Raw genomic sequence first — 56,651 nt, forward strand, 5'->3', positions numbered from 1 at the left:
TGGTGCCATGACCGACATAACGGCGGGTATCGAGATCAACGACAAAGACGTACAGGTCATCCTGAAGGTAACCGCCCTTGAGGGAATTGATCGCCGTCAGCGTGGCTTTCTCACTCTTCAGCAGGTCCGCCGAAGCCTTGTCCAGTAGCGCCCTGGCCTGTTCGGCAGAAGCCCTTGGCAAGTAATAGCCAACCGCGAGGATATGCTCGCCGACCCGCTGGAAATACACACGCTTGCGCTCGACCTTGCCGTCCGCCCAGTTCTGCCAGCGATACTCGGCCTGCTGGATGCCGCTGGCTTCCGGGGTCTTCAACGCATCCTTGAACGCCTTGCGCAGATCCGGCCCCAATACCTCGGACACGTCTCGCCCGATCAGCGCTGACGATGGGCCGCCGCTGGCAAGCATTACTCCCTGGGTGTCGACCACGAACACGTAGCGGTCCTTGTCGACGAATTCGCCTTGGCGGCTGAAGGCGGCGAACGCATAGTCGCCGTAATCGTGATAGTAGGCCAACGCCCTTTCCAACAGCGCCCGAGCCGCCTGGCCGTCATCCGGCGTAGCGGCCTGTGCGTGGTTCAGCCCCAGCGCCAGCATTGCGGCCAGCCAGGCCAGCCTTCGAATAAACCCCATGGGCACGCCCCTCGTTCTTGTTGGTGTTCCAAGAGCGTAGACGGGGTGGGGTGATGTTGGAGTATTCAGGAGATGGTTGCAGGCGAACTGCAATACCTGTGGGAGCGAGCAGACTCGCTCCCACGGGGCCCGTTACTGGGCCCGATTGCTCAGTTGCTGTTGCAGGTACTGGATCTGCGATTGCAGGGTATTGATGTTGCGCGTGACCTGGCCGCGGAAGGCATCGAACTCGGCGTTATTGCCCCCCGAGCGGTTCTCCTGCTGACTCTTGAGCACGATCATGTCCTGCTCCAGGCGCTCGATGGCCGAGTTCGAGTTGGCTCTTTTCAAGGCCGTGATGTCGGCACCGATGCTCTTGAGCTGGGCATCCAGCGCGCCGCCCTCGCCTTGGTTCTTCAAGGTTGCAACCTCGGCCGCCAACGCCTTGACCTGGGCCTGGAGCTGGGTATTGGCCGCTTGCAACTGGGTGTAGGCGTTCTGCTGTTCGGAATCCTGGGCGATCATCTGGGCCAATTGCTTGTCCAGGTCGGCGGACGGTCCGAACGCGCCTTGCAGCTGCTTGTACTGCTCCATCAACTTGCCGTCGAATTGCCGGCCCTGCTCCTGCAGCTTGCTGTCCAACTGCTTGATCTGCAATTTCAAGGCTTCACTGTCGCTCATCACGTTGGACTGCCCGGCAACCACTTTGCCGGAGATGTCCTGCAGGCGGCCCGCCGCATCCTCACTGATCCGGGCGAAGCTCTCCTGGGTGGCCACCAGTTGCTGCTCCATCAGGGAAATCTGCTGGAAACTCCACCACGCGAGAAACGCCAAGGCGCACAGCAAGGCACCGACCAATGCCCACAACGGCCCGGTGCTTGGTGCCTTGACCCTGGCCGCCGCAACAGGCGCCGGACGCGCTTGCACGTGGGGCTGGCGGTTGGTCAGGAAGTCATCGTCATCGGGAATGTCCGCCCGCATCCGCAGGCTCGGTACATCGTCGAAGTCGTCGTTGGCATCGTTACGCGTGGGCATGGGTTCAACCTTTGGGAAATCGGTAGTGACTCGATGCGGCGAGTATAACCCCCTCGCCCACCGCAGCCATTGACCCCGAACCGGGCACTCGGTTCATGACGGGGCGATCAGCGGGCATATTGGACGCGCCACCAGGCGCAAAATTCATCGAGCGCAGCCCACAGGCTGACTTGCGGATCGTAATCGAGATAATGCCGGGCCCGACCGATGTCCAGGGTGAAATTCCTGTTCATCACCTGCATGCCAAGGCGCGACAACGTCGGCTCCGGGCGCCCCGGCCATAATGCGCAGAACCCTTCGTTCATGGCCGCAACGCTGTAGGCCAGCCCGTAGGAGCGGTAACGCCTGACTTGTGGGACTTCCATCTGCCGCATCACATAATTGACTACGTCCCACAACGGAACGGGCGCCCCGTTACTGATGTTGTAAGCCTTGCCCAGGGCCGAACCGGTGGCCAGCAGGCTGCTGAGCAGTGCTTCGTTGAGGTTCTGCATGCTGGTGAAATCGACCTTGTTCAAGCCGTTGCCGATAATCGCCAGTCGTCCCTTGCGCTGCATCTTGAGCAAGCGCGGAAAAATGCTCATGTCACCGGCACCAGTGACGAAGCGCGGCCGCAGCGCCAACACCTCCAGGCCGAACTCCTGGGCGCCGAAGACCTTCTGTTCGGCCAGGTACTTGGTGGCGGCGTAGGGATGCTTGAAACGTTTGGGCACCTGCTCTTCGGTCAGTCCCAAGTGGTCACGGCCATCAAAATAGATCGACGGTGAGGAGAGGTGCACCAATCGCCGGACCTTTTGCTTGAGGCACGCCTCGACGATGTTTTCGGTGAGCTGGACGTTGCCCTGGTGAAAGTCCTGATAGCGCCCCCACAGCCCCACCGAGCCGGCACAATGCACCACGGCATCGATATCGCGACACAGGTCGAGGGCCAGCATCGGCTCGCTGAGGTCGCCCTGGATGAACTCGGCGCCACGCCGCACCAGATGCTCGACGCTTTCGGCCCGGCGGCCATTGACCCGTACATCCAGGCCCTGCTCAAGGGCGAAACGCGCGAAGCGTCCGCCGATGAAGCCGCTTGCGCCGGTGACCAGAATCTTCATGTAGTGCTCCGATTGCTAGGGTTTTGCATACTTCGTCTAATCCTGACGCTGTCAGTCAGGCCAACGGCACCAGCCACTGCCGGGACGCCTGAATCATTTGCTCGGTCAACAGACCGAGCAAGTGTCCGCCATTGCGCCAATGATGCCAGTACAGCGGCACATCAATCGGCTTGTCAGGCAACAACTCCACCAGCACGCCCCGCGCCAGTTGCTCGCGCACTTGCAGTTCCGGCACCAGTCCCCAGCCAAGCCCCGCTTCAGCGAGACGGATGAAACCTTCGGACGACGGGCACAGATGGTGCTCGAAACCGCCCTCGATACCGAGGGAAGCCAGGTAACGGTGTTGCAGGAAATCATCCGGGCCGAATACCAGGGCCGGCGTCCGGGCCAACTGATCGGCGCGCACCCCGCCGGGGAAGTGCCGGGCGATGAACGCAGGGCTGGCAAGCGCCCGGTAGCGCATCGCCCCCAGCAATACGCTGCGGGCGCCGGCCACCGGCCGTTCGCTGGCGCAGACGCAGGCCGCCACTTCCCCGGCGCGCATGCGCTTGAGGCCGACGTTCTGGTCTTCCACCACCAGGTCCAACAAGAGCTGCCGCTCGGCACAGAACGCCCCCACCGCACCGGCCCACCAGGTAGCCAGGCTGTCGGCGTTCAGGGCAATTCGCAGGCGCTCCGGCAACCCGGCCTCATCCAGCGCCGGCACCAGGCTTTGCAGGTCGCGTTCAAGCAAACGAACCTGTTGCACATGGTTGAGCAGGCGTCGGCCGATTTCAGTGGGTACCGGCGGTGTGACACGCACCAGCACGGGCTGGCCGACACGCGCTTCCAGAAGCTTGATCCGCTGGGAGATGGCCGACTGCGACAGTCCCAACACCTGGGCGGCACGCTCGAATCCGGCCTGCTCGACAATGGCCGCCAGGGCAGACAGCAGTTTGTAATCGAACATCAGTATTCCTAATAGGCAATCAGCAATATTGGTTTTTCTTATACCGCGCCGGACCGGAGAATGGCCAGCATTGCAAATCCAGCTGGAGAATTGATGTCATGTGGCAAAGTTATGTGAACGGGCTGCTGGTCGCCCTCGGATTGATCATGGCCATTGGCACGCAGAACGCATTCGTGCTCGCCCAGAGCTTGCGCCGCGAGCACCATTTGCCGGTGGCTGCCTTGTGCATCATCTGCGATGCGTTGCTGGTCGCCGCCGGAGTGTTCGGCCTGGCGACGCTATTGGCGCAAAGCCCGTTGCTGCTTTCGATCGCACGCTGGGGCGGCGCCGCGTTTCTGCTCTGGTACGGTACCCAGGCACTGCGCCGCGCCTGTTCGAAACAGAGCCTGCAACGCGATGAAAAACAGGCCGCGCGCTCACTGGGAACAGTCCTGCTGAGCGCACTCGCGGTCACGCTGCTCAACCCCCACGTCTATCTCGACACCGTGTTGCTGATCGGCTCCCTCGGCGCCCAGCAGAGCATGCCCGGCGCCTACGTCATGGGGGCGGCCAGTGCCTCGCTGCTGTGGTTTTCGACCCTGGCCATTGGTGCGGCATGGCTGGCTCCCTGGCTGGCCCGACCCAGTACCTGGCGGATACTGGACCTGCTGGTGGCGCTGATGATGTTCACCGTGGCGCTGCAACTGATCGTCTCGGGCTGATATTCCAAACCGCTCTGGAACCTCTATTCCACACAGTTGTTGCGTGGTTATGCCGCACCCCCGGTGCTATGATCCGACTCCTGCGCCGCAAAGAGTACAAACTCCCCGGCGCTAGTCTGGCCGCCCGTGATCGGCCTTGCGCTCACCGCAACTGACCTGATTAGGAGAATCACCATGGCTTTCGAATTGCCGCCGCTGCCCTATCCTCACGATGCACTGCAGCCGCACATCTCCAAAGAAACTCTGGAGTACCACCACGACAAGCACCAACACCTATGTCGTGAACCTGAACAACCTGGTGCCTGGCACCGAGTTCGAAGGCAAGACCCTGGAAGAAATCGTCAAGACTTCCTCGGGCGGTATCTTCAACAACGCCGCTCAGGTCTGGAACCACACTTTCTACTGGAACTGCCTGGCGCCAAATGCCGGCGGTCAACCAACCGGCGCCCTGGCTGAAGCCATCAACGCAGCCTTCGGTTCGTTCGACAAGTTCAAGGAAGAATTCAGCAAGACTTCCATCGGCACCTTCGGTTCCGGCTGGGGCTGGCTGGTGAAAAAGGCCGACGGCTCCCTGGCCCTGGCCAGCACCATCGGCGCCGGCAACCCGCTGACCAGCGGCGACACTCCGCTGTTGACCTGCGACGTTTGGGAACACGCCTACTACATCGACTACCGCAACGTTCGTCCGAAGTACGTCGAAGCGTTCTGGAACCTGGTCAACTGGAAGTTCGTGGCTGAGCAGTTCGAAGGCAAGACCTTTACTGCGTAAGTTGTGATGCCATGAAAAACGGCGCTTTTTCCGCGAGGGAAGGCGCCTTTTTTTATGGTCTGGACTGTGGGAGCGGGCTTGCTCGCGAAAGCGGTCTGACAGACAAGCATTAGTGGACTGATAAACCGCTTTCGCGAGCAAGCCCGCTCCCACATAAGCTCGCTCCCCCTAGCTTTGCGGGGTGCAAATGACCTCGCGTCTGAAATCCGATAAATAATCCCGCCAGGCCTCAAGTTGCGGCCCTCCTCAACCGAAACAATGGTCGTAGAGCAAAGACTCTGCAAACACCGTATAACGGCCAGGTTTCAGGCGAAAAGCCTTGTGTTGGATTGTCCCTTTGACTGACATCACAGGATTGCCAATACTCATGGCAACTTGACGCTACCCGCACGGAACAAGGAATCCCTCTTTGAAGCTGGAACTCAAGAACAGCTTGTCTGTGAAGTTGCTCCGGGTCGTGCTCCTTTCGGCATTGATCGTTGGCGTGGTCTTGAGCTGCGCCCAGATCGTTTTCGATGCCTACAAAACCAATCGGGCCGTCGCCGACGACGCCCAGCGCATCCTCGATATGTTCCGCGACCCTTCCACCCAGGCGGTCTACAGCCTCGACCGGGAAATGGGCATGCAGGTCATCGAAGGCCTGTTCCAGGATGAGGCCGTGCGCATGGCCTCCATCGGCCACCCCCACGAAACGATGCTCGCCGAGAAGACCCGGCCCCTCCAGCATTCCGAAAGCCGCTGGCTGACCGACCTGATCCTGGGCCAGGAGCGCACCTTCACCACGCAACTGGTGGGACGCGGGCCCTACAGTGAATACTACGGCGACCTGAGCATCACCCTCGACACCGCCACCTATGGCCAGGGCTTCATTGTCAGCTCGGTGATCATTTTCATTTCCGGAATGCTCCGGGCCCTGGCCATGGGCCTGGTGCTGTACCTGGTCTATCACTGGCTGCTGACCAAACCGTTGTCGCGGATCATCCAGCACCTGACCGAAATCAACCCCGATCGCCCCAGCGCGCACAAGATTCCGCAGCTACGGGGCCACGAGCAAAACGAACTCGGCCTGTGGATCAACACCGCGAACCAGTTGCTCGAATCCATCGAGCGCAACACGCACTTGCGCCACGAAGCGGAAAACAGCCTGCTGCGCATGGCCCAGTACGACTTCCTCACCGGCCTGCCCAATCGCCAGCAACTGCAACAACAACTGGACAAGATCCTGGTGGACGCCGGGCGCCTGCAACGTCGCGTGGCCGTGTTGTGTGTGGGACTGGACGACTTCAAGGGCATCAACGAGCAGTTCAGCTATCAGACCGGCGACCAGTTGCTGCTGGCCTTGGCCGATCGGCTGCGCGCCCACAGTGGGCGCCTCGGCGCCCTGGCGCGGCTGGGCGGCGACCAGTTCGCCCTGGTGCAAGCCGATATCGAGCAGCCTTACGAGGCCGCCGAACTGGCCCAGAGCATCCTCGACGATCTGGAAGCGCCATTCATCCTCGACGACCAGGGGATCCGCCTGCGGGCCACCATCGGTATCACGCTGTTCCCCGAAGACGGCGACAGCACCGAGAAGCTCCTGCAAAAAGCCGAGCAGACCATGACCCTGGCCAAGACGCGCTCGCGCAATCGCTACCAGTTCTATATCGCCAGCGTCGACAGTGAAATGCGCCGTCGGCGTGAACTGGAAAAAGACCTGCGCGAGGCGTTGGCTCGCGACCAGTTCACCCTGGTCTACCAGCCGCAGGTCAGCTACCGCGACCTGCGGGTGGTCGGCACCGAAGCGCTGATCCGCTGGCATCACCCCGAGCACGGCCTCGTACCGCCCGACCTGTTCATTCCCTTGGCGGAACAGAACGGCACCATCATCGCCATTGGCGAATGGGTGCTGGACCAGGCCTGCAAACAGTTGCGCGAATGGCACGACCAGGGTTTTGTCGACCTGCGCATGGCCGTCAACCTGTCGACGGTGCAACTGCACCACGCCGAACTGCCCCGGGTGGTGAGCAATTTCCTGCAGATGTACCGCTTGCCCCCGCGCAGCCTGGAGCTGGAGGTCACTGAAACCGGCCTGATGGAAGACATCACCACGGCCGCCCAGCATCTGTTGAGCCTGCGCCGTTCCGGCGCGCTGATTGCCATCGACGACTTCGGCACCGGCTATTCGTCCTTGAGTTATCTCAAGAGCCTGCCGCTGGACAAGATCAAGATCGACAAGAGTTTCGTCCAGGACCTGCTCGATGACGAAGACGATGCGACCATCGTTCGCGCCATCATCCAGCTCGGCAAGAGCCTGGGCATGCAGGTGATCGCCGAAGGCGTCGAAACGATCGAGCAGGAAGCCTACATCATTGCCGAGGGCTGCCATGAAGGTCAGGGCTACTACTACAGCAAACCGTTGCCGGCACGGGAGCTGGGTAACTATCTGAAGCAAGCCGAGCGCATCAACGCCTCGATCATCTGACTGTTTCCCCCCTTCTCCGCGGGCTGCCTGCGCTAGAAATATTACCGCCGCAGCTCTTTACATATAATGCAAATCTTTCGCATTATGTCGCAGTTTTGCGCGCCCTCGCGCCTGTCCCATTCATCACCGAAGCAGGATGTTCGCCATGATTCGTATGCCTCTGGCTACCGCCAGTCTGTTGGCCATCGCTATTTCCCTCGCCGGTTGCGGCGAAGGCAAAGACAAGGCGGCCGCGCCGCAAGCGCCAACGCCGGCCGCCAGCACTGCGGCTCCGGCTGCCCCCGCTGCCGCTGGCAAGATCGACGAAGCCGCTGGCAAGGCCGTTGTCGCGCACTACGCCGACATCGTCTACGCCGTCTACAGCGATGCCGAATCCACCGCGAAAACCCTGCAGACCGCCGTCGACGCCTTCCTCGCCAAGCCGAACGCAGATACCCTGAAAGCCGCCAAGGCTGCCTGGGTTGCCGCGCGCGTGCCTTACCTGCAGAGCGAAGTGTTCCGCTTCGGCAACACCATCATCGACGACTGGGAAGGCCAGGTGAACGCATGGCCCCTGGACGAAGGCCTGATCGACTACGTCGACAAATCCTACGAGCACGCCCTGGGTAACCCGGGCGCTACCGCCAACATCATCGCCAACACCGAAGTGCAGGTCGGCGAAGACAAGGTCGACGTCAAAGACATCACCCCGGAAAAACTCGCCAGCCTGAACGAGCTGGGTGGTTCCGAGGCCAACGTTGCCACCGGCTACCACGCCATCGAATTCCTGCTGTGGGGCCAGGACCTCAACGGCACCGGCCCGGGTGCCGGCAATCGTCCGGCTTCGGACTACCTGGAAGGCGCCGGCGCCACTGGCGGCCACAACGACCGTCGGCGTGCCTACCTCAAGTCCGTGACCCAGCTGCTGGTGAACGACTTGCAGGAAATGGTCGGCAACTGGAAACCGAACGTCGCCGACAACTACCGCGCCACGCTGGAAGCCGAACCGGCTGAAACCGGTCTGCGCAAGATGCTGTTCGGCATGGGCAGCCTGTCCCTGGGTGAACTGGCGGGCGAGCGCATGAAGGTCTCCCTGGAAGCCAACTCGCCAGAAGACGAACAGGATTGCTTCAGCGACAACACCCACTACTCGCATTTCTACGATGCCAAGGGTGTGCGTAACGTCTACCTGGGCGAATACACCCGCGTCGACGGCACCAAGATGACCGGCGCGAGCCTGTCCTCCCTGGTGGCCAAGGCCGACCCGGCCGCCGACACCACGCTCAAGGCCGAGCTGGCCGAGACCGAAGCCAAGATCCAGGTCATGGTCGATCACGCCAACAAGGGTGAGCACTATGACCAGCTGATCGCCGCCGGTAACACCGCGGGCAACCAGATCGTGCGTGACGCCATCGCCGCCCTGGTCAAGCAGACCGGCTCGATCGAACAGGCTGCGGGCAAGCTGGGTATCAGCGACCTGAACCCGGACAACGCTGATCACGAGTTCTGATCAACGCCAGACTAGCCATCGATGCACCTGTGGGAGCGAGCTTGCTCGCGATAGGGTCTACCAGCCGACAGCAATAGTGGCTGATACACCGCTATCGCGAGCAAGCTCGCTCCCACATTGGTTTGTGGTGTTTCGATAATGTGAGGTCATTCCTGTGGGAGCGAGCCTGCTCGCGAAGACGGTGGATAAAGCAACAACGGATGTCGATTATGCTGACGCTTTCGCGAGCAGGCTCGCTCCCACAGGGGCCGTCGTCTGGTTGATTATCAGTCCAATCCCGCAAGCCTGGCTTCAATGAACCGCCGCTCCGGCAGTTGCTGCGTCAATTCAAGCGCCCGTCGATAGGCGGCCCTCGCCTCCTCCACTCGCCCCAACTGCCGGCAGAACTCAGCCCGCGCCGAATGGGCCAGGTGATAGTCAAGCAGCTCGCCCCTGCCGAGTATCCCGTCAACCAGGCGTAGCCCCTCCTGCGGCCCATCGCGCTTGGCCAGGGCGGCCGCGCGGTTGAGTTCGATCACTGGCGACGGCACGGCCCGCAACAGCACATCGTAGAGGCCGACGATCTGCGGCCAATCGGTCTCCCGGGCGCTCGGCGCTTCGGCGTGCACCGCAGCAATCGCGGCTTGCAGGCAATACGGTCCGAACCGCCGGGTGTTGAGCGCGGCCTCGACCATCGCGCAACCTTCGGCAATCATTGCCGGGTCCCATAGCGACCGGTCCTGCTCATCGAGCAAGACCAGATCGCCGGCCATCGACATTCGCGCAGGCCGCCGCGACTCGTGCAGCAGCATCAGCGCCAGCAAGCCCATCACTTCAGCTTCGGGCAGCAACTCCAACAGCAGGCGTGCGAGGCGTATGGCTTCGCGGGTCAGGTCATCGCGGGTCAACTCGGCCCCCATCGAGGCTGAATAGCCCTCGTTGAACACCAGGTAGATCACCCGCAGCACACTGTCGAGTCGTTCAGGCAGCTCCGTGCGGGACGGCACCTGATAGGGAATCTTCGCATCACGAATCTTCGCCTTGGCCCGCACGATGCGCTGGGCGATGGCTGCCGGCGCGGCAAGAAACGCACGAGCAATTTCCTCGGTGGTCAGGTCGCAGACTTCCCGCAGCGTCAACGGTACCTGGGCATCAGCGGCCAGAGCCGGGTGGCAACAGGTGAAAATCAGCCGCAGGCGGTCATCTTCCACGTCCTCATCACTCCACTCGGCCTGTTCAAGCTCTTCGAGTTGCGCGATCAGCATCGGCTGGGACGCCGCGAAGCGCGCCCGCCGACGCAGGCTGTCAATCGCCTTGAAACGCCCGGCCGACACCAGCCAGGCCCGGGGATTGTCCGGCACGCCGTCGCGCTGCCAGCGCTCGACCGCGACGAAGAACGCCTCGTGCAAGGCTTCCTCGGCGAGATCGAAATCTCCCAGCAGGCGAATCAGCGTCGCCAGGATTCGCCGCGAATCCTGGCGATAAACCTGCTCGACCCGCGCCTTGACCGCTTCAGCCGACATCAGCCGGGAAGGCCTTGGGTGATCGGACTGATGGACAACAAAGCAGGTTCACGGCTCATGAAAATCATCCCGTTGTGATTGTCGTTCAGGGATTCAGCTGGCGTACCGGCCGGACTTCGACGCAGCCGACCCGGGCCGCCGGGATGTGCCCGGCGACCTGGATGGCTTCGTTCAAGTCCTTGGCGTCGATCAGGTAGAAGCCCGCCAGTTGCTCCTTGGTTTCGGCGAACGGGCCGTCGGTAATCGACAGTTTGCCGCCGCGCATACGCACCGTGGTGGCGGTCTGCACCGACTCCAGGGCTTCGGCGGCGAGCATGCGACCGCTGCCCTGGATCGACTCGGCATAAGCCATGCACTCTGCGTCCTCAGGGCTGTCGGGAGAGTTGTGCAGGACCTGTTCATTGCTGTACACCAGGCATAAATACTTCATGGAAAGCTCCGTGATCGAACCGATCGACAAAGGTGGCAGGAGGAAACCGTAGCCGATCAGGGCTGCAAGTCGAATATCGCCGTACCCGCCATCGGGTCGAATGGCGCCGACCAATGTTCATGGACGATCTTCCACGCGCCGGCCGTACGCTTGTAGCAAGCTGTCACACGCATCCAGCATGCCTGCTCTTCGCCTTTGTCGTTGGTGCCGCCGCAATAGGCCAGCCAATGGGCGAAGGCGATGTTCTCGGCCGGCGTGATCTGGACCTGATGGAAATCGAACTTGTGCGGGCCAGGGCACATTTCCATGCAGGCTTCCCAGTGCGCGCGGTAGGCGGTCTTGCCCTTGAATTGCAGGGCCTGGATGGCATCGAACGAGACGATATCGTCGTCATAGAGCGCCATGACTTTTTCCACATCCTTGGCCATGACGGCCTGGCGATAGGTGTCGATCAACGCTTGGATTTCGGTTTCGGTATTCATGGTGGTTCTCCGCAGTTTTTTATTAGAGACAGCCTTAGTCGTCTGGAGAAACAGTGAATCGACAGCCAAACAAAAATAATCCAAAGAAAAAATTTCGCTAGAATCCAGGCCTCATTCTGCCGGCAACAATGGACGTTTTCGTGACTGCTCAGCTCGTACCCTATGAAGACCTTACCGCGCTGCAACGGCAACAGGTCGAAGCCATCGAAATCCACCCCGAACAGATCAGGTTTTCCGGCGATATCCATGGTGCGCTGCATACGCTGCTGTCCAGGCCCGCCCCTGGGGTAAAGGGTTTTGCGCTGCTGGCCGACGAAGTGCCCGTCGCGTTCCTGCTGCTCAAGCGGCCACCCGTACTGCCCGCCTGGGCCAACGAACACAGCGCCACCCTGCACGCCTTGCAGGTAGACCGCCGGGCTCAAGGCAAAGGCTACGGCAAGGCCTGCCTGCAAGCGCTACCCACCGTCGCCCGAGCGGCATGGCCGGAAATAAAGGGGCTTGAGCTTTCGGTGGATGCAGACAACGACGCGGCCATCAGCCTGTACACCCGCCTGGGCTGGGTCGACAGCGGCGAGGCCTACAAGGGCCGAATCGGTTATGAACGGCGGATGGGGTTGGTCTTTGAATAACAGGCTCGCGACGATCAACTCGGCTTGAGGGGTATCCAGATCTCCAGGCTGCCTTCCCCCGTCCGCGGGTTGAAGTCTTCGCTGTAGCGCTCGAACTCAGGCTCATCCGCTGCCTGGTGGCCGGACTGCGGCAACCATTCCTTCCAGATGTAGTGGAAGGTGTCCGGCAGGTTCTTCAATGGCCCTTTGTGCTCGAACACGGCGTAGGGCCCGGGCTGGATTTCGATCCAGCGGTATTGTTCCGGAAGGTCGTCAAGCCGGCTGATCTCCACGCCGGCAATGTATTCAAAGCCGCCTGTACCGTCCGGGTTGCAACACACGCCGTAGGTCACTTCGTCTTTCTGCCCCGGCACTTTGCCAAGCCAGGGCAAGAATTTTTCCCAGAGCAGCGGGATGTCTTGGGCGGTATCCTGGGTAAAACGCGCGCCGAAACCGGCGATGAGCTGAAAGCGTCCTTGCTCGAAGCGCGGCTCGGATGCATTAACGCGTTTTTGCGATTCCATTGCTTCGACACTCCGGAAAACTTGAAGTCGGGTTTGGCAGTATAGAACCCAAACGGTGATTGCCGGGCCGTTTCGCTTGTCAGAGTCCAGGCGGGACAGCCGAGGCGGTTGTTCCGACAAACTCGTTGTAGCCAGAAACGATCACGTAGACGGCGAAATAGCAGAAAATCGCCGCCGATGCCCAATAGGAATAACGCAGCAACTTATCCCCCAACAATTTTCCGCCCTGGGTTGCCGCCAGGCACAGGCCGGCGCTCCAGAGCAGCCCGGCGCAGAGGAATCCGCTCAGAAACAGCGCCGAACTGACTACCGTGCCACCCCCTGAGCGGGCAATGAGCGTACCCCCCACCGCCGCAAACCAGAGGATGGCGCTGGGGGATGACATCGCCAGGAAAATCCCGCGAAAAAACTCCTGCCGAGACGAGTTGCCCCGGACCTCGCCGGCCTCGGCCAGCACCGCACTGTGAAAGATCGCCGAATGAACCATCTTCGCGGCGAAATACAGCAACAGCACCGAACCGCCGATCCACAGCACCCACCGCACCGTTTCGTATTGCAGCAGGACAGTCATTCCGGCCAGCGCCAGGACCGCATAGACCAGGTCGCCTACGCAGGTGCCCAGGCCCAGGGCAAAGCCCTGGAAATAGCCGCGCTGCATCGCCAGGGTGATCATCGCGATATTGGCCACGCCGATGTCCAGGCACAAGGAAAGGCTCAGCAGGAAGCCGCTGGAAAATTCCATTATTCATTCCATTACAATTGGGTAAGACAGGTTCGACAAGCCGCTACGGCCACCGCTGGTGGCGCAGCCAGGGCGACAGTGTCGTCGAAAATAGTTCGGCGCGGCTACTGGACAATCCGCCATTGGCCCGATTATCTTGCGCCGCAGGCCAACGCATTGGCCGACGTCGCTCGGACGGTTCCGGGCGCTCACGTATCTCGAGGCAACAATGGCCGAACAAGGTTCGCCGCGCCGCTTTGCGCGCATCGATCGACTCCCCCCGTACGTATTCAATATCACTGCCGAGCTGAAGATGGCTGCGCGTCGGCGCGGCGAAGACATCATCGACTTGAGCATGGGTAACCCCGACGGCGCCACGCCCCCGCATATTGTCGAGAAGCTGGTCACCGTCGCCCAGCGCGAAGATACCCACGGCTACTCCACTTCCAAAGGCATCCCACGCCTGCGCCGAGCCATTTCGCGCTGGTACAAGGACCGCTACGAAGTGGACATCGACCCGGAAAGCGAAGCCATCGTCACCATCGGCTCCAAGGAAGGCCTGGCACACCTGATGCTGGCCACCCTTGACCAGGGCGACACGGTACTGGTGCCCAACCCCAGCTATCCGATCCACATCTACGGCGCGGTGATCGCCGGCGCCCAGGTGCGTTCGGTGCCGCTGGTGCCCGGCGTGGATTTCTTCGATGAACTGGAGCGGGCCATTCGCGGTTCGATTCCCAAGCCGAAGATGATGATCCTCGGTTTCCCGTCCAACCCGACCGCGCAATGCGTGGAGCTCGACTTCTTCGAGCGGGTCATCGCCCTCGCCAAGCAATACGACGTACTGGTCATCCACGACCTGGCCTACGCCGACATCGTCTATGACGGCTGGAAAGCCCCGTCGATCATGCAGGTGCCAGGCGCGAAAGACATCGCGGTGGAGTTCTTCACCCTGTCCAAGAGCTACAACATGGCCGGCTGGCGCATCGGTTTCATGGTGGGTAACCCGGAACTGGTCAGCGCCCTGGCGCGGATCAAGAGTTACCACGACTACGGCACCTTCACCCCGCTGCAAGTGGCCGCCATCGCCGCCCTCGAAGGCGATCAGCAATGCGTGCGCGACATCGCCGAGCAGTACCGCCAGCGCCGCAACGTACTGGTCAAGGGCCTGCATGAACTGGGCTGGATGGTGGAGAATCCCAAGGCATCGATGTATGTCTGGGCGAAGATTCCCGAGGCCTATGCGCACCTGGGCTCACTGGAGTTTGCCAAGAAGCTCCTGGCCGAAGCCAAGGTCTGCGTCTCGCCGGGGGTGGGGTTCGGGGAATATGGGGACGATCATGTGCGCTTTGCGCTGATCGAGAACCAGGACCGGATTCGCCAGGCGGTACGCGGGATCCGCGGGATGTTCCGGGCGGATGGGTTGATCAAAAAACCTGAGGCCTGACCCAAAACCAATGTGGGAGCGAGCCTGCTCGCGAAGACGATGTAACAGTCAACACAGATGTTGAATGTCATATCGCTTCGCGAGCAGGCTCGCTCCCACAGTAGGTATTGCCTCAGATTCAGATCACCAGCGACAACAGCAGGATAAAGATCAGCCCAACCACGGACAGGATGGTTTCCATCGCGGTCCAGGTCTTGAAGGTTTCGGCCACGGTCATGTTGAAGTACTGCTTGACCAGCCAGAAGCCCGCATCGTTGACGTGAGACAGGATCAGCGAACCGGCGCCAGTCGCCAGTACCAGCAGCTCACGGTTCACCCCTGGCATCATCCCCACCACCGGCACCACGATCCCGGCACCGGTAATGGTCGCCACGGTCGCCGAACCGGTCGCAATCCGGATCACCGCCGCCACCAGCCAGGCCAGCAGGATCGGCGAAATCTGTGCGCTCACGGCCATGTGGCCAATCACGTCACCCACGCCGCTGGTCACCAGCATCTGCTTGAAGCCACCGCCGGCACCGATGATCAGGATGATCGCCGCCGTCGGCGCCAGGCTCGCGTCCAGCCACTTCAGCATCTGGCTGGAACCGATGCCCTGCTTGTAGCCGAAGGTGTACAGCGAGAGCAGCAACGCCAGCAGCAAGGCCGAGATCGGGTGGCCGATCATGTCCATCCAGACACGGAACAGGTTGCCGTCCGGCAGCGCCACATCCGCGAAGGTCTTGAGCAGCATCAGGAATACCGGCGACAGCACGGTGATCAGGGTGATGCTGAAGCTTGGCAGTTCGGCGGCGTTCGTCTCGCGGGCCAGTTGGTCCACCAGCTCCTGATTCGGATGACCGGGAATGTGCTTGGCGATGAACGTACCGAAGATCGGTCCGGCAATGATGGCGGTCGGCAGCGCTACGATCAGGCCGTAGAGAATGGTCTTGCCGATGTCAGCGCCAAAGATGCCGATCGCCAGCAGCGGACCCGGGTGCGGTGGCACCAGGCCGTGGACGGCGGAAAGACCGGCGAGCAGCGGGATACCGATCTTGATGATCGACACGCCGGTGCGGCGCGCGACGATGAACACCAGCGGGATCAGCAGCACGAAGCCGATTTCGAAGAACAGCGGGATGCCCACCAGGAACGCGGCGAACATCATGGCCCACTGCACCTTCTCCTTGCCGAAGGCACGGATCAGGGTCTGGGCGATCTGATCGGCACCGCCCGACTCGGCCATCATTTTGCCGAGCATCGTGCCCAGCGCCAGGATGATGCCGACAAAACCGAGCACGCCACCAAAGCCGTCCTGGAACGCCTTGATGATGGTGCCGGTCGGCATGCCCGACGTCAGGCCGAGAAACGCGGCGGCGATGGTCAGTGCAATGAACGGGTGGAATTTGAACTTGGTGATGAGGACGATGAGTCCGATCACCGTAACCACTGCATCTAGCAGCAGGAACGTCTCGTGGGACATGCCGAACATGGGAGGTGTCTCCTGATTTGTTGTTGTTATTGAAGCAGTTATTTTCAAGCCGTCGGGACAGCGCTATCTTTCTGACGCAAATTGTCCACGCTTCAGCTCGCGAGCTTCAGGCCGTGGGCCAGCCACCAGACGTAAGCCTGGCGGGCCAGTTCATCAACGCTGTGGCTGGACGCATCCAGAGCCAGGGTCAGGGGCTCGCCGACAGGAGATTCAAGGGTGGCAAACTGGCTGTCGATCAGGGTCGACGGCATGAAATGGCCCGGGCGATGGGACACGCGATCAGCGGCCACTTCCGGGGTCAGTTCAAGAAATACGAAGCCCAGGCCCGGCAAGGCGCTGCGCAGGCGCTCGCGATAACTGTGCTTGAGGGCCGAGCAGGTCAGCACCGGGCGCGCGCCCACGGCGTCGACACGGCGCAACTCGTCGCACAGGCTGTCGAGCCAGCCGGCACGGTCGTCGTCGTTCAGGGGGATACCGGCGCTCATCTTCTGGATGTTGGCCGCAGGGTGGAAAGTGTCGCCTTCGATGGCGGTGGCGCCGCTCAGTTGGCACAGGGCCTGGCTGACGCAGGTTTTGCCGCAACCGGCAACGCCCATGATGACCAGGGCGGTGATTGGATTATTCATGTAACACCTCAGCGCGCAGACAGCGCTACCTTTGCCAGTTATGACACCGCAGCAAAAGCAGAAGTTGCCGACGCCTTCTTGTCATTTTTGTGGTTGCAGCATGTACGTCCACGACGCCAGCGGACAGGGGATCAGGCAAACCCTGCTCACGCATTTGCAGCCGCGCCGAGACAGCGCTACCTTAGTGCCTTGATTTTTGTTTGGCAAGCCGCCCTGATGACCGCCCCTAAAAACGATAAAAATACTCGCACCACCGGTCGCCCCACGCTCAACGAAGTCGCACGCCTGGCCGGGGTCAGCCCGATCACCGCCTCCCGTGCGCTACGCGGCGTCAGCACCGTGGCCGTCGAACTGGTGGACAAGGTCCGCCAGGCCGCCCTGGAACTCAACTACGTCGTCAACCCCGCCGCCCGCGCCCTGGCTTCGGCCCAGAGCCATTCGGTGGTGGTGCTGGTGCCATCGTTGTCGAACCTGTTGTTCATCGACACTCTCGAAGCCATTCATCGCGTGCTGCGGCCCAAGGGCTTCGAAGTGGTGATCGGCAATTATCATTATTCCCGGGATGAAGAAGAGGACCTGCTGCGCAACTACATGGCCTATCAGCCGCGAGGATTGTTGCTCACCGGGTTCGACCGCACCGAAAGCGCTCGACGGATGATCGAGGCCAGCAACATTCCCTGCGTGTACATGATGGAACTGGACCCGGGCGCCGGCCTCAATTGTGTGGGCTTCTCCCAGCTCAAGGCCGGCGAAACCGCTGCCGAACACCTGGTTTCCCGAGGCCGCAAGCGCCTGGCCTACATCGGCGCGCAACTGGACCAGCGCACGCTGTTGCGCGGCGAAGGTTTCCGGCGCGCATTGCAGGAGGCCGGGCTCTACGACCCGGACCTGGAAATACTCACGCCGCGTCCGTCATCGGTGGGCCTGGGCGGCGAGTTGTTCCTGCAGTTGCTCGCCAGCCATCCGGACGTCGATGCGATCTTCTTCGGCAACGACGACCTGGCCCACGGCGCGCTGCTCGAAGCGTTGCGCAGCGGCATCAGGATCCCCGAGCAGGTTTCGATCCTCGGTTTCAACGACCTGCCCGCCTCGGCCCACATGGTGCCGCGCTTGAGCAGCATCAGCACCCCACGGGAAGCCATCGGCCGCCGTGCCGCTGAACAGATGCTCACCTTGATGGCTGGCAACCGCATCGCCCAGCCGGCGGTGGACCTGGGGTTCGAACTCAAGGTCCGCGAAAGCACCTGAGCGGCCCGGCAGGATGCGGCCGAGCCATGCCGACGAACCATGCCGACGAACGGCAAGGATTGGCCGCACTACCCCATATCTCTCGCCTGCAGCCTCTTGATTCCAGGGATCTGGCACGACGGCATGGGAATTGCTCCCTCCCTCGCTCAGCCACTTTCTACAGGTACGTATCATGTTGGTCAGTGCAAAACAGCAAGCAATGATCCTGCCGCTCAAGCGCCCCGGCGAAGACCCGACAGCCGAAGCCGCCAGCGGCCTGCAAAGCGCCGCGCTGCAGGCGTTGCGAGATAACGTCCAGACCCAGGCCGGCCAGGCCAGCGCCCAAGTCCAGGACTCCGCCACTCGACACGCCACGCAACAGGTGAGCGCCGCCACCGCCATCAGCGACAAGGTCGACGAAGCCTTCGCCAAGACCCGTGTGCAATTGCAGACGGTTGGCTCGCCAGCCTTCGCAGAGACCAGCTCTGCCATGGCGCAGTTCAAGGACTACATGAGCAAGACGCCTGAACAACGCTTGCGGGACAGCATCCTCAAGGAAATGGGCATCACCGAAGAAGAGTACGCCGCAATGCCGCCGGAGAAACAATTGGCGGTCGGCGAGGAAATTGCCCAGCGCATGCAGGACAAGTCGGCCATGGCGCAAATGGAAAAAGATCAGCAGAGCGAGAAAAACCCTGCCAAGAGCACTGTCATCGCCACCCTCTGAGTCTGGCAGCGCCTCGGTATCACCTCAGCGGGTTTGGGCGGAGCGTTGCAACCTCCGCCTCAAACCTGCGACCAGCCGGGCCGACAGCGCTTCAATGACCGAACAGATTGACCTTCTTGGCTTTTTTGTCAGCGCGTTTTTCATCGGCGCTCTTCGCTGGTTTTTTCTTTGCCGCTTTTTTTGAATCCATGCCTTTGGCCATGATACGCACTCCACTCATACGGGATGTACCTCAGGTATACACCTATCCCTGCAGCCGCGTTCTTTTATAATCGCCTCCCCCTCTTCGCCATGACCCAGCCATGTCCGAAATCCGTTATGCAGCGCTCGAAGAATCGTTCTGGCCGTTGATGAACAAATTTTATCGTGCCCACCAATCCTCGATGAAAGCCGTGCGCGACGCGCAACTCTGGGTGGCGCGGCGCGATGGAATCGTCGCGGCCCTGTGCCTGCGACCGGTGTCCGGTGGGCATTGGTTGACGGGGTTGTTCGTCGACCCGGCGTTCCGCGCGCAAGGCATCGCGGCGCGGTTGATAGAAGAGGCAGTGAAAGGCGTGGAGGCGCCGGTGTGGCTGTTCTGCCACCCTGACCTGCGCAGCTTCTATGAGCGACGCGGGTTCGCCTTCGATCCGGAACTGCCTTATGCAATGGCTGAACGGCTGAGCCGGTACGCACGGAGCAAGCCGATGATTGCGATGGGGTTGGTGCCTGCAAGACCCTGAAGACCCATCAGTCCAGTGTGTGCGAGCTTGCTCGCGATGGCGTCAGGTCAGCTGCATCAATTTGGATGACACACCGCAATCGCGAGCAAGCTCGCTCCCACAGGATTTTGGGTAGGACTCAGCTAATCGTCGGCGGTGGGATCCAGCTCCGGAAACATCACCTCGGTGAACCCGAACTTGCTGAAGTCGGTGATGCGCGATGGGTACAAGCGGCCGATCAGGTGATCACATTCATGCTGGACTACCCGCGCGTGGAAGCCTGAGGCGGTGCGCACGATCGGCTCGCCCTTCGGGTCGAAACCTTCATAGCGGATGTGCTGGTAGCGATCCACCGCACCGCGCAGCCCGGGCACTGACAGGCAGCCCTCGAAGCCCTCTTCCATCAGCGGGCTCAGCGGCGTGATCAGCGGGTTGATCAGGATGGTCTGCGGCACCGCCTCGGCATCGGGGTAACGCTCGCTGTGCTCGAATCCGAAGATCACCAGTTGCAGGTCGACGCCGATCTGCGGCGCCGCCAGGCCGACACCGCCGACACTTTCCATGGTCTGGAACATGTCATCGATCAATTGCCACAACTCGGGACTGTCGAACATTTCTGGCGGCACCGGCGGTGCGATGCGCAGCAGGCGTTCGTCGCCCATCTTCAGGATTTCGCGGATCATGGTCGGGCTTCGTCAGTGTGATTGTGAGGAATGGAATGATCGCGCCCAAGGCCCGATACATGCTGTTTTTCATGCTCGCCGGGGCTCTTTTCGCCATGGTCCTTGCCTTCGGCGGACATGTGCTCGATCACCGCGTTCATCTCAGCGCCGAGCAACAGTACCGCCGCCGAGATATAGAAGTACAGCAACAGCACGATGATCGCGCCGATACTGCCATACATGGCGTTGTAGTCGGCGAAGGTCTTGACGTAGAACGCGAAGCCCAGGGACGCGATGATCCAGACCACCACCGCCAATACCGAGCCCGGCGTGATGAAGCGAAACTCCTGTTTGACGTCGGGCATCACGTAATAGATCAGCGCCACCGCGACCATCAGCAAAAACACGATGACCGGCCAGCGCGCGAGCGTCCAGACGGTGACAATGAATTCCTCCAGCCCGATCTGGGCGGCAATCCAGCCCATCACCTGCGGTCCCAGCACCATCAGCGCCGCGGCGGCCAGGAGCATGCCGGCAATGCCGACGGTGTACAGGATCGACAGCGGAAAACGCTTCCAGGCCGGACGCCCTTCGACCACGTCATAAGCGGCATTCATGGCGCTCATCATCAGCCGCACGCCGGCCGACGCGGTCCACAACGCAATCACGATACCGACCGACAGCAGGCCCCCCTTGGACTGCTGGAGCTGGTCGATCACCGGGTTGACCTGCTCCAGCGCCTGTGGCGGCAGTACCAGTTCCGATTGCAGGCGCAGCCAGGAGAAAAAATCCGGCAGGTGCAGAAAACCGATCAGGGCTATCAGGAAAAGAATGAAGGGGAACAGCGAAAACAACATCTGGTAAGCCAGTGCGGAGGCGTACGTCGACATCTCGTCGTCGAGAAATTCGGTCACCGTGCGCATCATCACGCGGTGCAGGGGCAAGCCTTTCAAGGCCGGGAACATCATGTGCGTCTCCTTTCGCCGCAAAAAAGGAAGGTCGCCTGGCGACTCATCGGGTTATGCCAAGACAAAGTAACCTGTTGGCGACTTTGGAACAATTTCCCCCGGTGCAAGTTCGAGTCGACATGAAAACGGCCACCCGCAGATGACCGTTCCGATCACGTTTCAACTGATCGGTTACGCCTCGTCGACGCCTTTCTTGACGGCATCCTTGGCCTTGCCCACGTTTTGCTGGGCTTCACCCTTTTTCTCCTGGACCACGCCCTCGGCGCGCATGCGGTCATTATCGGTGGCCTTGCCGACGCCTTGCTTGATGTTGCCGACGGCTTCGTTGGCAACGCCCTTCACTTTATCGCTCGTGCTACCCATGGTATCTCTCCTGTGAATAACCGTAAGAAAAGTCATTACACAAGGGTTGACTGGGGCCGTTTGCGGGGAGTTTCATTTTTTCTGCGGCTGATTTCGTCGGCGACTGCAGGTTGCGCTTTATGTTTGCTGATCAACCCCCGAGAATGCCCCACGTATTCAGGCTGCGACCTGAAGCTCCAATCCCGTAGGAACGTTATGAAACTCGATAAAAAGCAGGCCATCGCCCGCAGGAACCAGCAACTGGGCGGCGCCGTCCTGGGCGTCAACAATTGCCATTTCAGCGAACTGAACCGCAATCGCAACATCTTCTGGTTCGACATTCCGGTGGCCCGGCTGGCCATTGGTCAATACGAATGGATTCACCTGCTGCTGCACACCCCCGCCACCGATGAACTGCTGCACCTGAAAGTGCCGACGGTGTTCCTGCGGGAAAAACTGGAAGGCCTGGAAGTACGCAACCAGGGCAAACGCAAGGCGGCCCTGAGCCTGGAACTGAGTGCCGACAAGGATTCGTACCTGCAAGACATGCGGCCGGGTGGCACCAACCTGGATTTCGCGCAGTTTCGGTTGTAGCCCGATCGCCAGGATCACCGGTTCCCCTGTGGCGAGGGAGCTTGCTCCCGCTGGACGCGAAGCGGCCCCTGCGGTGTATCAGTCGGACCGGATGGGGCTGCTGCGCAGCCCAGCGGGAGCAAGCTCCCTCGCCACAACGGCCGCCCCGCGCGAGGCCATAGCCTTGTAACAAAAAGCCCCGCATCAGCGGGGCTTTTCATTGGCGGCGGGTTTACTTCTTCAGCCCCAGCTTCTTCAGTTCTTCATCGCGCAACTCGCGCCGCAGGATCTTGCCCACGTTGGTGGTCGGCAATGCATCGCGGAACTCCACGGCCTTCGGCACTTTATAGCCGGTGACGTTGGCGCGCATGTGCTCCATCACCTGTTCCTTGGTGAGCGTGGCCCCTGGACGCACGACGATGAAAATCTTGATCGCCTCGCCGGACTTTTCATCCGGTACACCGATCGCCGCGCACTGCAGCACACCCGGCAGGGTGGCCAGTACGTCTTCCAGTTCGTTGGGGTAAACGTTGAAGCCGGAGATCAGGATCATGTCCTTCTTGCGATCGACGATGCGCATGTAGCCGTCCGGCTGGATCAGCGCAATATCACCGGTCTTGAGCCAGCCTTCACCGTCGAGAATCTCGTCGGTGGCCTCCTGGCGCTGCCAGTAGCCCTTCATCACTTGCGGACCTTTCACACACAATTCGCCGATCTCACCGAGTGGCAATTCGACGCCCGCGTCATTGATGACCTTGCACAGCGTTGATGGCACCGGAATGCCGATGGTGCCGACCTGGATGTGCTGGATCGGGTTGACGGTAGCCACCGGGCTGGTCTCGGTCATGCCGTAGCCTTCGCAGATCGGGCAGCCGGTGACCGCCTTCCAGCGCTCGGCCGCTGCCAGTTGCAGGGCCATGCCACCGGACAAGGTCACCTTCAGTGCGGAGAAGTCCAGCTTGCGGAAGGCTTCGTTATTGCACAGGGCCACGAATAACGTGTTGAGGCCGACAAAACCGCTGAACTTCCACTTCGACAGTTCCTTGACCATCGCCGACAAGTCGCGCGGGTTGCTGATCAGAATGTTGTGGTTGCCGATCAGCATCATCGCCATGCAATGAAAGGTGAACGCATAGATGTGGTACAGCGGCAGCGGCGTGATCAACACTTCGCAGCCTTCATTGAGGTTGGAGCCCATCAATGCCTTGCACTGCAACATGTTCGCCACCAGGTTGCGGTGGGTCAGCATCGCGCCCTTGGCCACGCCGGTGGTGCCACCGGTGTATTGCAGAACGGCCACATCATCGCTGGTGGGGTTGGCTTCGTTCACCGGCTGGCCGTGGCCCTTGCTCAACACGTCGTTGAACTTGATGGCCTTGGGCAAATGGTAAGCCGGGACCATCTTCTTGACGTACTTGATCACGCTGTTGATCAGCAGGCGCTTGAGCGGCGGCAGCAGGTCGGCGACTTCGGTGACAATGACGTGCTTGACGCTGGTCCTGGGCACCACGTTCTCGGCCAGGTGCGCCATGTTGGCCAGGCACACCAGCGCCTTGGCGCCGGAGTCGTTGAACTGGTGTTCCATCTCCCGCGCGGTGTACAGCGGGTTGGTGTTGACCACGATGAGCCCGGCGCGGATCGCGCCGAAAACGGCCACCGGATACTGGAGAACGTTGGGCAGCTGCACGGCGATTCGATCGCCCGGCTGCAAATCGGTATGCTGTTGCAGGTACGCGGCAAAGGCACCGGACAATTCGTAGAGTTCACCGTAGGTGATCGTCTTGCCGAGGTTGCTGAATGCCGGCTTGTCGGCGAAGCGTTGGCAGGACTGCTTCAACACCGCCTGAATATTCGGATACTCGTCTGGATTGATGTCGGCAGCAATCCCAGCTGGGTACTTATCCTTCCAAAAGTCTTCAATCATGGAAGCCCACTCCTCAGCAACGCGAATTCTTCACCGCATTTGATGCGATTATTATTGGTGTGTGTTTTGTTGGTGAATCTGGCTTGAATCAAGGCCGAGAAGTCACAAAAGCGCGCCGAGAGTAGCAGCTTTGCCGAGGGTCGACTAGAGCCAAAAATGGGCTCTGCAGTCACAAATTTTACTCAAGAAAATCCAATGGTCACTTTTAGAGTAAAGATTCTAAGGCCGCGTAATTTCACCCCATGCATAAAAAACTGTGGGAGCGAGCCTGCTCGCGATAGCGGCGTATCAGCCGACATCTCTGTCACTGATCGACTGCTATCGCGAGCAGGCTCGCTCCCACAGGTTTTCCATTGAGGCAAGCGCCTCAGGCGATATCGCGCAGTTCCCGCCGCAGGATCTTGCCCACCGGCGTCATCGGCAGCGAGTCACGCAATACGATGTGCTTGGGGATCTTGTAGCCGGTGAAGTTCTCCTTGCAGTAGGCCTTGAGTTCTTCGAGGCTGACGCCCGCCTCACGGGCCACCACGAACAGTTTCACCGCCTCCCCCGAACGCTCGTCCGGCACGCCGATGACCGCGCAACTGGCGACTTTCGGGTGAGCCATGACCACGTCCTCGATCTCGTTGGGATACACGTTGAAACCCGAGACGATGATCATGTCTTTCTTGCGGTCGACGATGCGCACAAACCCGTCGGGATCGATCACCGCGATATCGCCGGACTTGAACCAGCCTTCGCTGTCCAGCACTTCGGCGGTCGCCTCGGGCTTGTTCCAGTAGCCCTTCATGATCTGCGGGCCCTTGATGCACAGCTCGCCGCGCTCGCCCAGGGGCAGCTCGACGCCGTCGTCGTTGATGACCTTCATCAGCGTACCCGGCACTGGCAGCCCCACCGTACCCAGGCGCGACTTGCCGCCGTAAGGGTTGGCACTGGCCACCGGCGAGGTTTCCGTCAGGCCGTAGCCCTCGGTGATGCCACAGCCGGTGAGCTGCTTCCAGCGTTCGGCCGTGGCCTTGACCAGCGCGGTGCCGCCTGAGTTGGTGACCTTGAGGTTGGAAAAATCCAGCGTCTTGAAATCAGGATGGTCCATCAGCGCCACGAACAGCGTGTTGAGCCCCAGCAACAGCGAGAACCGCCAGTTCTTCAGTTCCTTGATGAAGCCACCGATGTCCCGGGGATTGGTGATCAACACGTTGTGGTTGCCCGTGACCATCATGCACATGCAGTTCGCCGTGAACGCATAGATATGGTACAGCGGCAACGGCGCGATCATGACTTCCTGGCCCTCGCGCAACAGCGGCTGGCCGTCATCGCCGATCTGCCCCAGGCACGCCCGGGCCTGCTGCATGTTGGCGACCAGGTTGCCGTGGGTCAGCATCGCGCCTTTTGCCAGCCCCGTGGTGCCGCCGGTGTATTGCAGCACGGCGATGTCATCGAGGCTGACGTTGAGGGGCTTGATGCCCTGGCCTCGCCCGAGGCGCAAGGCGCTCTTGAAGGAAATGGCCTGGGGCAGCGAATAGGCCGGCACCATTTTCTTGACCTTGCTGACCAGCGTATTCACCAGCCAGCCTTTGGCGGTAGGCATCAGGTCGCCCATCTTCGCTTCGATCAGAAATTGCAGGTCGGTGTCGGGCAGCACTTCCTGGACCTTCTGCCCGAACAGGTTCATGTACACCAGCGCCCGGGCACCGGAGTCCTTGAACTGATGACGCATTTCCCGCGGGGTGTACAGCGGGTTGGTATTGACCACGACCAGGCCGGCGCGCAGGGCACCGAAGACGGCGATCGGGTATTGCAGGACGTTGGGCATCTGCACGGCGATGCGATCGCCCGGCGCCAGGTCGGTATTGGCTTGCAGATAACCGGCAAAGGCCGCGCTGTAGCGCTCCAGCTCGGCGTAGGTGAGGGTCACCCCCATGTTGCTGTAGGCCGGACGGTCGGCAAATTTCTTGCAGGAACGCTCGAACACCTCGACAACCGACTTGTAGGCACCCAGGTCGATGTCCGAGGGCACGCCGGTCGGGCGTTTGTCATTCCAGAAATCAGGCTGCATTGTTTTTGTCCTCTTTACCTGAACGTATCCGGGACCGCTTGCGTGTCGCTTGCACAGGCGGAGCTCCTCGGACACTAGCAGCTATGGCCAATCAGGCAAATATGGCAACTTGCGTCATAGATCGTGTGAATCTTCCTCCCTTGCCGTGACCTGATCAGGCGAGACGCGACGGATGCGCTATACAATGCAGCGACGCTGCGTCTGACTTTGTGCAAAGGAACCGCCATGATCCACCAAACGTTCTGGCTGACCGCGACCGATCACAGGCGCATCCTCGTCAACCAATGGTTGCCCGAAACCGCCCCGCAGGCCGTGCTCATGCTGGCCCACGGCATGGCCGAACACAGCGCTCGTTATGGGCGCCTGGCCCAGGCCTTGTGCGATGAAGGTTATGGCGTCTACGCACCGGACCTGCGCGGCCATGGCCAGACCGGCGAGGAAACAGTCCTGGGGCATTTTGCCGACGAGGACGGCTGGGCCAAGGTGGTCGGCGATCTCGCGAGCCTCAATCAGCACATCGGCCAGCAACATCCAGAAACACCAATTCTCCTGCTGGGCCATAGCATGGGCAGCTATATCGCCCAGGGTTACCTGCTGCACCACAGCGCCAGCCTGCACGGGGCGATTCTCAGCGGCTCGAATTTCCAGCCCGTGGCGCTGTACCGCGCGGCACGCCTGATCGCCCGCCTCGAACGTCGACGCCAGGGAGCCACGGGGCGTAGCGCGCTCATCGAGTGGCTGTCATTCGGCAGTTTCAACAAAAAATTCAAACCGGTGCGCACGCCCTTCGACTGGCTCAGTCGCGACCCGACCGAAGTGGACAAATACGTCCAGGACCCGCTGTGCGGCTTTCGTTGTACCAATCAGCTGTGGATCGACCTCCTCGGCGGCTTGCAGCAGATCAGCAAAGCGTCCAATCTCGCGCAGATCGATCCGGGCCTGCCGTTGCTGGTGATTGGCGGCGAATGTGATCCGGTGAGTGAAGGCAAGCGTCTGAAAGATCTGGCCGATGCCCTGCGCGACGCCGGCAATCAACATCTGCAATTGACGATCTACCCGCAGGCCCGGCACGAACTGTTCAATGAAACCAACCGCGATGAAGTGACGGCCGACGTGCTGGCCTGGATTGCCCAGGCGCTGAGCCACCAGCGGCCGCCACGCAGCGAGTAGGTTCGCAGCGTTTTTCCTTTACCTGTTACAGGATCCAGACATGACCCAGGTTACCAACATCCCTTACGAAGCCCTCGAAGTCGGCCAGACCGCCAGCTACAGCAAGACCGTCGAAGAGCGCGATATCCAGCTGTTCGCCGCCATGTCCGGCGACCACAACCCGGTGCACCTGGACGCCGAATTCGCCGCCGCCAGCATGTTCAAGGAACGCATCGCCCATGGCATGTTCAGCGGTGCGCTGATCAGCGCGGCGGTGGCGTGCGAGCTGCCTGGGCCGGGCACCATCTATATCGGCCAGCAGATGAGCTTTCAGAAACCGGTGAAGATTGGCGACACCCTGACCGTGCGCCTGGAAATCCTCGAGAAACTGCCGAAGTTCCGCGTGCGCATCGCCACGCGCGTGTTCAATCAGCGCGATGAACTGGTGGTGGACGGCGAGGCCGAGATCCTGGCTCCGCGCAAGCAGCAGACTGTTACGTTGCCGACGTTGCCGGCGATCAGCATCGGCTGACTACCGCGATCTATGGGAGTGAAATGTGGCGAGGGGATTTATCCCCGCTGGGGCGCGAAGCGCCCCCGATACCTCAAGACCACTGTGGTGTGTCAGCCTGGGCACAGGGGGCTGCTGCGCAGCCCAGCGGGGATAAATCCCCTCGCCACAAATCACTGCAGTGTTGCGGTTATTGCAGCCGCTCTTGCACCTGCACACTCGCCGTCATCCCCGCGCTCAGGCTCACCCCTTCCGGCACCTTGTCGAGCTTGATCCGCACCGGGATCCGCTGGGCCAGGCGCACCCAGTTGAAGGTCGGTTCGACCTCTGCCAGCAATTGCGCATCGGGGTTGGTGTTGCGGTCGGTGATACCGCGGCTGATGCTTTCCACATGGCCGTCCAGCGCATGGTCGGCGCTCATCAACCAGACCTTGACCGGATCGCCCACGCGGATCCTCGGCAGTTTGGTTTCCTCGAAATAGGCCTGCACGTAGAAAGTCGAATCATCGATTAGCGCCATCACCGGTTGCCCGGCGTTGACGTAGTTGCCTTCGGCCAGGCGCAGATTGGTGATATGACCACTGCGTGGGGCCAGGACCTGGCTGCGGGCCAGGTTCAGCTCGGCGACCTTGGCCTGGGCCTGGGCCTCGCGCAGTTCGCCACGGGCAATGCCGGCGTTGATCTGGGCATTTTCCCGCAGCTCGGCGCTGATCGCCTGAGGCCCCAGGGCGGCGCGGCGGCTGGCTTCGTGTTCACGCAGGCTCAGCTGCTGCTGGCGGGTCTGGACCACCGCGCGAGCCTTCTCCAGCGCGGCCTCGAAGCGTTCGCGGTCGATGCTCAACAACAGGTCGCCAGCCTTGACCTGCTGGTTGTCCACGGCCTTGAGTTCGCGCACCCAACCGGATACGTCAGGGGCGACCACCACCACGTCGGCACGGATTCGCGCATCCCGGGTCCAGGGCGTGAGCATGTAGTACTGCCACAGATGAAACCCGGCGAAGATCGCCACGGCCACCACGCCCAGCGTGACGGCGACACGTACGGGTGTACGCATGTTCAGCTCCTTATAACGGTCCGAGGACCAGGGTAATGACAGTCAGGACACAGACGTACAGGGCGCAGTCGAACAAGGCTTCATGCCAGATCCAGCGCCCGACCGGCAACAGGCCGAGCAACAGGCGCAGCGCACCGGTTGCCAGCAAGGCCAGGACCACATAAATCAGGAACGGGCTGAGCAGCACCCCGCCAATCGACCATTCACGCAAGCCCATGGCTATGTTTCCCTTCTTCGGATTCGTGCTGGCGGCACCAGGCGCGCCAGCTGTTCTGCAATTGCACCACCGCGCCTTGGGCGAGCTTCAGCGCATCGCTGGACGGTTGCTGCGACAGCACCCGCAGATATTCGTCGCTTGCCTGGGCCAAAGCCTCGGCCTGATCGCCGCCGGGGCCGTGTTCCAGCGCCTGCTCCAGGGTTTCGAAATATTCGCGCTGGGCCGGGCTGTCGGGTATCTGGGCAACGGCCAGACTCAGGCGCAGATGCAGCAACTCGTCACCGACGTCCAGGCCCAGCAAGCCGTCGTCCCAACGGCTGCGCGCCGGCACCGGCAGCTCGGGATAATGCCGCGCCAGTTGCAGCAGCCGGTCAGCCATGCGGCCACCGAACCAGCTTTCAGCACCACGCAGATTGCGATGGGTCAGCCTGACCAGATCGTCCAGCGTCGCGGCCAGCAGCCGACGGCTATGCCAGGCCGGGTTGCGCAGGATCAGCAGCTTGAACGCCAGCACCGCCGCGCCGACGCCGATCATCATTGCCTGGGCGTTGTTGAAGAATGCCGAAACGTCGTACTTCATCGCATTGAGCGGCGAGACCAGCACCACAAAGTGCAGGCAGAACGAGGTGGCCGTGGCGTAGAGCGGCGGCTTGGCCATGCACAGCGCCCCCAGGAACAACGGCACGCCCATGGCCATGCACAGCATGGCGAAACTGCTCCATTGCGGCAGGAAAATCTCGCCAATGACAAACGCCGTCGGCACTGCGAGGAAAATACCCCGCAGGAAACTCATGCCGATCTGCGCACCGTTTTCGCGGCTGGCAAACAGGCTGCACACCACGCAGGTGAGCAACAGCGCACCGGATGCGGCGGGCCAGGCGGTCGCCAGCCAGAAACAGGCTACCGCCAGGAATGCCAGGGCGCTGCGGGCGCCGAATACCATGGCCAGGGACAGATCACGATGCGGCGCCAGCGTGCGCGGCGGATCGGCGGCGGCCCTGCCCTCCTGCACGGCCGCGAGCGCGGCACAGGCAGCCAGGGCGGTATCGAGCAACAAGGCGAAACGAGCCAGGCAGTAACTTTGCGCCGAGCTGATCCGCAGGTCATGAGAAGCATCCAGAACCCGAGGCCGCAGGGCCTGCAGCGTCGCGCTGTCTGCAGCGAGCGCCTGCTGCACCTCGTCCATCCACGGCTGGAGCGCTTCGGCTTCCTGAGGTTCGAGTTGTTTCCACTGCCGACGCACCGAACGGGAAATACGCAACAACATCAGCAGTTTCTGGCTCAAGCCGCTGATGGCCCGGGCGCGCTGGCGGCCCAGGCTGCCTTCGAACCAGGCGTGTTCGCGCTGGGCATCCACCGCAACGATCTTGCCGAGGATTTCGAGCAAGCCTTTGCGCGCCTGGGCATCGCCGGCCAACGTTGCACGCGCCGCCTGCATGCCGCTCTGCCAGGCGGCACGGGCCTGATCCGCCAGTTGTCGTTCGACCCGCAACGGCCAGAGCAAGGCACTGGCCGCCGTGGCGCAGGTAATGCCCAGGCTGATCTCGGTGCACCGCGCCACGGCCTGATCGAAGACCCCAAGTGGATGGGAAAGGGCCGGCAAGGCAATGATCGCCACCGTGTAGCCAGCCAGCACGAAAGAATACGACCAGGCGCTGCGCAACAGCGTCGAACAGCCCGTGCACACACCCAGCCACAGCGCCAGCGCCAGCAAGAACAACCACGGTGCCTGGGCGAACAATCCCATGAACACCACCGACATGATCGTCCCCACCAAGGTACCGACCAAACGCGCCAGGCCCTTCTGTACCACCATGCCGGACAGCGGCTGGGCGACGATGAACGCCGTCATCAATGCCCACGACGGCTGCTCCAGGCCCCAGCGCAACGCCAGCCACAACGCCAGGCCGCCGCCGAGCACGGTTTTGATGGCGAACTGCACGGCGAGGCGGTCAGGGGCGAACAAGGCCTGGAAGGTAATGGGCACGCGGAAAACTCTTCTGGGACCGAAGTAACGAACGTAGTAACGATAGATCGCGCAATAGGCAGCGCAATTATTAGCTAGCTACCTATTCGAGTCCAGAGCAGATTATTGACGGATCTGACAAACACTCTTGCGGTTTCGAGCCCATAAAAAAACGCCAGCAGGCTGGCGTTTTTTTGCGTCACAGGCATGTGTCAGCTGGCACGCGCCTGGTTACGCAGCGCCTTGACCTGGTCGTGGTTGCGTTGCACGCCGTGGTACTGACGCTCAACCAGGTCACGAATACCTACCAGGTTGTGCTTGTTGATCTTCTCGATGGCTTCCTTGTACGCCTTGAGTGCATGGTCTTCGCCGCGTTCGGCTTCGTTGAGGACCGCTTCTTCATCCTTGCCGGTAAACATCGATTTTACGTCTACCCAACGACGGTGCAGGTCGCCAGCGACGCTGGTGGAGGTTTCCGGATCGCCGCCCAACGAACGCACAGCGGCTTGCAGCTCGGCCGCGGCAGTTGCGCAATCGGCCGCGCGTTTAACGAACAGGGCCTTGAGTTCTGGATGCTTGATGTCTTCAGCGCAGGTCTTGAATCCTTCCTGGCCATCCTTGCTGGTCTCGATCAGGTCGTTCAAGACAGAGATGGATTCTTTATTGATGTCAGTCATTTTTCAGTTCCTTTGCTTGGTGAATAAAAACCTGCAAGGAATATTGCATTGGCCGTGCCAGCCAAAAAAAACAATAAAAATACTTTAAATTCAACAAGTTAAAAAATACACAAAAATCTGTATCCGCGTTATTTGCATGATCTGTCATTTGGCCTGCATGCAGAATGCCTGTATTTTGCCGATGGTTCCTATCAAGACAAATCGCCATGAATCCGCAAAAGCTTGAACTGCTGGTGACGCGCCAGATGCCCTTCGGCAAATACAAGGGCCGAATCCTCGCCGACCTGCCGGGCCAGTACCTGAACTGGTTTGCCCGGGAGGGTTTTCCCCACGGAGAACTGGGCGCTTTGCTGGCGCTGATGCAGGAGATCGACCACAACGGTCTGTCGGACCTGCTGGATCCGCTGCGTGCCAAACACGGCCTGCCCAAACCACGCCATTGACCGACTGAATCCGCCCATGCCCGAAAACACCCTGCGCGCCCATGATGAAGCTTTCTGGCAGACCTTCGGCGACCGCTACGACGTCGAGCCCGAGGGCCCGCTCAACCTGGAAAACGGCTACTTCGGGCGGATGTCGCGTACCGTGGTCGAGGAGTACCAGCGCAACATCGAATTCGTCAATCGCGGCAACTCGGTGTACGTACGTCAGCATTTCGACCGGGAACATGGCGAAGCGATTCGCCGCCAAGTGGCGCAACTGATTCACGTCCCCTCCTCTACCGTGGCGCTGGCCACCAGCGCGGTGGACGCCCTGCAGACGCTGATTCGCAATTACAACGGCCTCAAGCCTGGCGATCAGGTGCTGATAAGCGACGTCGAGTACGAGTCAGTCAAAAGCGCGATGCGCTGGCTGGCTCGCCAGCGAGGGGCGCAGATCATCGAACTGGTCCACCCGCATCCCGCCAGTTTCGAAAGCCTGGTGGGCACCTATCGGGAAACCTTCATTCGTTACCCGCGCCTGAAGCTGATGGCGCTGACTTACGTCAACCACCTGACCGGCCTCGTCATGCCGGTGAAGGCGATTGCCGAGGCGGCGCGGGAGTTCGATGTCGACATCATTCTCGACGGCGCGCACGCCCTGGGTCAGATCGAGTTCAACCTGAAGAAGCTGGGTATCCAGTTCGCCGGTTTCAACTTGCAGAAGTGGATTGGCGGCCCGCTGGCCCTGGGCTTTCTCTATATCGCTCCAGAGCGGCTGGTCGACATCGATCCGGACATGGACGAAGCCAATTACCCCGCCACCGATGTGCGCTCACGCACACCCCACAGCACGCCCAACATCCCTGCCCTGCTGACGCTGCCATTGGTCTTTGAAGAACACCGCACCCTGGGCGGCGCGTCGGCCAAAGGTGCCCGACTCTGCTACTTGCGGGACCTTTGGGTGAACGCGGTACGTGATGTGCCCGGCATTGAAGTCATGACTCCGGACGATCGGCGGCTCTATTGCGGCATCACCTCGATGCGCTTCACCGCCCAGCCCGATCAGCAAGTCATGGCCGATCGGCTGCTCAAGGAATATGAAATCTTTACCGTGGTGCGCAAGACCAGCGTCGGCCCGTGCATCCGCATCACGCCTGGGTTGATTACCTTGGCGCGGGATATCGAGCGGTTGACCGAGGCGCTTATCCACCTGAGCAACACATAACAACAGGCAAAAAAAAACGGTGCGCCGACCAAGCGCACCGTAAAGCCGTAGAACACTCAACGAAGTTCGGTAAGACAATCAGTCCAGCAGCGCCAGGGCCTCGGCGGTGCATTCCTGGATGCGGGCCCAGTCGCCGTTCTTGATCCACTCCGGATCCAGCATCCAGCTGCCGCCCACGCACATCACGTTTTTCAACGCCATATAGCTCTTGATATTGGCCGGACTGACGCCGCCAGTCGGGCAGAATTTCACTTCGCCGAAGGGGCCGCCCAGGGCCTTGATGGCAGCCACGCCACCGCTGACTTCCGCCGGGAACAACTTGAAGCGGCGATAACCCAGCCCGTAGCCTTCCATGATGCCCGAGGCATTGCTGATCCCCGGCAACAACGGAATCGGGCTCTGGACGCTAGCCTCCAGCAAGTCGCGGGTAATACCCGGGGTCACGATGAATTGCGAACCGGCGGCCTCGGCGGCGGCCAGCATATGGCGATCGAGCACCGTGCCGGCGCCGGTCACCAGTTCCGGACGCTGCTCGCGCAGCACCTGGATGGCCTTGAGGCCGTACTGCGAGCGCAAGGTCACTTCCAGCGCCGTCAGGCCACCGGCGGCCAGGGCATCGGCCAGCGGCAGGATGTCCTGCTCACGGGCAATAGTGATCACCGGCAAGATCCGCGCCTTGGCGCAGAGGCTGTCGATCAGCGTTACTTTGTCCGCCATGGAAACGGTCGGGGATGGGTTTGTCATAGCGGCTGATCCTTGGTTCATGGGCACCAGTAAATCTCTAACGTAGGTTGCAAAAACGCGCGGATCGGCATTTCGGCGACGTTGTCACCGGCCGCCGCGGCGTTCAGGGTGGTCAACTTCGATTGACCGGAAATCGACAGCACCTTGTGCCTGGCCGAGGCCAGCAATGCGCGGCTCATGGTCAGGCGCTGGTGCGGGACGGTTGGCGCGAGCATCGGCCAGCAACGGCGAGCGCCCTTTTCATCCAGGGCCTCGGCCAGGTTCGGGCTGTCGGGAAACAGCGAGGCGGTATGCCCATCGTCCCCCATGCCCAGTACCAGCACATCAATCGGCGGCAGCTCGGCCAACAGACGATCCGCCTGTTCAGCCGCGGCCTCCAGGTTGGCGCTGGCGCTGTACAGGCTCAGGAACTGCGCCTTGGCCGCCGCGCCCTGAAGCAGGTAACGCTTGAGCAGACCGGCATTGCTGTCGGCATGTTCAACCGGCACCCAGCGCTCATCGGCCAGACTCACCACCACCTTCGACCAGTCCAGCGTCTGCTTGGACAGGTTCTGGAAAAATGCCACCGGGCTGCGACCGCCAGACACCACCAAAGTCGCCGCACCGCGAGCATCGATCGCCGCGCGCAACTGCTGCGCCACGTTCAGCGCGAGGTTTTCCGCCAGCAGCACCGGGCTCTTGAACTCAAGGGCCGTGACGCCCTCGGGCAGTTTCAATTCAGATATCGCCATACCATGACCTCCCGTCCCGCGTGATCAGTGCGATGGAGCTCATCGGCCCCCATGACCCGGCGGCATACGGCTTGGGCGCATCACCGGACTTCTTCCAGCCGGCAATCAGCTGGTCGCACCACGTCCACGCGGCTTCGATTTCATCTTTACGGACAAACAGGTTCTGATTGCCATTCATGACCTCCAGCAACAACCGCTCGTAGGCATCGGGAATCCGCGCGCTGCGATAGGTGTCGGAGAAGTTCAGTTGCAGCGGACCGCTGCGCAATTGCATGCCCTTGTCCAAGCCTTGCTCCTTGGTCATCACCCGCAAGGAAATGCCTTCGTCCGGTTGCAGGCGGATGATCAGTTTGTTGCTGATCTGCAGACGCTGCTCGGGGGCGAAGATGTAATGGGACGGTTCCTTGAAGTGAATCACGATCTGCGACAGCTTCTGCGGCATGCGCTTGCCGGTACGCAGGTAGAACGGAACACCGGCCCAGCGCCAGTTGCGAATGTCGGCACGCAGGGCGACGAACGTCTCGGTGTCGCTCTGGGTATTGGAATTGGGTTCTTCCAGGTAGCCGGGAACGGCCTTGCCTTCACTGTGGCCGGCGATGTACTGGCCGCGCACCACTTGTGTGGTCAAGCCTTCCGGGCTGATCGGTGCGAGGGCCTTGAGCACCTTGACCTTCTCGTCACGGATGCTGTCGGCCGACAGGTCGGCCGGCGGGTCCATGGCGATCAGGCACAGCAACTGGAGCAAGTGGTTCTGGATCATGTCACGCAGTTGGCCGGCCTTGTCGAAATAGCCCCAGCGGCCTTCGATGCCGACCTTCTCGGCCACGGTGATTTCCACGTGGGAGATGTAATTCTGGTTCCACTGGGTTTCGAACAGGCTGTTGGCGAAACGCAACGCGATCAGGTTCTGGACCGTTTCCTTGCCCAGGTAATGGTCGATGCGGTAGGTGCGGTTCTCCGGGAAGAACTGCGCCACGGCGTCATTGACCTTGCGCGACGATTCCAGGTCCGAGCCGATGGGTTTTTCCAATACGACGCGGGTGTTCTCGCTCAAGCCGACTTTCGCCAGGTTCTCGCAGATCGCGCCGTAGACCGCCGCCGGCGTGGCGAAATAGGCGATGACTTGCTGCTGGGCCTGGCCGACCTGCTCGGCAAGCGCGACGTAATCGTCAGCCTTGAGAAAATCCACATGCAGATACGTCAGCCGCGCCAGGAAGCGCTCGATCACGGTTTCGTCGAGGTCTTTTTCGCCCACATAGCGACGCAGCTCGGTCGCGATGAACGTCAGGTGTTGCTGTTCGCTGCCAGGTTCGCGGGCCAGCGCGAAGATTCGCGTGTCCTCATGCAACAGGCCGGCACCGTCGAGCTGATAAAGGGCAGGAAACAGCTTGCGCAACGCCAGGTCGCCCAACGCGCCGAACAAGGCAAAGGTGCACGGTTCAACCGTAATCGAATGCATGATGTTTGTTCTTTTATCAAGTTAAACTACAAATACCTTTTTTCAAGGTATCACTCAAGGAAAAATGTAGTAATAACTACAACATTTTTCGAAAATGCCGATTCCGAGTGGTGGTCCGTCGGAGCCATCAGTAGGATAGGCCACCGCCAAGGGTCGTATCAAAGACCCGTTTCTCTAGGAATCTTGTATGGACCGCGTGCGAAATCTACTGGAGCAGATCCAGAGTCGCCTGGAAGACCTGAACAAGGCCGAGCGCAAGGTGGCCGAGGTGATCCTGCTCAATCCGCAGCAGGCGACCCGCTTCAGCATCGCCGCCCTCGCCCAGGCCGCTTCGGTCAGCGAACCGACCGTCAACCGCTTCTGCCGCTCGTTCGGCGTCAGCGGCTATCCGGAACTCAAGCTGCAACTGGCCCAAAGCCTGGCCAGCGGCGCGGCCTATGTCAGCCGTGCGGTCGAGGCCGATGACAATCCGGAAGCCTATACCCGCAAAATCTTTGGCAGTGCCATCGCTTCATTGGACAGCGCCTGCCAGGCCCTTGATCCAAATTTGATCAGTCGCGCCGTGGATCTGCTGATCCAGGCCCGCCAGATCCACTTCTTCGGCCTCGGCGCCTCGGCCCCGGTAGCGCTGGATGCCCAGCACAAGTTTTTCCGCTTCAACCTGGCGGTGACCGCCCATGCCGATGTGCTGATGCAGCGCATGATCGCCTCGGTGGCCCATACCGGCGAGCTGTTCGTGATCATCTCCTACACCGGGCGTACCCGCGAACTGGTGGAAGTGGCGCGCATCGCCCGGGAAAACGGCGCATCGGTGCTCGGCCTGACCGCCGAAGGCTCGCCGCTGGCCAAGGCGAGCACCTTGAGCCTGAACATCCCTTTGCCGGAAGACACCGACATCTACATGCCGATGACGTCGCGGATTATCCAGCTCACCGTGCTCGATGTGCTCGCCACCGGCATGACCCTGCGCCGCGGCGTGGATTTCCAACCGCATTTGCGCAAGATCAAGGAAAGCCTGAATGCCAGCCGGTATCCGGTTGGGGATGAGTTCAACTGATTCGGTCCAGAGCCTTCGGTGTCTGATAGTCAGCCATCGCGAGCAAGCTCGCTCCCACAGGTTTTTTGTGAACACCAAAGGTCTAGTGTGGGAGCGAGCTTGCTCGCGATGGGGCCAGCCACCACACCCGAGATCCACCGCTAAACCCCCACCCGCGCCTGCAAACTCAAATGCGCCCGCTCACCCGGTGCCAGGCACAGGCTCCCGGTACCGCCGCTGGCCGCTTCGACGCAGACGAATTCATTCACTTCATCCCAGCTCACACCCAACAGTGGCCGTGCGCCGGGATGCCACACCACCGTATCGGCGCTGTCGCCGGTGTCGATGCGCAGCTCGCGTTGCCAGGCGTGATCCTTGAGCTGCAATTCGCCCTCATGCTGGAACACTCGCTGGCAGCCACCCTCCACCCGTAACTCGCCCTCCTGCTGGCAAACCGCCCGGTTCAACTGGTCGTAACCCTGGGCGCCGTCGAGGCCAGACAGCGCTACCTCGCCAACGTCACCAATGCGCCAATAGGCGTGCAAGGCCTGGCTCAACTGGCAGGGCAGGCTGTCCTGATGTTCGGTGCTCAAGCGCAGTTCCATGCGCTCACCCAGGTCGGCATGCAGGTCCACCTGCCAGTCACACAATTGCAGTTGCCAATGCAGGTGGACGCCCTCTTCGTCGCTGCTGCTGTCGAGCAATTTCCAGTCGATCAATCGCGCCCAACCATGGGAGGGCCAGGCGTTTTCACTTGGATGACGGCCATACCATGGCCAACACACCGGCACCCCGCCGCGAATCGCCCCGACTTGCGGCCACCTGGCTGCGCACCACAACCACGGCTTCTGCCCGCGCGGCTGGAAGTGCAGCAACTGCGCGCCCTGGCGACTGAACACCGCCTGGCACAACGGGTGGTCGATCACCAACACATCGCGCTGCTGATAGCGCTCCCACGCAAACACCGGACGCTCGCGCAAGGATCTGAAAAAGCGTTGTAGTGGATGCTCATGCATGATGGGTCGCGGTCCTGGAAATCATTGAGTTACCGATCTGTCTGCGACACTGATTGTGGCGAGGGGATTTATCCCCGCTGGACTGCGAAGCAGTCCCAAATCAATGATTGAAACACTGAGGCGCCTGTTTTAGGGCCGCTGCGCGGCCCAGCGGGGCGGTGTGACGTTTCGCTAAATCCCCTCGCCACAAGTTCAATGCCAGCCACCTCGCAAAAAAAAGCGGACAGCCTTGGCCGTCCGCAAATATGCGCACATAGAGAGGAGCTTATCGCAACAGCGTTAGAACACCGACTGAATTTTCAGGCCGGCCACCAGCGCGTTGTCGACTTCATCGACACCACCCGGGTGAGTGACGTATTGCAGGTTTGGACGCACGGTCAGCCAGTTGGTGACATGGAAGCCGTAGTTGATTTCGTAGTTGTACTCGGTGCTACGCAAAGGCGCGAACAGTGGATCGTCGTAGTCGCTGACGCCATTGGCGGCGTTGGTCAACTCGGCGTTTTTCTTGACGTCCTCGTTGACATGGATACGGGCGAAACCGATACCAACGTCGTCCTTCGGACGCGCATCGAACGGCCCCTTGTACACGAACATCAGCGACTGGTAGTTGTCGACGACGTTGGTGTCCTTGTCGTGGACGGTAGCGTTGGCCGCGATGTTCAGGCCGCGGGTAGCATCGCCATTGTGAGTGGTGAGCTGCTGCTGCACGACGAGCCAGTAGCCATGTTTGCTGCTGTGGCTACGATAGGCGTTGCCAGTAGTCGCGGCGTCATCGCCGTTGATGTCTTCACGAACATCGTCAGCCTTGGCCGTGCTCTTGTAGTAACCGACGCGGTATTCGCCCGGCAGGTTGTTGAGCTTCGGCGACCAGACCAACTCGATCGGAATCAGAGTGCCCTTGGTGCCACTGCCGCTGAGCTTGTAGCGGTTGTTGTTTTCCAGTTGCGAAGGGTTCTGGTTGTAGGCACCGATTTGCGCATAGAGCTCAGGCGTGAGGTTGTATTTAACCCGGATCGCCGCCTGCATGATCGGCCAGTTGTACCAGATGCCGGTCGCCCAGTTACCCGCTTGCGAACCGCAGAACGCCAGGTTCTGGAACTCGCACGGGAAGGTGTTGAAGTCTTCGCCTTCACCGAAGTAACCGGCTTTGACATCCAGCTTGCTGTCGAAGTACTTCTGCTTGATCCACAACTGGGTCAGACGGGTAGTCTGGCCACGGCCCCAGACTTCCTGGGAGGAACTGAGGGTGCCGGCACGTGGATCACCGATACGGTCGTTGGAGATGTTGCGACCGTCCCGGCGAGTGAATTGAATCTTGGCTTCGGTATCGTTCCAGCCTGCCAGTTTCTCCAGGTCAAGAGCTACGCCAAGGCCAAACTGCTGGGACCAGCGCGCGGTCTTGTCATCGTTGTAGCCGCCGTCGAGGTTGGCACCCATCTCACCGACGAAATCCGCCTTGATATCGATACCTTGCTCAATCAGCTTGGTCCGTTCACCGCCCCAGTCGCCCGTCATCCACTTCGAGTCGGCGCTGAACGCGTCGGCTGCGTGTGCGCTACCGGCCAGCATCATCGCCGCAACGGCTGACAACTGGCAGATAAGCTGGGCATTGTTCTTCTTCTTCATCCCTACATCCTCGTCTTTATTGTTATTAACTGTTTTTATCTAACGCGGTTTACAACGATTGCGATGAATGTCCCCACTCATCGCATACTCCTTTTGTGTGGAAGCAGGCTTGCTGCCCCCGCATTTGTTCATCAGCGGCCTTTGAACTGCGCCACGTTGTCGGCTCGGGCCTCCATCGACGGTTGCGCGGCCACGCCCAGGCGCTCGCCGGACTTGGCATCGAACAGCAGCACTTTCGATGGATCGAATTGCAGCGTCAGGGTCTCTCCCGGCGACGGCGCCACGTCCGGTGCCAGTCGGCAGCAGACCTTGGTGTCGTTGAGATTGACGAACACCAGGGTGTCCGGACCGGTGGGCTCGGTGACCTGGACTTCGGCGCGGATGGTCGGCAGGCCGTTCGGCTCGTTGCCCGCCAGCACGATCTGTTCCGGACGCAGACCAAGGATCACTTCGCGATCCTCCAGGCCGGCGTCCTGCATGCCCAGCGGCAGCTCGCAACGGGCCTGGCCGCTGTCGAGCAGGGCCAACAGGCGACCGTCCTTGCGTTGCAGGCGCAGCGGGATGAAGTTCATCGGCGGCGAACCGATGAAGCTCGCCACGAACAGGTTGGCCGGGTTGTTGTAGATGTCCTTCGGCGTGCCGAACTGCTGGATGATCCCGTCCTTCATCACCGCGACTTTATCGCCCAGGGTCATGGCCTCGATCTGGTCGTGGGTCACGTAGACCGTGGTGGTCTTCAGGCGCTGGTGCATCAGTTTCATTTCGGTGCGCATCTCGACGCGCAGCTTGGCGTCGAGGTTGGACAGCGGCTCGTCGAACAGGTAGATCTTCGGCCGCCGCGCCAGGGCCCGGCCCATCGCGACGCGCTGTTGCTGCCCGCCGGAGAGCTGGCCGGGCTTGCGGTTGAGCAAGTGCTCGATCTGCAACAGCTTGGCCACCCGCGCCACTTCTTCGTTGATGTCCGCCTGTTTCATTTTGCGGATCTTCAGGCCGAACTCGATGTTCTCGCGCACGCTCATGGTCGGGTACAGCGCATAGGACTGGAACACCATGGCGATGTCGCGATCCTTGGGGCTCATGCCGCTGACGTCCTGGTCGCCGATCATGATCGCGCCACCGGTGATGGTCTCGAGGCCGGCGATGCAGTTCATCAGGGTCGATTTGCCGCAACCCGAAGGGCCGACCAGGATCAGGAATTCGCCTTCCTTGATCGACAACTGGATGTCTTTCAAGGTGTCGGGCAGGCCCGCGCCGTAGGTCTTGTTTACATTGCGAAGTTCAAGCGTAGCCATGATTACCCCTTGACCGCGCCAGCCGTGAGGCCGCGCACGAAATACTTGCCTGCGATCACATAGACCAGCAGGGTCGGCAGCCCGGCGATCATCGCCGCCGCCATGTCCACGTTATATTCCTTGGCCCCGGTGCTGGTGTTGACCAGGTTGTTCAGCGCCACCGTGATGGGCTGGGAGTCGCCGCTGGAGAACACCACGCCAAAGAGGAAGTCGTTCCAGATCTGGGTGAACTGCCAGATCAGGCAGACCATGATGATCGGCGTCGACATCGGCAGGATGATCCGCCGGAAGATCGTGAAGAACCCGGCACCGTCGAGGCGCGCGGCCTTCACCAGCGCGTCGGGGATGCTCACGTAGTAATTGCGGAAGAACAGCGTGGTGAACGCCAGGCCGTAGACGACATGGACAAACACCAGGCCGGTGGTGGTGCTGGCCAGGCCCATCTTGCCGAGGGTGAACGAGGCCGGCAGCAGCACGGTCTGGAACGGCAGGAAGCAGCCGAACAGCAACAGGCCGAAGAACAACTGCGAGCCACGGAAGCGCCACATCGACAGCACATAGCCGTTCAACGCGCCGATGGCGGTGGAGATCAGCACGGCCGGCACGGTGATCTTGATCGAGTTCCAGAAGTACCCGTTGACCGTGGCCCAGGCCTTGACCCAGCCGATGCCGCTGACCACGGTCGGCCAGCTCAACAGGTTACCGGTACTGATGTCTTCCGGCGTCTTGAAGCTGGTCAACAGCATGACCACCAACGGCACCAGGTAAAGCAACACGGCAAGGATCAGCACCGCATAGATCGCGATACGGCTCAGGCTGATGGCAGGTTTCGCAGCGAGACTAGTCATGACGCTTGGCCCTCAGCTCGGAATACAGGTAAGGCACGATGATCGCGAGGATCGCACCGAGCATCAGGATTGCACTGGCCGAGCCCATGCCCATCTGGCCGCGACTGAACGTAAAGGAGTACATGAACATGGCAGGCAGGTCGGAGGAATACCCCGGACCGCCAGCTGTCATCGCCGCCACCAGGTCGAAACTCTTGATCGCGATATGCGCCAGGATCATCACGGCACTGAAGAACACTGGACGCAGGCTTGGCAGCACCACTTTCCAGTAGATGCGCGGCATGCTCGCGCCATCGATCTGCGCGGCACGGATGATCGATTGATCAACGCCCCGCAGGCCGGCCAGGAACATCGCCATGATGAAACCCGAGGCCTGCCAGACCGCAGCGATCACCAGGCAGTACACTACGCGATCGGGGTCGATCAGCCAGTCCAGGCGGAAGCCTTCCCAGCCCCAGTCACGCAACAATTTATCCAGGCCCATGCCCGGGTTGAGCAGCCATTTCCAGGCGGTACCGGTGACGATCATCGAGAGCGCCATCGGGTACAGGTAAATGGTGCGGATGAAACCTTCGCGGCGAATACGCTGGTCAAGGAACACCGCCAGCAGCACGCCGATCACCAGGGTGATACCAATGAACATGCCACCAAAGACTGCCAGGTTCTTGCTCGCCACCCACCAGCGGTCGTTGTCCCAAAGCCGTGCGTATTGCGCCAGGCCGGCCCATTTATAGGTAGGCAGGAAGGTCGATGTGGTGAACGACAGGACGAACGTCCACAAGATGTAGCCATAGAAGCCCACCAGGACAATGAACATGCTCGGCGCCAGCACCAGTTTTGGTAGCCAGCGCTGCAATGCATCGAACGGCGAGGCCTTGCTGAACACAGCAACAGAACTCATGGGGAAATCCAAAAACTAGGTTACAAGGGCCTCCCTTTGTGGGAGCGAGCTTGCTCGCGATGGCAGTGTGTCAGTTCACTTATTTGCTGCCTGACACTCCGCTATCGCGAGCAAGCTCGCTCCCACAAGGGACCGCGGCGCTAATTACTTCGCAGACTGAACCGCTGCGCCAAGCTTCTTGGCAGCATCGGCCGGGTCGGCTTTCGGGTCGTTGATGTAGTTGGTCACGACATCGAAGAACGCGCCCTGTACCGCCAGCGTGGTCGCCATGTTGTGCGCCATGCTTGGTTGCAGGCCGCCGCTCTTGGCGTCTGCCAGGAAGTCCTTGGCGGCGGTCTGGGCGCACGAGTCGAAACCGTACTTGGCCATGTCGCCCAGCATGTCGTTACGCACCGGGATCGAGCCTTTGTTGATGCTGAAGACTTTCTGGAAGTTCTCGCCCAGCACGACCTTGGCGATATCCTGCTGACCCGCCGCCGTGCCCTTGTCTTTCTGCTTGAACACCGCCAAAGAATCGATGTTGTAGGTGAAGGCCTTGTCGGTGCCTGGGAAGGCTACGCACTCGTAGTCCTTGCCGGCGACCTTCTTGGCCGCGGTCCACTCGCTCTTGGCCCAGTCACCCATGATCTGCATGCCGGCCTTGCCGTTGATGACCTTGGCCGCTTCCAGGTTCCAGTCCTGGCCCTTGCCGTCGGCGTCCATGTAGGTCGCGACTTTCTTCAGCTCGGTCAATGCCTTGACCATTTCCGGACCGGTTAGCGCCTTGTTATCCAGGTCGACCAGGGCTTTCTTGTAGCCATCAGCGCCCATGACCGAGAGCACCACCGCTTCGAACACGGTGCTGTCCTGCCATGGCTGGCCGCCGTGGGCCAGGGGAATGAAGCCCGCGGCCTTGAGCTTGTCACCGGCGGCGTAGAATTCTTCGAGGGTGGTCGGGTTCTTGGTGATGCCGGCTTTCTTGAAGACTTCCGGGTTGATCCACAGCCAGTTGACGCGGTGAATGTTCACCGGCACGGCGACGTAGTCACCTTCGTACTTCACGGTGTCGGAGACTTTCTTGTCGAGCAGGCTGTCCCATTTCTCCGCTTTGGCAACGTCTTCCAGGATGTCGGTATCGAGCAGGCCGGTGGACGCCCATTCCTGGATGTCCGGACCTTTGATCTGGGCTACGCCCGGTGGGTTACCGGCCACGGCGCGGCTCTTGAGCACGGTCATGGCGGTGGAACCGCCGCCGCCGGCGACAGCGCCGTCCTTCCAGGTAAAGCCGTCTTTTTCTACCTGGGCCTTGAGCACATCGACCGCGGCTTTTTCACCACCCGACGTCCACCAGTGGACGACTTCCACGGAACCTTTCGATTCGGCGGCCAGGGCGCTGACGGGGAATGCTGCGACGGGAAGCAAGGAAGCAAGAGAAATGACAGTAGCGAGGCGAGAAATCGCATTCATCTAGAAGTACCTTTCTTGTTGTTATGCATGCAAGTCTGGTGCTTGCGCTGCATGGATTCTAATCAGGGGCAATCCCTTCGCAGGTAACGAAGGGACGCGTGTATGTCACGACATGGTTACACAGGTGCAGGATCGGATAATCGCGCCAAGGCCGACGCCATGCTCGGCGCCAATGGCAAGCGTGGTATCAGCACCGCTTGCCAGGCGTGATAAAGATCCGGTTTGCCCGGCCAGATGTCGGCGCTGGGGCGGTTCTGCGGATCCAGCTCGTGATGCCAGCTGCCGTTGCAGCGGTCGATGAAATGTTTGTCACAAAATTCCCAGAAACGCCGGTACCAGACTTCGTATTGGGCCTCGTCGGTACGTTTGAGCAAGGCACTGGCCGCCGCTGCCGCTTCGGCGTGCACCCAGTGCAGGCGATGGCGAACCACGGCGCGATTACCCCAGTCCAGCGTGTAGACGATTCCCGGCGCGCCATCGATGTCCCAGCCATGGCGGCAATTCTGATCGAAAAGTTTCTGCGCATCCTGGGCCAGCCAGCCCGGTGTCAGCATGCCGATCTGCACGCGCGCGGCTTCCAGATGCAGCAGCAGCCGCGCCCATTCGAAACCATGACCGGGCGTGGTGCCGTAGGGACGGAAGCCATCGGCGGGATTGTCCTGGTTGTACTCGCGCAGCGGTTGCCAGTCGCGGTCGAAATGCTCCACCACCATGTAGTCGTTGGCGGCCGCATGACCATGGATGACCCGCTCGACGATACGCAGCGCGCGGGCCAACCAGCGCGGGTCGTCCGTGGCGTCGGCCAGGGCCAGGAAGGCTTCGGTGGCGTGCATGTTGCTGTTGGCGCCGCGATAGGCTTCCTCCTCGCTCCAGTCGCGGTTGAAGGACTCGCGCAGGGCGCCCTCTTCTTCACACCAGAAATGCTCGTCGATAACCCGCACCGCTTCCTTGAGCAATGCCTCGGCGCCGGGGCGTTGGGCAACTACCGCGGAGCTGGCGGCCAAGGCCACGAAAGCATGCAGGTAAGCGGCCTTGCCGGTGTCGCTGGCATCGGGATCGGCCATGGCGAACCAGCCGCCATGTTCGGCATCGCGCAGCGGGCCGCCGAGGGCCTGGACGCCATGATCCACCAGCTCGGCGAACCCCGGCAGGCCCTGGATGTGGGCCATGGCGAAGCTGTGGGTCATGCGTGCGGTGTTCATGGTCTCGGCCCGCGCACCGGCCGGCAGGCGACCCAGCTCGTCCAGGTTGCCGAAACCGTCCGGCAGCTTCGAAGCCTTGGCGAACGCCAGCAGCCGCAAACCTTCGGCAGCGAGCCATTGCCGATGGGCAGGCGCATTCAGCCAACTGCTGAACGCCGGTTGGAAGGTGTCCATCGAGGTACCTTTTTTGTTGTTTTGACGCAGGGAGTCTAAACAAGGCGGGATGGGTGGCAGGTAACGAAAGGGGCGAGTTATGTCACCGGCTTGTGACATTCAGCTGAGAGAAGTATCGAGACGACTGACGCCATCGCGAGCAAGCTCGCTCCCACATTGGATCTTCGGCGTTCATAAATCCCCTGTGGGAGCGAGCTTGCTCGCGATGAACGATAACGCGGTCTAATCAATCCACACTGCGAGGCAACTGCAGCGTCACCCGCAACCCGCCCTCGCGCAGGTTCTGCAGGCTCACCTCGCCGCCATGGCTGTGGGCAATGTTGCGCGCGATGCCCAGCCCCAGGCCATATCCCTGCTGCTGCCCGGCCAGGCGAAAGTGCGGTTCGAAGACCTGTTCGAGGCGTTGTTCCGGTACGCCCGGGCCTTCATCGTCAACGTGCAGGATGAAAGCGTTTTCATCATCGTCGATGTGCAAGTGGGCCCTCTGCCCGTATTTCAAGGCGTTGTCGATCAGGTTGCCGATGCAGCGCTTGAGGGCCAGCGGTTTGCCCGGGTACGGTGCCAACGCCCGGCCATCCTGGGTCACCCGGCCGTTGCCGTGGGGCGCCAGGTAAGGCTCCACCAGGCAATCGAGCACATGATTGAGGTCCACCGGCTCGATGTTCTCGTGGATATCGGTGTCCTTGACGCATTGCAGCGCGCCTTTGACCAGCAGCTCCAGCTCGTCGAGGTCGCGGCCGAACTTGGCCTGCAGATTTTCATCCTCCAGCAACTCGACCCGCAGCCGCAGGCGGGTGATCGGCGTGCGCAGGTCGTGGGAAATCGCGCTGAACAACTGGCTGCGCTCGGTCAGGTAGCGGCTGATACGCTCACGCATGGCATTGAACGCACGCCCCACCTCCACCACTTCGCTGCCGCCGCCCTCGGCCACGGGCTGCACTTCTGCGCCCAGGGACATGTCCCGCGCCGCGCGGGCCAAACGCTTGAGCGGACGACTCTGCCAATGCACCAGCAAGCCGATGAACAACAGCAACAGGCTACTGGTGAGCACGATGAAGCCCACCTGCTGCTTGGGCAGGTCCTGCTCTTCAAGACTGGTATAGGGTTCGGGCAGCAGCGAGGCGATGTACAGCCATTCGCCCGGCGCCATCTGGATCTGCGTGACCAGTACCGGCGGGTTCACTGGCTCGAGCGTCAGGGCGTAGTGGGCCCACGAACGGGGCAGCTCATCAAGCTTGAGCCCGCCGTTGAAGATCCGCAGGTCCTCCGGGCTGACAAACTTGACGGAGATATCGGCGTTATTGCCCAGGGAGCGGCGCAGCACATCGTCCACGGCCTTGAGCACCGCCAGTTTGCGCGGCGTGACCGGCAGCACATCCATGCCCAGCGGCTTGTCATTGAGCGTAACGACAAACCGCGTGCCGCCCATGCTGCGCAACTGGTCCAGCACCAACGGCCGGTAGGCCACCGGCAGCGAACGCAGGTAGGTCACGGTGGCGGTCATCGAGTGAGCCAAACTGCGGGCGCTGGTGACCAGGCCTTCGAGCTGCGTGGCGCGCAGTTGCGAAACCCAGATCAGGCTGGACAGCGTCTGGGCGAACAGCACCACCAGCAGCGTCAGCAGCAGCATCCGTCCGAGCAACGAGCGCGGCACGGGCACCCGTCGGGCAATCTTGCGGATTCCCTCAATGACCATTGCTGGCAACCACACTGGCCGCCAGTTGATAACCGCTGCCGCGCACCGTGCGGATCAATCGCGGCGGCTTGTCTGTATCGCGCAGGCGCTGGCGCAAGCGACTCACCGCCATGTCGACAATCCGGTCCAGCGGCATCAACTCACGCCCCCGGGTGGCGTTGCCGATGGTGTCGCGGTCGAGGATTTCCTGTGGATGATCGAGGAACAGCTTGAGCAAGGCAAAATCGGCACCCGACAGGATCACCTCTTCGCCATCGGCATGGAACAGGCGGTGGCTGACCATGTCCAGCCGCCACTCATCGAAGGCCAGCACTTCGCCGCCGGATCGCTCCTGGCCGAACTGCGCCCGTCGCAGCAAGGCCTTGATGCGCGCCTGCAATTCGCGAGGACTGAACGGCTTGCCCAGGTAATCATCCGCCCCCAGCTCCAGGCCGATGACCCGATCGGCCTCGTCTGAACTGGCGGTGAGCATGATGATCGGCACATGGGCCTGGCGCGGATGCTGGCGAACCCAGCGGCAAAGGCTGAAGCCGTCCTCGTCGGGCAACATCACGTCGAGGATCACCAGGTCGCTCGGCGCCTCGTTCAGGGCCTGGCGAAACCCGGCGCCATCGGGGGTGGTACGCACCTGGAAACCCGCGCGACTGAGGTAAGTGTCCAGCAGTTCGCGAATCTCCTGGTCGTCGTCGACCAGCAAAATCGATTTGTTCACTGAACTCACGGGGCCTCGTCCTTGTTGTTTGAATTGGGGGCGATTATGCCTGATGGACGGGATCTGCAAACACCATGGCCCCTTGTGGGAGCGAGCAGGCTCGCTCCCACAAGGGCACATCTCAAATTGCGGAGGACTGCTCCAACGCCACGCCCGCACCCATCAGGCCGGAATACGGCGCCGTCACCAGCCAGACCGGAATGCCTTTGAAATAATCGCTCATGCAGCCCTTGTCGGCGAAGCATCGGGCGAAGCCGCTCTCGACAAAAAAATCGGCAAAGCGCGGGACCACGCCACCGACGATGTACACGCCGCCACGCCCGCCCACGGTGAGCACATTGTTGCCCGCCACGCGCCCCAGCCAACGGCAGAATTGTTCGAGTACCTCCAGGGCGACCGGGTCGCCGGCCAGGCCGGCGGCGGTGATCGACTCGGGGGTATCAAGCACCGGCTCATGGCCGTCCACCGCGCAGATCGCCCGGTACACACGAGGCAGACCGCTGCCGCTCAGCGCCGTTTCGGCGCTGACGTGGCCGATCTCGTTGTAGATGTGCTGCCAGAGCTGGGTCTCGCGCGGACTGCTCATCGGCAGGTCGACATGCCCGCCCTCCCCCGGCAACGCCGCGAAACGGCCCTCGCCCAGGTCCAGCAGCGTACCGACGCCCAGCCCCGTGCCCGGGCCGATCACCACCGCCGGGCGCATCGGCTCCGGCGTGCCCGCGCAGACGACCCGGTATTCATCGGGACGCAAGCAGGTCATGCCCAGCGCCATGGCGGAGAAATCGTTGACCAGCAGCAGCTTCTCCACCTGCAAAGTCTTGCAGAACGCCAGGTTGCTCAAGCGCCAGTGATTGTTGGTGAAGCGAAACTCATCGCCACTCACCGGACCGGCCACCGACAGGCACACCGAGCCGATGGAACCCGGCGTCATGCCCATGCCGCTCAGGTAAACCTTGATGGCATCTTCCGGGCAGGCGTAATCCGCCGTCGCCAGCACCTGGATGTTTTCCAGGTTGTGGTTCTTCCACAACGCGAAACGTGCGTTGGTCCCACCGATATCACCGACCAAAGCCAGTTTCAATTAAGCGTCTCCAGGGCAGAAGTGAAGGCGCTGGCGCCCTGCTCTGCCGAGCTGAAGGCCATGCGCATGAAACCGAACAGCTCGCGACCGGTGCCAATGTTGTTGCCCAACAGGCCCTTGGCCGGTTCGCGCGCGGCGAATTCCTCGGCGTCCACCTTCAATTCCAAGGTGCCTTTGACGCCATCGACACGGATGATATCGCCCTCGCGCACCCGAGCCAACGCGCCGCCGACATAGGCTTCGGGACTGACATGGATGGCCGCCGGGATTTTCCCCGATGCGCCGGACATGCGCCCGTCGGTGACCAGCGCTACCTTGAACCCGCGATCCTGCAGCACGCCGAGAAAGGGCGTCATCTTGTGCAGCTCCGGCATGCCGTTGGAGCGCGGGCCCTGGAAGCGCATCACCGCGACAAAATCCTTCTCCAGCAGACCAGCCTTGAACGCATCGGCCAGGTCCTGCTGGTCCTGGAACACCATGGCCGGGGCTTCGACGACCTGGTTTTCCAGGGCCACGGCCGAGACCTTCATCACGCCCCGGCCCAGGTTGCCTTCCATCACCCGCAACCCGCCTTCCGGCGAGAAAGCCCGGGCTACCGGACGCAGGATGCTTTCGTCGAGACTTTCGGTCGGGCCATCGCGCCAGACCAGTTCGCCGTCCTCCAGGAACGGTTCCTGGGTGTAACGGCTCAGGCCGTGGCCCATCACGGTGTTGACGTTTTCGTGGAGCAGGCCGGCTTCCAGCAGTTCGCGAATCAGGAACGACATGCCGCCCGCCGCCTGGAAGTGGTTGATATCGGCCTTGCCGTTCGGGTAGACGTGGCTCAGGGTCGGCACCACTTCGGAGAGGTCGGCCATGTCCTGCCAGGTCAGCTGGATGCCCGCCGCCATGGCGATGGCCGGCATGTGCAGGGTGTGGTTGGTAGAGCCACCGGTGGCGTGCAGCGCAACGATGGAGTTGACCAGCGAACGCTCATCGACGATTTCGCCGATGGGCATGAAGTTGCCGCTCTGCATGGTCAGGCGCGTCACCTGGAACGCCGCTTCGCGGGTCAGGGCATCGCGCAGCGGCGTGTTCGGGTTGACGAACGAGGCGCCCGGCAAGTGCAGGCCCATCACTTCCATCAGCAACTGGTTGGTGTTGGCGGTGCCGTAGAACGTGCAGGTACCTGGGCTGTGGTAGGACTTCATCTCCGATTCCAGCAGCTCTTCGCGGGTCGCCTTGCCTTCGGCGTAGCGCTGGCGCACATCGGCCTTTTCCTTGTTGGAAATGCCCGAGACCATCGGCCCGCCAGGCACGAAGATCGTCGGCAGATGACCGAAGCGCAGCGCGCCCATCATCAGGCCCGGGACGATCTTGTCGCAGATGCCCAGCATCAAGGCACCGTCGAACATGTTGTGGGACAACGCCACCGCCGTGGACAACGCAATCACTTCGCGGCTCGGCAGGCTTAGCTCCATCCCCGCCTCGCCCTGAGTCACACCATCGCACATGGCTGGCGTACCGCCGGCAAACTGGCCGACCGAGCCGATCTCGCGCAGGGCTTTCTTGATTTGTTCCGGGAAGGTTTCGTACGGCTGGTGGGCCGAGAGCATGTCGTTATAGGACGACACGATGGCGATGTTGGCGGCGTTCATCATCCGCAGGTGATGCTTGTCTTCAGTGCCGCAACCGGCGACGCCATGGGCGAAGTTGGCGCATTGCAGCTTGCCGCGCATCGGACCGTCGCTGGCTGCACCGCGGATCAATGCAAGGTAAGCCTCGCGCGTAGCGCGACTGCGGGCGATAAGCCGTTCGGTGACCTCAAGTACGCGGGGATGCATGTGTAGAACTCCAGGCTAACGGATGTGGCGACCTGATTGTCTATGCTGGTCAGAAGCCCGTTGCACACCGCGGCAAAGACAGGGCGACAGACGGTTTCTGACCAATCGGACCAGTTGATTCAGGTCACTCGTTGTAGATAAAACAAAATATTGCCACTAAAAAGGCTTGTTTTCTATTTTTATGCGAATAATCTTGTAATTCCAACAACAAATCGACGGCGGCGCAGTTAATGACTCTTCGAATCGCAATCAATGGTTTTGGCCGCATCGGCCGCAACGTCCTCCGTGCACTGTATACCCAAGGCTATCGTCGCGACTTGCAGATCGTCGCCATCAACGACCTGGGTGACAGCGCGATCAATGCTCACCTGCTCAAGTTCGACACCGTCCACGGCACCTTTGATGCCGACGTGCAGCACGATCACGAGAGCCTGACGGTCAATGGCGACCGCATCGCGGTCAGTGCCATCCGCAACCCGGCCGAACTGCCCTGGGCCGCCGAAAAGATCGACGTCGTGTTCGAATGCACCGGCCTGTTCACCGACCGTGCCAAGGCCGCCGCGCACATCAGCGCCGGCGCCCGCAAGGTGATCATCTCGGCCCCGGCCAAGGGCGCCGACGCGACCGTGGTGTATGGCGTGAACCATGACATCCTGCGCCAGTCCCACCAGATCATTTCCAACGCTTCGTGCACCACCAACTGTCTGGCCCCGGTGGCCCAGGTGCTGCACCGCGAGCTGGGTATCGAAAGCGGCCTGATGACCACCATCCATGCCTACACCAACGACCAGAACCTGACCGACGTCTATCACAGCGACCCGTACCGCGCCCGTTCGGCCACGCAGAACATGATCCCGAGCAAGACCGGCGCCGCCGAAGCGGTAGGCCTGGTGCTGCCGGAGCTGGCGGGCAAGCTGACCGGCATGGCCGTGCGCGTGCCGGTGATCAACGTGTCGCTGGTGGACCTGACCGTGCAGCTCAAGCGCGAAGCTTCGGCCGATGAGGTCAACGCGCTGCTCAAGCAGGCCAGCCAGCATTCGAAGATTCTTGGCTACAACACCCTGCCGCTGGTCTCCAGCGACTTCAACCACAACCCGCTGTCGTCGATCTTCGATGCCAACCACACCAAGGCCAGCGGCAAGCTGCTCAAGGTACTGGCCTGGTATGACAACGAATGGGGTTTCTCCAACCGCATGCTGGATAACTGCCTGGCGCTGTGCAACGCCGAATAATCCCCGATAGCTGCGTGTGCCTCGACTATTGCTCCCTTGGGGGCGATAGTCGAAAAAGGCCGTCCACCGCCACGCGGTTGAAGCATCTGCCTCGAACCAAACGATAATTCCTCTTATTCAAACTCCCCCACCCTGTTAGACTTTGCGCCCGCGTTTCACTCGTCCCGCAGGATTTCCAATGCTGTCGTTGCCTCTTCGCTTGTGCGCTCTGTTCATGGCCCTGGGCCTGACGGCCTGCGATGACGCCCCGCGTTTTACCCAGGCCGAGCCCGGCGAAGCCAGATCCGGCGGCAGCGCGACAGTACGCAAGGCCGACCAGAACGCCTTCTCGCTGCCCTCGGCCAATCTGCCGCCGTCGCGGCGCGTGGACTTCAGCGTCGGCAACAGTTTTTTCCGCAGTCCCTGGGTAATCGCGCCATCGACCACTACCGCCCGGGACGGCCTTGGCCCCCTGTTCAACACCAACGCCTGCCAGAACTGCCACATCAAGGACGGTCGCGGCCATCCGCCGGCGCCGGATGCCAGCAGCGCGGTGTCGATGCTGGTACGCCTGTCGATCCCCGATGCGCCGCCCTACGCCAAGCTCATCGAACAACTCGGCGTCGTACCGGAGCCGGTCTACGGCGGACAATTGCAGGACATGGCCGTGCCGGGCATCGCGCCGGAAGGCAAGGTCAGGGTCGATTACTCTCCCGTCCCGGTGCGCTTCAAGGACGGCACCGTCGTCGAACTGCGCAAGCCGAGCCTGCAGATCACCCAGCTGGGCTATGGCCCGATGCACCCCGACACACGATTTTCGGCCCGTGTCGCACCGCCGATGATCGGCCTGGGTCTGCTCGAGGCCATCCCCGATGCAGCCATCCTGGCCAATGCCGAGTCACAGGCGCGGGAAAACAACGGCATCGCCGGTCGCCCGAACATGGTCTGGGACGACGTCCAGCAAAAAACCGTGCCGGGGCGCTTCGGCTGGAAGGCCGGACAACCGAACCTCAATCAACAGAACGTCCATGCGTTCTCCGGCGACATGGGCCTGACGACCAGCCTGCGGCCCTTCGACGACTGCACCCAGGCTCAGCTCGATTGCCAGCGCGCGCCCAACGGCAACGGCCCTGAGGGCGAACCGGAAGTCAGCGACAATATTCTGCGGCTGGTGCTGTTCTACAGCCGCAACCTTGCCGTGCCGGCCCGCCGCGACGTGGATTCGCCCCAGGTACTGGCGGGCAAGAACCTGTTTTTCCAGGCCGGTTGCCAGTCCTGCCACACTCCCAAGTACACGACGTCTGCCAACGCCGCCGAACCCGAGCTGGCGAACCAGGTCATCCGTCCCTATACCGACCTGCTGTTGCACGACATGGGCGAAGGCCTGGCGGACAACCGCAGCGAATTCAAGGCCAGCGGCCGCGACTGGCGGACCCCGCCGCTGTGGGGCATCGGCCTGACCGAAACCGTCAACGGCCACACCCAGTTTCTCCACGACGGTCGCGCCCGCAACCTGCTCGAAGCCGTGCTCTGGCATGGCGGCGAAGCCCAGGCGGCGCAGCGACAGGTTCTAGCATTCAACGCCGAGCAGCGCGCTGCGCTGTTGGCTTTCCTGAACTCTCTTTAAACGCACTTTCCGAAAACGGGAGCCCGACATGTTCCGTCCCAAGCTGTTGTTCACCAGCCTCGCCGCCATCGCCCTGGGTGCCTGCTCGCCCCAGGACCCGCAAGCGGTCACCTCGGCCGCCATCGCCAAGCAGGTGATCCTGCCGACCTACAGTCGCTGGGTCGAGGCCGACCGCCAACTGGCGACCAGCGCCCTGGCGTTCTGCCAGGGCAAGGAAAACCTGGAAACCGCCCGCGCCGATTTCCTCAAGGCACAAAAAGCCTGGGCTGAACTCCAGCCGCTGCTGATCGGGCCGCTGGCGGAGGGCAACCGCGCCTGGCAGGTACAGTTCTGGCCGGACAAGAAAAACCTTGTGGGCCGCCAGGTCGAGCAACTGGTCAACAGCCAGCCGCAGATCGACGCCGCCGGCCTGGCCAAGTCCAGCGTCGTCGTGCAGGGGCTCTCGGCCTACGAATACCTGCTGTTCGACGCAAAGATCGACATGGCCGACAGCGCCCAGAAAGCCAAGTACTGCCCGCTGCTGATCGCCATCGGCGAACGCCAGAAGCAACTGGCCGAAGAGATCCTGTCGCGGTGGAACACCAACGACGGCATGCTCGCCCAGATGAGCAAGTTCCCGAACCAGCGCTATGCCGATTCCCATGAAGCGATCGCCGACCTGCTGCGGGTCCAGGTGACCGCCCTGGACACCTTGAAGAAAAAACTCGGCACGCCGATGGGCCGCCAGAGCAAGGGCGTGCCGCAACCGTTCCAGGCCGATGCGTGGCGCAGTCAGTCGTCTCTGCAAGGGCTTGAGGCCAGCCTGAGCGCCGCCCGCACCGTGTGGGTTGGCGTCGACAACAAAGGCTTGCGAGGTTTGTTGCCAAGCGAGCAGAAGCCGCTGGCCGACAAGATCGACGCCGCCTACGACGCCTCGTTGAAACTGTTCGCCAGCAGCCAGCGCTCACTGACCGAAATGCTCGGTGACGACGCCGGGCGCCAGCAACTCAACGATTTGTACGACAGCCTCAACGTCGTCCATCGCCTGCATGAAGGCGAACTGGCCAAGGCGCTGGGCATTCAACTGGGCTTCAACGCCAACGACGGTGACTGATCATGTTTCGACGTCAGGCTCTGACGCTGGGCAGCTTGCTGCTCGGTGCCATCACCCTGGGCGGCTGGACGCTGTTCAAGCAAAAGGACAAGAGTCCATTACTGCTGTCGGCACGGGACGATGCCGACGGCAAGCACTACGCGGTCGGCTATCGACTGGACGGCACACGGGTGTTCGCCACCCAGGTTGGCCAGCGCTGCCATGACATCATCAATCACCCGGCGCTGCCGATCGCCCTGTTCGTCGCCCGCCGCCCGGGCACCGAAAGCTATCTGGTCGACCTGCGCGACGGCACGCTGCTGCAAACCATCACCTCGCTGCCGAACCGGCATTTCTACGGTCATGCGGTGATCCACAAGAGCGGCGAATGGCTGTACGCCACAGAAAACGATACCAGCGATCCGGGGCGCGGCCTGCTCGGCGTATACCGTTTCGAAGGCGAACGGCTGGTGCACAGTGGCGAACTGTCCACCCACGGCATCGGCCCTCACCAGGTGTCGTGGCTGCCCGACGGTGAGACGCTGGTGGTGGCCAACGGCGGCATCCGCACCGAGGCCGAGAGCCGGGTCGAAATGAACCTCGACGCCATGGAGCCGAGCCTGGTGCTGATGCACCGCGATGGCACGCTGTTGAGCAAGGAAACCCTCGCCCAGCAGATGAACAGCGTGCGCCATATGGGCATCGCCAGCGATGGCACCATCGTCACCGGCCAGCAGTTCATGGGAGCGGCCCACGAATCGTCCGAATTGCTCGCGATCAAGCGTCCGGGCCAACCGTTCAAGGCGTTCCCGGTACCTGAATACCAGCTGCAAGCCATGGGGCATTACACCGCCAGCGTCGCCGTGCACAGCGACCTGCGCCTGGTAGCCCTGACGGCGCCACGGGGCAACCGTTTTTTCATCTGGGACCTGGACAGCGGCGAGGTTCGCCTCGACGCGCCCCTGCCGGACTGCGCCGGGGTCGGCGCGGTAGCCGACGGGTTTGTCGTGACGTCGGGCCAGGGACGATGCCGCTACTACGATTGTCGGCAGCCACAATTGGTTGCAAAGCCGCTGGATCTGCCGGCGGGGCTCTGGGACAACCATCTGCATCTGGTCTGAGCTGCAAGCGCGGAGGGCGCAGGGAAAACCTTACACATTGCCGACAAACACCGATTGGAATCCTCCGGGCACTCAAGGTAATGTGCCCGCCTGTCTGTATTTCTCTCGGCTATTTTCCAAGGAAGTGGAACATGCTGCGACGCCGCATGCTGATCATGTTGGGTGTTGTCCTGCTGGTGGTACTGGCGCTGGCGGGCTACAAGGCCTATTCCATCTATCAGCAGATCCAGATGTTCTCTGCGCCCAAACCTGCGGTCAGCGTCGCCGTGGCCAAGGCCGTCGAACAGCCCTGGCAAGCCCGTCTGCCCACTGTCGGCAGCCTCAAGGCGTTGCAAGGCGTCGACCTGAGCCTGGAAATCGCCGGCACCGTGCAAAAGGTCCAGTTCGAATCCGGCCAGAAGGTCAAGGCCGGGCAACCGATCCTGCAACTGGACAGCGAAGTCGAAAGCGCCCTGCTGGAAACTGCGCAGGCCGACCTTGGCCTGTCGCAACTGGATTTCGGCCGTG

General features: G+C 61.5%; 53 protein-coding genes and 1 pseudogene (2 of these 54 only partly in view). 20 read left to right on the top strand and 34 right to left on the bottom strand.

Features of this window, described 5'->3' with window-relative positions; translation table 11 throughout:
* From J3P84_RS20925 to J3P84_RS20940, 4 genes are all read right to left on the bottom strand, one after another.
* Nucleotides 1-631, bottom strand: the 5' portion of a protein-coding gene (locus J3P84_RS20925; protein ID WP_434625615.1) for a cache domain-containing protein. It extends 212 nt beyond the left edge of the window; 631 of the gene's 843 nt are visible here — the first part of the coding sequence; its start codon is at nt 629-631; its stop codon lies beyond the left edge, outside the window.
* Between the two features lie 132 nt (nt 632-763).
* Nucleotides 764-1,645 (bottom strand): ATPase, encoded by an 882-nt coding sequence (locus J3P84_RS20930; RefSeq protein WP_434603004.1) that lies wholly within the window; start codon nt 1,643-1,645, stop codon nt 764-766.
* 107 nt (nt 1,646-1,752) lie between these two features.
* The gene (locus J3P84_RS20935) at nt 1,753-2,745 is read right to left on the bottom strand and encodes an NAD-dependent epimerase/dehydratase family protein (protein WP_434569553.1); all 993 of its coding nucleotides are present in this window, start codon (nt 2,743-2,745) and stop codon (nt 1,753-1,755) included.
* A 55-nt stretch (nt 2,746-2,800) separates the two neighbouring features.
* Entirely contained in the window at nt 2,801-3,700 is a 900-nt protein-coding gene (locus J3P84_RS20940; protein ID WP_434631454.1) for a LysR family transcriptional regulator ArgP, read from the bottom strand.
* A gap of 92 nt (nt 3,701-3,792) precedes the next feature.
* Here J3P84_RS20940 and J3P84_RS20945 point away from each other — a divergent pair, with 92 nt between their 5' ends.
* The 4 genes and pseudogenes from J3P84_RS20945 (at nt 3,793) to J3P84_RS20960 (ending at nt 9,114) form a co-directional block, all read left to right on the top strand.
* Nucleotides 3,793-4,395, top strand: a complete 603-nt coding sequence (locus J3P84_RS20945) for a LysE/ArgO family amino acid transporter (RefSeq protein ID WP_434625618.1) — start codon at nt 3,793-3,795, stop codon at nt 4,393-4,395.
* 174 nt (nt 4,396-4,569) lie between these two features.
* Nucleotides 4,570-5,164, top strand: a pseudogene (locus J3P84_RS20950) (superoxide dismutase).
* A 409-nt stretch (nt 5,165-5,573) separates the two neighbouring features.
* Complete coding sequence (locus J3P84_RS20955) at nt 5,574-7,625, top strand: putative bifunctional diguanylate cyclase/phosphodiesterase (RefSeq protein WP_434569555.1); 2,052 nt, start codon at nt 5,574-5,576, stop codon at nt 7,623-7,625.
* Nucleotides 7,626-7,770: 145 nt separating this feature from the next.
* Entirely contained in the window at nt 7,771-9,114 is a 1,344-nt protein-coding gene (locus J3P84_RS20960; protein ID WP_434625620.1) for an imelysin family protein, read from the top strand.
* A 266-nt stretch (nt 9,115-9,380) separates the two neighbouring features.
* Here the strand turns inward: J3P84_RS20960 and J3P84_RS20965 are convergent, their stop codons facing one another.
* The 3 genes from J3P84_RS20965 to J3P84_RS20975 form a co-directional block, all read right to left on the bottom strand.
* Nucleotides 9,381-10,616 carry an RNA polymerase sigma factor gene (locus tag J3P84_RS20965; protein ID WP_434625622.1) on the bottom strand — a complete coding sequence of 412 codons (1,236 nt, stop codon included), beginning with the start codon at nt 10,614-10,616 and terminating at the stop codon, nt 9,381-9,383.
* A gap of 85 nt (nt 10,617-10,701) precedes the next feature.
* Complete coding sequence (locus J3P84_RS20970) at nt 10,702-11,046, bottom strand: YciI family protein (protein ID WP_434625624.1); 345 nt, start codon at nt 11,044-11,046, stop codon at nt 10,702-10,704.
* A 56-nt stretch (nt 11,047-11,102) separates the two neighbouring features.
* Nucleotides 11,103-11,528: a YybH family protein gene (locus tag J3P84_RS20975; protein ID WP_434569559.1), complete on the bottom strand. Its 426-nt coding sequence runs from the start codon at nt 11,526-11,528 to the stop codon at nt 11,103-11,105.
* Between the two features lie 140 nt (nt 11,529-11,668).
* On the opposite strand from J3P84_RS20975, the gene J3P84_RS20980 reads away from it, so the two are divergent.
* Nucleotides 11,669-12,157, top strand: coding sequence for a GNAT family N-acetyltransferase (locus J3P84_RS20980; protein WP_434603000.1), 489 nt, complete (start codon nt 11,669-11,671; stop codon nt 12,155-12,157).
* A gap of 14 nt (nt 12,158-12,171) precedes the next feature.
* Here J3P84_RS20980 and J3P84_RS20985 read toward each other — a convergent pair whose 3' ends face one another.
* Together J3P84_RS20985 and J3P84_RS20990 are read right to left on the bottom strand one after the other, a co-directional pair.
* Nucleotides 12,172-12,660, bottom strand: coding sequence for a GyrI-like domain-containing protein (locus tag J3P84_RS20985; RefSeq protein ID WP_434625627.1), 489 nt, complete (start codon nt 12,658-12,660; stop codon nt 12,172-12,174).
* A 79-nt stretch (nt 12,661-12,739) separates the two neighbouring features.
* Complete coding sequence (locus J3P84_RS20990) at nt 12,740-13,402, bottom strand: LysE family translocator (protein ID WP_305496303.1); 663 nt, start codon at nt 13,400-13,402, stop codon at nt 12,740-12,742.
* Nucleotides 13,403-13,610: 208 nt separating this feature from the next.
* On the opposite strand from J3P84_RS20990, the gene alaC reads away from it, so the two are divergent.
* Nucleotides 13,611-14,828, top strand: coding sequence for an alanine transaminase (alaC, locus tag J3P84_RS20995; protein ID WP_434569563.1), 1,218 nt, complete (start codon nt 13,611-13,613; stop codon nt 14,826-14,828).
* 118 nt (nt 14,829-14,946) lie between these two features.
* Here the strand turns inward: alaC and J3P84_RS21000 are convergent, their stop codons facing one another.
* A complete protein-coding gene (locus J3P84_RS21000) occupies nt 14,947-16,299 on the bottom strand; it encodes a GntP family permease (RefSeq protein WP_305496305.1) in 1,353 nt (450 codons plus the stop codon).
* A gap of 92 nt (nt 16,300-16,391) precedes the next feature.
* Nucleotides 16,392-16,925 (bottom strand): gluconokinase, encoded by a 534-nt coding sequence (locus tag J3P84_RS21005; protein ID WP_434625629.1) that lies wholly within the window; start codon nt 16,923-16,925, stop codon nt 16,392-16,394.
* Nucleotides 16,926-17,141: 216 nt separating this feature from the next.
* Between J3P84_RS21005 and J3P84_RS21010 the strand changes: the two genes are divergently transcribed.
* The 3 genes from J3P84_RS21010 (at nt 17,142) to J3P84_RS21020 (ending at nt 19,601) form a co-directional block, all read left to right on the top strand.
* A complete protein-coding gene (locus J3P84_RS21010) occupies nt 17,142-18,173 on the top strand; it encodes a LacI family DNA-binding transcriptional regulator (RefSeq protein ID WP_434625631.1) in 1,032 nt (343 codons plus the stop codon).
* Nucleotides 18,174-18,345: 172 nt separating this feature from the next.
* Nucleotides 18,346-18,879 carry a hypothetical protein gene (locus tag J3P84_RS21015; protein ID WP_434625633.1) on the top strand — a complete coding sequence of 178 codons (534 nt, stop codon included), beginning with the start codon at nt 18,346-18,348 and terminating at the stop codon, nt 18,877-18,879.
* Nucleotides 18,880-19,181: 302 nt separating this feature from the next.
* Entirely contained in the window at nt 19,182-19,601 is a 420-nt protein-coding gene (locus J3P84_RS21020) for a GNAT family N-acetyltransferase (protein ID WP_434625635.1), read from the top strand.
* A 122-nt stretch (nt 19,602-19,723) separates the two neighbouring features.
* Here the strand turns inward: J3P84_RS21020 and def are convergent, their stop codons facing one another.
* The 3 genes from def to J3P84_RS21035 all read right to left on the bottom strand — a co-directional run bounded on the left by def (nt 19,724) and on the right by J3P84_RS21035 (nt 21,573).
* The gene (def, locus tag J3P84_RS21025; RefSeq protein WP_434602996.1) at nt 19,724-20,263 is read right to left on the bottom strand and encodes a peptide deformylase; all 540 of its coding nucleotides are present in this window, start codon (nt 20,261-20,263) and stop codon (nt 19,724-19,726) included.
* Nucleotides 20,260-21,210 (bottom strand): YihY/virulence factor BrkB family protein, encoded by a 951-nt coding sequence (locus J3P84_RS21030; RefSeq protein WP_434569568.1) that lies wholly within the window; start codon nt 21,208-21,210, stop codon nt 20,260-20,262. The genes def and J3P84_RS21030 overlap by 4 nt, the downstream gene beginning before the upstream one ends.
* Before the next feature lie 171 nt (nt 21,211-21,381).
* The gene (locus J3P84_RS21035) at nt 21,382-21,573 is read right to left on the bottom strand and encodes a CsbD family protein (protein WP_305496312.1); all 192 of its coding nucleotides are present in this window, start codon (nt 21,571-21,573) and stop codon (nt 21,382-21,384) included.
* A gap of 195 nt (nt 21,574-21,768) precedes the next feature.
* On the opposite strand from J3P84_RS21035, the gene J3P84_RS21040 reads away from it, so the two are divergent.
* Nucleotides 21,769-22,146 carry a hypothetical protein gene (locus J3P84_RS21040; RefSeq protein WP_305496313.1) on the top strand — a complete coding sequence of 126 codons (378 nt, stop codon included), beginning with the start codon at nt 21,769-21,771 and terminating at the stop codon, nt 22,144-22,146.
* 211 nt (nt 22,147-22,357) lie between these two features.
* Here J3P84_RS21040 and fadD1 read toward each other — a convergent pair whose 3' ends face one another.
* Both fadD1 and fadD2 read right to left on the bottom strand, forming a co-directional pair.
* The gene (gene fadD1 / locus J3P84_RS21045; protein ID WP_434602995.1) at nt 22,358-24,049 is read right to left on the bottom strand and encodes a long-chain-fatty-acid--CoA ligase FadD1; all 1,692 of its coding nucleotides are present in this window, start codon (nt 24,047-24,049) and stop codon (nt 22,358-22,360) included.
* A gap of 367 nt (nt 24,050-24,416) precedes the next feature.
* Nucleotides 24,417-26,105: a long-chain-fatty-acid--CoA ligase FadD2 gene (fadD2, locus tag J3P84_RS21050; protein WP_434569571.1), complete on the bottom strand. Its 1,689-nt coding sequence runs from the start codon at nt 26,103-26,105 to the stop codon at nt 24,417-24,419.
* Nucleotides 26,106-26,330: 225 nt separating this feature from the next.
* Between fadD2 and J3P84_RS21055 the strand changes: the two genes are divergently transcribed.
* Nucleotides 26,331-27,275 carry a lysophospholipase gene (locus J3P84_RS21055; protein WP_434625638.1) on the top strand — a complete coding sequence of 315 codons (945 nt, stop codon included), beginning with the start codon at nt 26,331-26,333 and terminating at the stop codon, nt 27,273-27,275.
* Nucleotides 27,276-27,315: 40 nt separating this feature from the next.
* Nucleotides 27,316-27,786 carry a MaoC family dehydratase gene (locus J3P84_RS21060; RefSeq protein ID WP_003227420.1) on the top strand — a complete coding sequence of 157 codons (471 nt, stop codon included), beginning with the start codon at nt 27,316-27,318 and terminating at the stop codon, nt 27,784-27,786.
* A 169-nt stretch (nt 27,787-27,955) separates the two neighbouring features.
* Here the strand turns inward: J3P84_RS21060 and J3P84_RS21065 are convergent, their stop codons facing one another.
* From J3P84_RS21065 to J3P84_RS21080, 4 genes are all read right to left on the bottom strand, one after another.
* Nucleotides 27,956-28,819, bottom strand: a complete 864-nt coding sequence (locus tag J3P84_RS21065) for an efflux RND transporter periplasmic adaptor subunit (protein WP_434602993.1) — start codon at nt 28,817-28,819, stop codon at nt 27,956-27,958.
* Nucleotides 28,820-28,829: 10 nt separating this feature from the next.
* Nucleotides 28,830-29,036: a DUF1656 domain-containing protein gene (locus J3P84_RS21070; RefSeq protein ID WP_249873604.1), complete on the bottom strand. Its 207-nt coding sequence runs from the start codon at nt 29,034-29,036 to the stop codon at nt 28,830-28,832.
* Nucleotides 29,023-31,023 carry an FUSC family protein gene (locus tag J3P84_RS21075; protein WP_434625641.1) on the bottom strand — a complete coding sequence of 667 codons (2,001 nt, stop codon included), beginning with the start codon at nt 31,021-31,023 and terminating at the stop codon, nt 29,023-29,025. The genes J3P84_RS21070 and J3P84_RS21075 overlap by 14 nt, the downstream gene beginning before the upstream one ends.
* A 191-nt stretch (nt 31,024-31,214) precedes the next feature.
* Nucleotides 31,215-31,679, bottom strand: coding sequence for a PA2169 family four-helix-bundle protein (locus J3P84_RS21080; protein ID WP_186709209.1), 465 nt, complete (start codon nt 31,677-31,679; stop codon nt 31,215-31,217).
* A gap of 206 nt (nt 31,680-31,885) precedes the next feature.
* Here J3P84_RS21080 and J3P84_RS21085 point away from each other — a divergent pair, with 206 nt between their 5' ends.
* Entirely contained in the window at nt 31,886-32,122 is a 237-nt protein-coding gene (locus J3P84_RS21085) for a DUF3820 family protein (RefSeq protein WP_305496320.1), read from the top strand.
* Between the two features lie 16 nt (nt 32,123-32,138).
* The gene (locus tag J3P84_RS21090; RefSeq protein WP_434625643.1) at nt 32,139-33,326 is read left to right on the top strand and encodes an aminotransferase class V-fold PLP-dependent enzyme; all 1,188 of its coding nucleotides are present in this window, start codon (nt 32,139-32,141) and stop codon (nt 33,324-33,326) included.
* A gap of 78 nt (nt 33,327-33,404) precedes the next feature.
* Here J3P84_RS21090 and J3P84_RS21095 read toward each other — a convergent pair whose 3' ends face one another.
* From J3P84_RS21095 to zwf, 3 genes are read right to left on the bottom strand one after another with little or no spacing between them, the layout of a single operon-like run.
* Nucleotides 33,405-34,070, bottom strand: a complete 666-nt coding sequence (locus J3P84_RS21095; RefSeq protein ID WP_283556083.1) for a bifunctional 4-hydroxy-2-oxoglutarate aldolase/2-dehydro-3-deoxy-phosphogluconate aldolase — start codon at nt 34,068-34,070, stop codon at nt 33,405-33,407.
* A 17-nt stretch (nt 34,071-34,087) separates the two neighbouring features.
* Nucleotides 34,088-34,801, bottom strand: a complete 714-nt coding sequence (pgl, locus tag J3P84_RS21100) for a 6-phosphogluconolactonase (RefSeq protein ID WP_434625645.1) — start codon at nt 34,799-34,801, stop codon at nt 34,088-34,090.
* Nucleotides 34,788-36,260 (bottom strand): glucose-6-phosphate dehydrogenase, encoded by a 1,473-nt coding sequence (gene zwf, locus J3P84_RS21105; protein ID WP_305496323.1) that lies wholly within the window; start codon nt 36,258-36,260, stop codon nt 34,788-34,790. The genes pgl and zwf overlap by 14 nt, the downstream gene beginning before the upstream one ends.
* 196 nt (nt 36,261-36,456) lie before the next feature.
* Here zwf and J3P84_RS21110 point away from each other — a divergent pair, with 196 nt between their 5' ends.
* Nucleotides 36,457-37,317, top strand: coding sequence for a MurR/RpiR family transcriptional regulator (locus J3P84_RS21110; RefSeq protein ID WP_171061416.1), 861 nt, complete (start codon nt 36,457-36,459; stop codon nt 37,315-37,317).
* Between the two features lie 140 nt (nt 37,318-37,457).
* Here the strand turns inward: J3P84_RS21110 and J3P84_RS21115 are convergent, their stop codons facing one another.
* The 11 genes from J3P84_RS21115 to edd form a co-directional block, all read right to left on the bottom strand.
* Nucleotides 37,458-38,312, bottom strand: a complete 855-nt coding sequence (locus J3P84_RS21115; protein WP_434625647.1) for a D-hexose-6-phosphate mutarotase — start codon at nt 38,310-38,312, stop codon at nt 37,458-37,460.
* A 279-nt stretch (nt 38,313-38,591) separates the two neighbouring features.
* Nucleotides 38,592-39,938 (bottom strand): carbohydrate porin, encoded by a 1,347-nt coding sequence (locus tag J3P84_RS21120; protein WP_434625649.1) that lies wholly within the window; start codon nt 39,936-39,938, stop codon nt 38,592-38,594.
* 131 nt (nt 39,939-40,069) lie between these two features.
* Nucleotides 40,070-41,230 carry an ABC transporter ATP-binding protein gene (locus tag J3P84_RS21125; RefSeq protein ID WP_434569579.1) on the bottom strand — a complete coding sequence of 387 codons (1,161 nt, stop codon included), beginning with the start codon at nt 41,228-41,230 and terminating at the stop codon, nt 40,070-40,072.
* A gap of 2 nt (nt 41,231-41,232) precedes the next feature.
* Entirely contained in the window at nt 41,233-42,078 is an 846-nt protein-coding gene (locus tag J3P84_RS21130; protein WP_434625651.1) for a carbohydrate ABC transporter permease, read from the bottom strand.
* Nucleotides 42,071-42,979 carry a carbohydrate ABC transporter permease gene (locus J3P84_RS21135; RefSeq protein WP_030139360.1) on the bottom strand — a complete coding sequence of 303 codons (909 nt, stop codon included), beginning with the start codon at nt 42,977-42,979 and terminating at the stop codon, nt 42,071-42,073. The genes J3P84_RS21130 and J3P84_RS21135 overlap by 8 nt, the downstream gene beginning before the upstream one ends.
* Nucleotides 42,980-43,123: 144 nt before the next feature.
* Entirely contained in the window at nt 43,124-44,425 is a 1,302-nt protein-coding gene (locus J3P84_RS21140) for an ABC transporter substrate-binding protein (RefSeq protein ID WP_434569580.1), read from the bottom strand.
* Nucleotides 44,426-44,541: 116 nt separating this feature from the next.
* Nucleotides 44,542-45,801, bottom strand: a complete 1,260-nt coding sequence (locus J3P84_RS21145; RefSeq protein ID WP_434625654.1) for an AGE family epimerase/isomerase — start codon at nt 45,799-45,801, stop codon at nt 44,542-44,544.
* Nucleotides 45,802-46,027: 226 nt separating this feature from the next.
* Complete coding sequence (locus J3P84_RS21150) at nt 46,028-47,497, bottom strand: ATP-binding protein (protein WP_434625656.1); 1,470 nt, start codon at nt 47,495-47,497, stop codon at nt 46,028-46,030.
* Entirely contained in the window at nt 47,487-48,218 is a 732-nt protein-coding gene (locus J3P84_RS21155) for a response regulator (RefSeq protein WP_042730801.1), read from the bottom strand. The genes J3P84_RS21150 and J3P84_RS21155 overlap by 11 nt, the downstream gene beginning before the upstream one ends.
* A 112-nt stretch (nt 48,219-48,330) precedes the next feature.
* Nucleotides 48,331-49,290, bottom strand: a complete 960-nt coding sequence (locus J3P84_RS21160) for a glucokinase (protein WP_434625658.1) — start codon at nt 49,288-49,290, stop codon at nt 48,331-48,333.
* Nucleotides 49,287-51,113, bottom strand: a complete 1,827-nt coding sequence (gene edd / locus J3P84_RS21165; RefSeq protein ID WP_434569583.1) for a phosphogluconate dehydratase — start codon at nt 51,111-51,113, stop codon at nt 49,287-49,289. The genes J3P84_RS21160 and edd overlap by 4 nt, the downstream gene beginning before the upstream one ends.
* Nucleotides 51,114-51,343: 230 nt before the next feature.
* On the opposite strand from edd, the gene gap reads away from it, so the two are divergent.
* From gap to J3P84_RS21190, 5 genes are all read left to right on the top strand, one after another.
* Nucleotides 51,344-52,345, top strand: a complete 1,002-nt coding sequence (gap, locus tag J3P84_RS21170; protein WP_305496333.1) for a type I glyceraldehyde-3-phosphate dehydrogenase — start codon at nt 51,344-51,346, stop codon at nt 52,343-52,345.
* A gap of 178 nt (nt 52,346-52,523) precedes the next feature.
* Complete coding sequence (locus J3P84_RS21175; protein ID WP_434625661.1) at nt 52,524-53,951, top strand: di-heme oxidoredictase family protein; 1,428 nt, start codon at nt 52,524-52,526, stop codon at nt 53,949-53,951.
* 28 nt (nt 53,952-53,979) lie between these two features.
* On the top strand, nt 53,980-55,044 hold the full coding sequence (locus J3P84_RS21180) for an imelysin family protein (RefSeq protein ID WP_305496335.1): 1,065 nt from the start codon (nt 53,980-53,982) through the stop codon (nt 55,042-55,044).
* Between the two features lie 2 nt (nt 55,045-55,046).
* Nucleotides 55,047-56,144, top strand: a complete 1,098-nt coding sequence (locus J3P84_RS21185; protein ID WP_305496336.1) for a DUF1513 domain-containing protein — start codon at nt 55,047-55,049, stop codon at nt 56,142-56,144.
* A 131-nt stretch (nt 56,145-56,275) separates the two neighbouring features.
* Nucleotides 56,276-56,651: the 5' portion of an efflux RND transporter periplasmic adaptor subunit gene (locus J3P84_RS21190; RefSeq protein WP_434625663.1), read on the top strand. Its footprint extends 773 nt past the window's final position; the window shows 376 of its 1,149 coding nt (coding positions 1-376); it begins with the start codon at nt 56,276-56,278; its stop codon lies off the right edge, out of view.

The sequence above is a fragment of the Pseudomonas sp. Z1-29 genome, from assembly GCF_051131995.1.
Lineage (GTDB): Bacteria > Pseudomonadota > Gammaproteobacteria > Pseudomonadales > Pseudomonadaceae > Aquipseudomonas.

What these genes read in the sequence shown, in the direction of transcription:
- J3P84_RS20930 (WP_434603004.1), bottom strand. Translation starts at nt 1,645, where the DNA reads ATGCCCACGCGTAACGATGCCAACGACGACTTCGACGATGTACCGAGC.
- J3P84_RS20935 (WP_434569553.1), bottom strand. Translation starts at nt 2,745, where the DNA reads ATGAAGATTCTGGTCACCGGCGCAAGCGGCTTCATCGGCGGACGCTTC.
- J3P84_RS20945 (WP_434625618.1), top strand. Translation starts at nt 3,793, where the DNA reads ATGTGGCAAAGTTATGTGAACGGGCTGCTGGTCGCCCTCGGATTGATC.
- J3P84_RS20960 (WP_434625620.1), top strand. Translation starts at nt 7,771, where the DNA reads ATGATTCGTATGCCTCTGGCTACCGCCAGTCTGTTGGCCATCGCTATT.
- J3P84_RS20965 (WP_434625622.1), bottom strand. Translation starts at nt 10,616, where the DNA reads ATGTCGGCTGAAGCGGTCAAGGCGCGGGTCGAGCAGGTTTATCGCCAG.
- J3P84_RS20970 (WP_434625624.1), bottom strand. Translation starts at nt 11,046, where the DNA reads ATGAAGTATTTATGCCTGGTGTACAGCAATGAACAGGTCCTGCACAAC.
- J3P84_RS20975 (WP_434569559.1), bottom strand. Translation starts at nt 11,528, where the DNA reads ATGAATACCGAAACCGAAATCCAAGCGTTGATCGACACCTATCGCCAG.
- J3P84_RS20985 (WP_434625627.1), bottom strand. Translation starts at nt 12,660, where the DNA reads ATGGAATCGCAAAAACGCGTTAATGCATCCGAGCCGCGCTTCGAGCAA.
- J3P84_RS20990 (WP_305496303.1), bottom strand. Translation starts at nt 13,402, where the DNA reads ATGGAATTTTCCAGCGGCTTCCTGCTGAGCCTTTCCTTGTGCCTGGAC.
- alaC (WP_434569563.1), top strand. Translation starts at nt 13,611, where the DNA reads ATGGCCGAACAAGGTTCGCCGCGCCGCTTTGCGCGCATCGATCGACTC.
- J3P84_RS21000 (WP_305496305.1), bottom strand. Translation starts at nt 16,299, where the DNA reads ATGTTCGGCATGTCCCACGAGACGTTCCTGCTGCTAGATGCAGTGGTT.
- J3P84_RS21005 (WP_434625629.1), bottom strand. Translation starts at nt 16,925, where the DNA reads ATGAATAATCCAATCACCGCCCTGGTCATCATGGGCGTTGCCGGTTGC.
- J3P84_RS21010 (WP_434625631.1), top strand. Translation starts at nt 17,142, where the DNA reads ATGACCGCCCCTAAAAACGATAAAAATACTCGCACCACCGGTCGCCCC.
- J3P84_RS21015 (WP_434625633.1), top strand. Translation starts at nt 18,346, where the DNA reads ATGTTGGTCAGTGCAAAACAGCAAGCAATGATCCTGCCGCTCAAGCGC.
- J3P84_RS21020 (WP_434625635.1), top strand. Translation starts at nt 19,182, where the DNA reads ATGTCCGAAATCCGTTATGCAGCGCTCGAAGAATCGTTCTGGCCGTTG.
- def (WP_434602996.1), bottom strand. Translation starts at nt 20,263, where the DNA reads ATGATCCGCGAAATCCTGAAGATGGGCGACGAACGCCTGCTGCGCATC.
- J3P84_RS21030 (WP_434569568.1), bottom strand. Translation starts at nt 21,210, where the DNA reads ATGATGTTCCCGGCCTTGAAAGGCTTGCCCCTGCACCGCGTGATGATG.
- J3P84_RS21035 (WP_305496312.1), bottom strand. Translation starts at nt 21,573, where the DNA reads ATGGGTAGCACGAGCGATAAAGTGAAGGGCGTTGCCAACGAAGCCGTC.
- J3P84_RS21040 (WP_305496313.1), top strand. Translation starts at nt 21,769, where the DNA reads ATGAAACTCGATAAAAAGCAGGCCATCGCCCGCAGGAACCAGCAACTG.
- fadD1 (WP_434602995.1), bottom strand. Translation starts at nt 24,049, where the DNA reads ATGATTGAAGACTTTTGGAAGGATAAGTACCCAGCTGGGATTGCTGCC.
- fadD2 (WP_434569571.1), bottom strand. Translation starts at nt 26,105, where the DNA reads ATGCAGCCTGATTTCTGGAATGACAAACGCCCGACCGGCGTGCCCTCG.
- J3P84_RS21055 (WP_434625638.1), top strand. Translation starts at nt 26,331, where the DNA reads ATGATCCACCAAACGTTCTGGCTGACCGCGACCGATCACAGGCGCATC.
- J3P84_RS21060 (WP_003227420.1), top strand. Translation starts at nt 27,316, where the DNA reads ATGACCCAGGTTACCAACATCCCTTACGAAGCCCTCGAAGTCGGCCAG.
- J3P84_RS21065 (WP_434602993.1), bottom strand. Translation starts at nt 28,819, where the DNA reads ATGCGTACACCCGTACGTGTCGCCGTCACGCTGGGCGTGGTGGCCGTG.
- J3P84_RS21070 (WP_249873604.1), bottom strand. Translation starts at nt 29,036, where the DNA reads ATGGGCTTGCGTGAATGGTCGATTGGCGGGGTGCTGCTCAGCCCGTTC.
- J3P84_RS21080 (WP_186709209.1), bottom strand. Translation starts at nt 31,679, where the DNA reads ATGACTGACATCAATAAAGAATCCATCTCTGTCTTGAACGACCTGATC.
- J3P84_RS21085 (WP_305496320.1), top strand. Translation starts at nt 31,886, where the DNA reads ATGAATCCGCAAAAGCTTGAACTGCTGGTGACGCGCCAGATGCCCTTC.
- J3P84_RS21090 (WP_434625643.1), top strand. Translation starts at nt 32,139, where the DNA reads ATGCCCGAAAACACCCTGCGCGCCCATGATGAAGCTTTCTGGCAGACC.
- J3P84_RS21095 (WP_283556083.1), bottom strand. Translation starts at nt 34,070, where the DNA reads ATGACAAACCCATCCCCGACCGTTTCCATGGCGGACAAAGTAACGCTG.
- pgl (WP_434625645.1), bottom strand. Translation starts at nt 34,801, where the DNA reads ATGGCGATATCTGAATTGAAACTGCCCGAGGGCGTCACGGCCCTTGAG.
- zwf (WP_305496323.1), bottom strand. Translation starts at nt 36,260, where the DNA reads ATGCATTCGATTACGGTTGAACCGTGCACCTTTGCCTTGTTCGGCGCG.
- J3P84_RS21115 (WP_434625647.1), bottom strand. Translation starts at nt 38,312, where the DNA reads ATGCATGAGCATCCACTACAACGCTTTTTCAGATCCTTGCGCGAGCGT.
- J3P84_RS21120 (WP_434625649.1), bottom strand. Translation starts at nt 39,938, where the DNA reads ATGAAGAAGAAGAACAATGCCCAGCTTATCTGCCAGTTGTCAGCCGTT.
- J3P84_RS21125 (WP_434569579.1), bottom strand. Translation starts at nt 41,230, where the DNA reads ATGGCTACGCTTGAACTTCGCAATGTAAACAAGACCTACGGCGCGGGC.
- J3P84_RS21130 (WP_434625651.1), bottom strand. Translation starts at nt 42,078, where the DNA reads ATGACTAGTCTCGCTGCGAAACCTGCCATCAGCCTGAGCCGTATCGCG.
- J3P84_RS21135 (WP_030139360.1), bottom strand. Translation starts at nt 42,979, where the DNA reads ATGAGTTCTGTTGCTGTGTTCAGCAAGGCCTCGCCGTTCGATGCATTG.
- J3P84_RS21140 (WP_434569580.1), bottom strand. Translation starts at nt 44,425, where the DNA reads ATGAATGCGATTTCTCGCCTCGCTACTGTCATTTCTCTTGCTTCCTTG.
- J3P84_RS21145 (WP_434625654.1), bottom strand. Translation starts at nt 45,801, where the DNA reads ATGGACACCTTCCAACCGGCGTTCAGCAGTTGGCTGAATGCGCCTGCC.
- J3P84_RS21150 (WP_434625656.1), bottom strand. Translation starts at nt 47,497, where the DNA reads ATGGTCATTGAGGGAATCCGCAAGATTGCCCGACGGGTGCCCGTGCCG.
- edd (WP_434569583.1), bottom strand. Translation starts at nt 51,113, where the DNA reads ATGCATCCCCGCGTACTTGAGGTCACCGAACGGCTTATCGCCCGCAGT.
- gap (WP_305496333.1), top strand. Translation starts at nt 51,344, where the DNA reads ATGACTCTTCGAATCGCAATCAATGGTTTTGGCCGCATCGGCCGCAAC.
- J3P84_RS21175 (WP_434625661.1), top strand. Translation starts at nt 52,524, where the DNA reads ATGCTGTCGTTGCCTCTTCGCTTGTGCGCTCTGTTCATGGCCCTGGGC.
- J3P84_RS21180 (WP_305496335.1), top strand. Translation starts at nt 53,980, where the DNA reads ATGTTCCGTCCCAAGCTGTTGTTCACCAGCCTCGCCGCCATCGCCCTG.
- J3P84_RS21185 (WP_305496336.1), top strand. Translation starts at nt 55,047, where the DNA reads ATGTTTCGACGTCAGGCTCTGACGCTGGGCAGCTTGCTGCTCGGTGCC.